We start from the raw sequence: 56,281 nt of genomic DNA, 5'->3' as shown, positions 1-56,281 counted from the left end.
ATCGGGAACAGTTCCCTTTATTGCCTTGAGTTCATCTGTTCTTCCTACTCTCGGTACCGCCTGAAGCAGACCACCCGTGTAAGGATGTAACGGCTTTTCGAACAGTCTGGCAGTAGATGCATATTCGACCGAGTTTCCGGCGTACATTACAAGTACTTTGTCACAGAATTCCGCAACGACTCCCATATCGTGTGTAATCAACATGACGGCGTTCCCCATCTTTCTAGCCAGTTCGTCGAGCAACTCAAGAATCTGAGCTTGAATGGTAACATCCAGAGCAGATGTTGGTTCATCGGCTATTAACAGTTTTGGATGACTTGCAAGTCCCATGCCAATCATTACTCTCTGAGACATTCCACCGCTGAGTTCGTGTGGATAGCTGTTCATAACTCTTTCGGGATCAAGCCCGACAAGGCGTAGTATCTCTTTGACCTCGGGGTAGGTGTGCTTGATCTTGAGTTTCTTGGATTTCGCTATTGACTCACCGATCTGATAGCCTACCTTCATTACCGGGTTCAGCGATGAACGTGGTTCCTGGAATATCATAGACATTTCGGCGCCTCTTACCCGATTCATCTTCTCTTCGGTGAGTTCGACGAGATTCGTGCCATTGAAAATCACTTTTCCTTCCTGAATCTCACCGGGCTGTTCTATCAATCGCATTACTGCCAGAGATGTAACTGACTTCCCGCAACCGGTCTCCCCGACGACTCCCAGTCTCTCACCGGAATCCATCCAGAGGTCGACACCATTGAGTGCCTGGACGACTCCCCTGTATGTGTAGAAAGATACCTTCAGGTTGGATACGTCCAGTAGTTTTCCTTTCAGCTCCATAAGATTACCTCCTCAACCTTGGATCGAGCATGTCTCTTATTCCGTCACCGAGGAGGTTGAATCCCAGGACGACAAACGCGATGAATATTCCAGGGAAGGTGGATATCCACCACTGGTCTATCAGGTAATTCCTGCCGTCGGAAACCATGGCTCCCCATTCAGGCGTCGGGGGCTGAACTCCTAATCCGAGAAAGCCGAGACTTGCTGCGGTGAGGATTATCGTTCCCATCCTTAGGGTCAGCTGAACTAGAACGGGAGAGATGCACATCGGTAGAACGTGAAGGAACATTATCCTGAGATTGCCACCACCTGCCGCACGTATAGCTTCAATGTATGGCTGTGATTTGACTTTTGTTGCTTCTGCCCTTGATAGCCTCGCATAAGTTGTCCAAGTGACAACAGATATGGCAATTATCGTGTTTGTCAGATTTGGCCCCAACATAGCCGCAAAGGCCATGGCGAGCACCAGACTTGGAAAGGCTAGGAACATGTCGGTTATCCTCATGAGAACTTCGTCAACAATCCCTCCAAAGTAGCCTGCCGTGACACCCACTATGATACCGATCGATCCGCTGATCACCGAAACCAGGAATATGATCCACAGAGCGATTCTCGATCCGATAATTACCCTGCTGAAGATGTCCCTACCGAACTGATCTGTTCCGAAGAGATGCTGCCAGCTGGGAGCCTGGAGCTTGTTCTGTAGATTTTGCTGGACCGGATCGAATGGCGCGATCAGAGGCGCGAAGGCGGCCATGAGCAGGAATATCAGGATTATCGCCGATCCGATCATCGTGAGGCGGCTCTTTCTCCAGAGAAAGACTGTATGCTTTAAATCATCCATGAATGGTTTAGATACTTTTACTGTCTTTTCCATCTAGATCACATCCTCATCCTTGGATCGAGAAGAGCGTAGAGAATATCTACAATGAGATTCGCAATCGAGTAAATAAGTGCTATATACAAAGTACCACCCATTATTGCAGGATAGTCAAGGAAGAGCATTCCGGTGGTAATGTATCTTCCGAGACCTGGCCAAGAAAAGACCGTTTCTGTAAGAACGGCTCCCTCCAACAAGCCTCCAAAGACGAGCCCGATTATCGTAACGGTTGGTATCAGAGAATTCCTCAGCGCGTGGCGATAAATTACGACGTTCTTTCTCAAACCCTTTGATTTTGCAGTTCTTATGTAGTCCTGTCGCAGTACGTCGAGCATACTGGCTCTCGTAATCCTTGCGATGGATGCCGTAGCGTTATAGCCTAGAACAAAAGCAGGAAGAAGAATGTGCATCAAGGCTTCCTTGAAAGTGTCCCACTGACCGGCGATAATCGAGTCTATCAGGTACATTCCCGTAACTCTCGGAGGTGGGTTGGTAAAAAAGCCCAGCCTTCCGCTTCCGGGAAGCCATCCCAGCTTGAAGTAGAAGACAAGCAGAAGAAGAAGTCCTATCCAGAATACCGGCATAGAGACACCCAGTATCGAAAAGACTCTCGAAAACTGGTCTATAGCTTTGTTACGGTGAACGGCCGACAATATTCCAAGAGTAATACCTAAAAAGATAGAGATGATTATCGCAACTAAGGCAAGCTCCATCGTGGCAGGGAAGTAGTTCATTATATCTTTCATGACGGGATTCGAGGTCTTCAAAGAAACGCCGAAATCACCTCTAACCGCGCCGGTAATGAAGTTGACAAATCTAATTGCAAGTGGTTGGTCATATCCAAGCTTCGCCTTCAATCTATCAACGGCCTCAGGCGGTGCGTTTCCCCCGAGAATAGCCCCAACCGGGTCGGCGGGTATTACATTTGCTATAAAGAAGACAATACAGGCGACACCGAAAAGCACTATGACCATCAAGAATAGTCTTCTGAGTAAGAATTGTCCGAAGTTCATAGAATTACCCCCGCATCAATATCTGATTTTTCAGAAAGAATACGCCCCGTTCAAGAGAACGGGGCGGGGGACACATTACTTAGAAACCTTTGTGAAGTCGAACAGCATTCCGTAGCCGAAAGCCGCTTCTTCAAAGTTCTTGACTTCTTTGCGAATTCCCCAGAACTCTACAGTCTGGTATAGCATCGCAAAAGGCCCATTATGGAACCAGTATTCTGTAAGATCCTTGTAAATTTGTTCACGCTTGTCTGGATTGGGTTCTATCTGACCCCATTCACAAAGTGTCGCTGCATAATCGTCGAACCATGCATTTCTCCACGCTAGCTGTTTTGCCCTGTAGTTTGCATGAGCCATTGCAAGGTTGTCCGGATCGGGATAGTCATTGCCCCAGCCGGCAATGATCATCTGATGACCCTGTGCACGATACTTGGCGTACATCTGAGAAGACTGCATTATTACTATATTGGCCTTTATTCCTGAAAGCGCCAGGTCTGCCTGGATCTTCTCGGCCTCTGCCTTTCTCGTGTCAGTATTGCTGGTCAGAAGCTCAACTTCGAATCCATCAGGGTATCCTGCTTCGGCGAGAAGAGCCTTAGCTTTTTCGATATCCTGGTAGAATGGGTTTTCTTCCACATAGCCGAAGTAGCCCTTGTTTATGAACCCCTGTACTAGGAGAGCGTTATTGAGCATAATGTCTTCGACGATCTCTTCGTAATTGATCGAGAACCTTACGGCTTCTCTTACCTTAGGGTTCGCAAGGGGTCCCCAGGTAGCATTCATCGCGAGATACTCGTTTGAATGTCCCGGAACCTTGACTTCAACTATGTCGGGATTTCTCTTGGCCTCTTCAAGCAGCTGTGGCGTAAGATCCCAGGCAACATCGATGTCTCCTCTTTCAAGAAGAAGTCTCTGGTTAGATGCTTCGGGGATGTCTCTAATCATGATTCTCTTCAGAGGGGGCTGTTCGCCGTAGTAATTCGGATTGGCTTCAAGAAGGATAACGTTGTTTCTCTCCCACTGAACGAGAACGTATGGGCCTGCACCAGCGGAGTGATCTGTAAGCCATGCGCCACCAAGGTCTCCATCTACTTCGTGTTCAAGGACTACGTCTTTGTTGACGATACCTGTGAACATGTTGGATAGAATCCCAAGTGTGATGTTTTCTGCATAAGGAGCGTTCAAGGTTATGGACACAGTGTAATCGTCGATCTGCTTTATCTTCTCGTCCACGTTGTCCTTGTTTATGCCGAAGATATCGACCAAGAACCACGCAGAAACAGACTCGAGAACAACTGGTCTCTTCAGAGAGAAGAGAACATCCTCGGCTGTTAGGGCATCACCGTTGGAGAATTTGACTCCCTTCCTGATATTAAAGGTGTAGGTAAGTCCGTCATCGGAAATCTCCCAGCTCTCGGCAATGTCTGGGACTGGAACGATGACGCCGTCAATTGCCTCTAGCTTGACTAATTGAGCATAGATGGCAGCGACGATTTTGTTCGGAAAGACCTCATAGGCAACGGCAGGATCCATGGTAATAAAAATACCGGTGTTTGCGCCTATTACAAGAGTGTCTTTTGGAGTTGCAGCAAATCCCATGGCTGCAACAAGAAGTACCATTAGTGAAATCAATATGAAGCTTCGCTTCATTCTTGCACCTCCTTTTCCCACGTACAGGGTGATGACAAAATTAGAACAAAATAGGATACTGTCTATCTTTCTCCTGTCTGAATCCGACAGGATCGACATTCTTAAGCAATAAATGAGAATCCAAATCGTGATACGTGAATGCGCCGGTTCCAGCAGCGAAATGGACGCTTTGAGAGACTCCTACACCAGACTCGCTCATGCAGCCGATCATAAGACCTATACCCGCGCTGTTACACATCTCTACAATCGCAAGAGCGTCTGAGAGTCCCGACTTCATGAGTTTGATATTCACGTAATCAACTGCGCCTTCCTTTATGAGTCTCATAACGTCATACTTCGTCTTTGCGCTTTCATCTGCGCCAACAGGATACATGGAGCCCTGCCTGATTATTTTCAGCCCTTCGAAATCTTCGGCAGGCACCGGTTGTTCGAATATCCCCACGGGCACATCGTTTCTGTACATTGCATCTATGAATCTCAAAGCTTCTTTGGGTGTATAGCCTGTGTTTGCATCTATCACATACCTGACACCCTTGATCACATCGTTGACTGCCAGTACCCTGGCAATGTCGCTCTTAACATCTTCGCCGACCTTCATCTTGATAACTTTATGCCCCGCTTCGAAGATCTCCTTAGCGTCATGGACCGTCTCTTCCAGACTGCCTATGCTGACCGTCTTGTCGGTCTCGACGTAATCCTTCATTCCGCCAAGAATCTGATAGACAGGTGTAGAGATCAATCTGGAAAAGGCGTGAAGAGTGGCAAACTGAATGGCAGCTTTCAAACTTGGCGCCGTTCTAGAATATGAATCGAGCTTTGCGAAAATCCTTCTGTAGTCTCGAACATCGAGATCCTTTATCATCTCGAGAATTTCTTTCTGGAGCTGAAAAATGGCGGCTCCGCTCTCTCCATTAACTCTGAAAGACGAAGAAGATTCGCCCAGACCGATCGTTCCGTCCGACAGAACTAATTCAACTTCAATATTTACTTTGGAGCTGGAGACATTGTTTGCAATGTGAAAAGGTTTTACGAAGTCCCATTTCTTTTCGGTGAAACGCAGGTCCTTGATCCTCATCCTTTCCTCCCCAAATATGAAAGTACTATCCACTACCAAAAAGTATAGAAAACATCTATACAATAATACCTTAAATCACTACTTCATCAAAATGGATTGATAGACTCGGCTTTCTAATAATTAGTTATATCATACTTCGGGTAACGTCTGCAAAACATCAAATCAAGGCTTTTGTGATTTACTCAATAATGCTGCACCATACGCTTCCATCTATGTCATGATATTTGACGGCTAACCTAGCGCGGTTAGTTCAGAAGAACAAGAAAGAGCGTTCTCGTGGCAAAACAATCGCATAGACAAGACGCATTGCCGCCTTCGGCAGGAGGCATAATAAACCCGCTTTTCGCTGAACGCTGCTGAGCACAACGTTGACCGTCAACAGTCCACCGTCCTCCGAAATCAACAAGAGTAGAAGTGATGCTGGAATAAAACATCAGACGCAGGACTGGGCAAGAACGGTTCAGGTCGCAATGCGCGCTTCGTGGGGAAGCTTTTATTGGTTCAACGTTGTCTTCGTCAGCGATCAGCGGGTTCAAGTTCTTAAGCGCGCAGCGGATCTTCGGGGCAGGGCTGCTCACTACATCCCTTCGCGACATCCTGCTTCAGGCCAGGATATCGTGCTTTTCGGAGCCTTGCGTCTTATTCCACTCCAACCCCCAACCGGTGTTACCCGTAACCTCGGTCATCTATATCCTTCTTACTATTTTAAACTTGCTTTTGTCTGCTCTGTACAATGAGATAACATACTCGATGCAGATATCACTCTTTGTGTACGTGAATCTCTTTCTCATTATTGCGCAGTCATCCAGTTCCTGACGAAGAAAACGGGCTTCTTCTTTCTTTAGCCTTGTGAGTTCCATTTCTTCTTCTGCATAAGAGATATTGATTCCGTACTCCTTTCTTAGGATTCCGTACAGAGACTCCTTTTCCATGTCTCTCTGTGTAATATTGAGCAAACGGATATCCGCTCCCACATTTAGATATGCTTCTTCAATTGCGTAGGGTTCTCCTTCGAGAAATCTAACTCTTTTCAGGAGCACGACCATTGCGTCTGCTGGGATATCGAAGAGCTCTACTGCATCTGCTGGGACTCTGACTAGTCTGTTCTCCAAAACTACAGACCGGGTCTCACTGCCGCGCTTTCTAGCCTCATCCGTGAATCCTGTGAGTATGGCAAGCTGCTCTTCGCGCTTAGATCCTGTGACGAAGGTCCCCTTCCCCTTAAGCCTTTCGATGAACCCCTCTCTTCTTAGCTCATCCATTGCTCTCCTGACAGTAAGTCTGCTTATGCTGTACTGTTGGCAAAGCTCCTTTTCCGTGGGAAGCTTATCGCCCTTCTGATACTTTCCGGAATTGAGGGATTCCTTCAAGTCAACGTACAACTTGTAGTATAGTGGAATCGGCGTTTCACCCATGATGGCCCCCTTCAATCACGATAATTCAGTTCACCGGGATAGAGGAGACAATCCTCAGCGAACTCTATGAACTCCATCCCTGACTGTTTCCATTGGCTGTAGTCAAGCTTTCCGGTTCTAATCTTCTGTGCGCTATTCGCAATGCCGATAAGATCATCTGAGCGGTCCATTATCTCAAATTGTTCATATTTTAGCAAATAATCCATCATCTTCAAAGTTATCACAAAGAAGTTGTCGTCATTTCTCGGAAAGAACTCTACCCCGCTGCAGCTGGCATTTGCGTACTTCCGGTAGAAGGGCATGAATTCACGGCTTCGTAATCTGAGATCGGGAAACTCTCTCTTCAGAAATGCTGCGAAATCCGATCCATTGATCCACGGAGCGCCTATCAAGATAAAGGGCTTGAATGTGCCGCGGCCTTCAGAGACGTTTGTGGTTTCAAAGAAGCAGGTTCCCGCGTAACCTAGAAGAGATTCGTAGGTCGGCACATTTGGTGAAGGCACATTCCACAAAAGAGACGTGGCATCGTAAGTTTCGCCGTTCCAACCTTCAAGCTTCACGACTTGCAGGTCGAGATCGAGTTTCATGAGCTTCTTGAAATATTGGGCAAGCTCTCCTGCCGTAAGTCCGTACTGGAGGGGCAGTCTATAGCCACCAACAAAGGTCTGCAACTCGTCATCTATTCTGCTTCCGAAGACCCCTCTGCCCAGCGGGTTCGGCCTGTCAAAAATTACGTACTGAATTCCGGCTTCCGCCGCTGATTCCATTGTATAGGCGAGAGTATAGATGAATGTGTAGAATCTCAGGCCAACATCCTGAATGTCGTATACGACTACATCAAGCCCTTCGAGATCTTCCTGCAAAGGTTTGCGCTTATCCCCGTATAGACTTACCACAGGAATGCCGTATTTTGGATGGAGATCGTCGTTTACATGCGCCCCGTCGGCTACTCCTCCAAGTCCGTGTTCAGGGGTGAAGATCTTTTTCACATTGAGTTTGCTTTCGAACATGAGGTCAATTCCCCACTTCAGATCTGAGTCAACGAATGAGTAGTTCGTGACGAGACCGATCGCCTTGTTTCTTAGATCTTTGAAACCTCTTTTCCGCAAGACATCTATTCCCAGCGAAACCATACTATAACCCCCTCCAGGTAATGTATACTTATCAATCACAATCATGCCATATTGTCATATCATTTTCCCACTCGTGGAGAGTCTTTGACAAGTATCGGTTGGAATTGACAACGGAAAAGAAAAGAGCCGACATCGGTCGGCTCTTAGCGGTTGGTCGATCGGTGGTAAGGGTTTTTAGGATTCATTTCTGTCCGTAGTGATTCTTTACGAAGTCCTGCATCTTAAGACACTCCTCGTGAGAAATTACCTGAGGAGTTCCTATGATTGTTGCCATGATAATCGTTTTTGCCGACTTCTCAAGTACCTCGGCCACCTTGAAAGCATCGCTCAGGTTGCTACCAACGCAGACTGCTCCGTGGTTCGCGAGAAGCACTGCATTACTGTTTCCGAGAGCCTCCACAACGTTAATGGCCAATTCCTCAGTCCCGGGAAGCGCATACTTTGCACACTTGACGCCTTCTCCGATTATCTGTACGAGTTCCTCCGAAACTGCGGGCACATCTTTTCTTGCTATGGCGAATGCCGTTGAGTACTGAGGATGAGTGTGAATCACCGCCCCAACATCTGACCGGTGTTTGTAGATCATCCTGTGCAGCGCATGCTCTATACTTGGCTTTCGCTTGCTGTCAATAGTATTGCCTTCCATATCTGCCATCACAATATCATCGATCTTCAAGCAGCCATAGCTCATCCCGCTCGGAGTTATTAGGAAGGTTTCATCATTCACTTTAACGCTTATGTTTCCCCATGTTCCAACAGTCATACCCCGATCTTCCATTTTCTTACAGGCATCCAGCACCAGTCCTGCAAATTCATCTTTATTCATCCGCATACGCCTCCAATTCTGCCATCATTGAACGTGTTCTATCGTAGATTCTCTTGTATATACCAAATAAGTTGTCGTATTTTTCTGCTCTAGCGGGATCGGGATCGACCCTCTCGACACGCCTTATGAGATGGGCCGCCTCCAGGGGGTCGCGTATCTCCTTTGTTGCAAGAAGGGCGAGTATTAGGTTTCCTATAGAGCCTGTGTCCTGGGTCTCGAGCGTCATGACTTTCTTTCCATAGACATCGGATTGGATCCTTCTCCAAACAGGGCTCTTGCTTCCTCCGCCCATGACATTCACGCTGTCGAAACTCACACCCAGCTCTTCAACGACCTTCATGCAATCCTTTATTGAAAAGGAGACCCCTTCCATGATTGCCCGAACCATGTGGGCTTTGGAATGCTTGATTGTAAGTCCGAAGAAAACACCGCGAGCCTTTGAGTCCCAGAGAGGCGTTCTCTCTCCCATAAGATAGGGGAGGAAGACCAGCCCCTCGGATCCGAGAGAAACCTTTTCGGCCATCGAAGAGTATTCGTCGAAGACTTCGTTGCTTCTTTCTTTGTCGAATGTGTTTCTGAACCACGTTAAGCTGGAAGCGGCGGTTTGAGTTATTCCAAGAATGTCCCAGTAGCCTTCCAGGGGATAGCTCCAGCACATAACTCTCTTTTTTGGGTCGATAACGGGTGTAGATGTACATGCCGCCACAACTCCGGCAGTGCCAACTATGCAGGATACCTCGCCTTCGCCGAGAAGGCCGGAGCCTAATTCGGCCACAGAGTGGTCTGAGCCTCCGTTGACAACTGGAGTTCCTTCCAGCAGACCAGTTTCCTTCCCTGCCCTTTCGGTTATGTGGCCCATTATTCTTGCCGAAGGCATTACATCGGAAAGAAGATGGCCGTCCAAGCCTATCAGGTCAAGGGCTTCGGGGCTCCATTTGTTGGTTCTTATGTCGAAAACTGCTGTCCCGGACGCGTCGGATGGATCAGTGATTTTGTTGCCGGTCAGCAGGTACTTTATGTAATCCTTGGCGATCATTATCGACTTCGTTTTCGCGAAGACTTGTGGTCTGTGTTTTTTCACCCAGCAAATCTGCGGTGCTGCATATGTAGTCGTTGGAAAGTTCCATGTGAGTTCGAAGAGCCTATCTGCCCTTCCATCTTTGTTCCATTGCTCTATTATTTCGCTGCTTCTCTGATCGAGCCAGGTAATCGAAGGGCCTATAGGATTATCTTCAGAGTCGAGATAGACGTGAGTGTGCATCTGACCGCAGATCGAAATCGCATTTACAAGTTTGGGAAGGCAGGCGTCATGAGACTTGAGCTCCTTTATACAATCGATAATCCCCTTCCACCAGAGCGCAGGGTCCTGCTCGGCCTGTCCCGGTAGTTCAGAAATTATAGGATACTCGGCATAAGCAGATCGCTGAATCTCACCACTCATGGAGACAAGAGTGACTTTGACTCCCATTGTTCCCAGATCGATGGACAGAATCCCTTCCTTCATTACTGCCTCCTGATATTCCATCTGCACTTGTGGACAACACTTTTGCTGATTAACAGTGTGAGTAAAGTGTATCAACAAAGTGATTACTTCATATCGCCTACACTTATTAAGCTTACCAAAAAGATTCAAGCAATGTGAAATCGGATTAGAGACAAGTAACGGGAGACTCTTGCGATTACAACTGCTCTGGGTCAAAAACGTGCGTCAATCGCTATTCCACAAAGGGCTTTAGAAGGGACTTGAGTTACAGGAGTTCGGACTCTCTAATCATCATAAAACTCATTATTCTTCTCAAAGAGGAACCACGGCCGATATCATACAAGAATCGAGACTATCAAAGCTTAAATGTCATTCATCAGCCGTAAGTCTCAATAATCAGATTCCTTCGGGTATGGATTTGAAAGAATGAATTGATAAAATGAGTTTGATCACAAGTTATCAGGTTAGTGTTTTAAGTAGTTTTCTATGGTTTTTTGATGGGCCGGCCTACCGGTCACATAGAAGGAGGGATGCGAATGAACAAGAAATTTCTGATGCTCCTGCTCTGTGTCTTGTTTACAGTTGCTGTCTTAGCAGCCAACTATGAAATCGCCGTTGTTGTTAAGATCGGTGGAATTCCCTGGTTCAACAGAATGGAAGTCGGTGTCAAAGATGCCGCTTCAGAACTCGGGGTGAACGCTTACCAGATAGGGCCTTCAGATGCAGATCCTGCTCAGCAGGTGAAGATTGTTGAAGACCTTATTGCCAAGGGCGTCGATGCAATCTGTGTAGTACCTAATGATGCTAAGGCTCTTGAGCCTGTCTTCGAGAAGGCAAGAGCGAACGGCATCATTATCATCACTCACGAGTCGCCAGAGCAGAAGGGTGGCGACTGGGACGTTGAAACGATAGACAACGTCAAGTTCGGAGAGGCGAACTTCGAAAAGCTCGCGCAGCTGATGGGCGGAGAAGGAGAGTTTGCGGTATTTGTCGGCGGGCTTACAGTTCCGCTTCACAACTTCTGGGCAGATGTAGGCCTTGCATATGTTGCAGAGAAGTATCCGAACATGAAGTTGGTGACCGAGAGGATTCCGTGTGGCGAAAGTGTGGAGCTTTCCTATCAGAAGACACTCGAGCTTCTCAATGCTTACCCGAACTTGAAGGGCATAGTCGGGTTCGGCTCTCTAGGCCCGATCGGTGCCTCTCAGGCTCTCAACGCAAGGAACATGAAGGGAAAGGTTCAGATTGTAGGTACGGTAATTCCGAGTCACGCTGACCCTTACCTGAAGCAGGGTTTGATGCAGTGGGGTTACCTGTGGGATCCGAAGGATGCCGGATTTGCACAGGTTTATCTTGCGAAAACACTGCTGGACGCAAAGAATGCTCTTGCAGAGGCCGGAGTTCCGGAAGGTATTGTGCCGGTGGTCGTCGATGGCTTTGAGATACCCGGTCTTGGAAAGGCAACTCTCGAAGGAAACATAGTCAAATTTGACGCGCAAATCGATATAACTGCTGAAAACGCCCTTTCTTACGGGTTCTGATTTCGAGAGGGGGTCCGCCCCCCTCTCTTTCCGGTGATGTAATTATGGCTGAGAAGTTGTTGGAGATGAAGAATATCTCGAAGAGATTCGGAGGTGTACTTGCCCTCGATTCAGTCGATTTCGAAATGGAGAAGGGAGAGGTCCACTGCCTGGTTGGTGAGAACGGTTCGGGCAAAAGTACCCTGATAAAGATCATCTCGGGTATTCACTCGCCCGATCCCGGCGGCGAGATATATGTTGACGGCAGGAGAATAAGTCACCAGAAGTCTTCAAATAGCGTAAGGGAAGGTATTCAGGTAATATATCAGGATTTGTCGCTCTTCCCGAATTTGACTGTGGCCGAGAACATCGCCATCTCTTCCAGAGTGGAGACCGGAAGCCGTCTAATGAACTGGAAAGAGACCGAAAAAGAGGCCGTCAGAACCATGAAGAAGATCGGAGTTTCTCTTGATACTCGAAGGGAAGTCAGCCAGCTATCCATTGCAGAAAGACAAATAGTTGCTATCTGCAGGGCAATAAACGCGAATGCACGGCTGGTGATTATGGATGAGCCGACAGCTTCTCTCAGCAAGAATGAAGTTCAGTCTCTCATTAAAGTGATCAACGAGCTTCAGAACAGAGAGATAGCCACGCTTTTCGTCAGCCACAAACTTGATGAAATAATGGCTGTGGCCCAACGAGTTACGGTTCTTCGCGACGGAAAGAAAGTCGGAGTGTTTGACGCTTCGGAGCTTACAAGACAGAAACTCTCATATCTCATGACGGGAAAAGAGTTCGAATACTCGAAGCTTCCTCCATATTCTGGCGATGAAGTCGTTCTTGAAGTGAGAAAGCTTTCCAGAACCGACAACTACAAAGACATTGATCTAAAGGTTCACAAGGGAGAGATAGTCTGTATTACAGGGTTGATGGGTTCAGGCAGAACCGAGTTCGTTCTCTCTCTATTCGGAATGAATCCTCCCGACGACGGAGAGATCTTGTTAGAAGGGAAGAGAATCAACCCTCGAAGTGCCCTGGCCGCTATGAGAGCTGGGATTGCATATGTGCCCGAGGATCGATTGCAACATGGTCTCGTTATGGAACAGTCAGTAAGCAAGAACATTGTGCTTACGTTTCTGAAGAGAATACTGTCGAAAATCAGGCTCTTGAGCAAGGTCAAGGAGAGAACAGAAGTGAGGCGTTGGGTCGATGAACTTTCGATAAAGATTCCGTCTGTTGATTCTCCCGTGAATACTCTTTCCGGCGGCAACCAGCAGAGAGTTGTAATCGCCAAGTGGCTTGCAATAAACCCGAAGGTGTTGATCCTTGATTCGCCGACGGTGGGAATCGATGTTGCCGCAAAAGACAGCATATATAAGATAGTAAGAGAACTGGCGGCAGAAGGCATTTCTATTATCATGATCACCGATGAAGCTGAAGAAGCCATATACCATTCAAATACGACGTACATAATGAGTGCGGGCAGAATAGTCGGTAAGTATAATTCCAGCGAGCTTACGGAGAAAGAGCTGTATGAGAAGATCAACGGACAGTAATTCAGTATTGAGAAAGGCATTCGGCAAGAGCGAATTCTACCTCTTGCTTGTGATAGTCGTAGTGTCTCTGTTTTTCACTATTATGAAGCCAAGCTTCCTGACCTTCACCAATATTTACGGCATGGTGGAAAGCAATTCTTTCCTTGCAATTATGGCTGCGGGTGTGCTCGTTGTCCTAATCTCTGGAGGGATTGACATTTCTTTCACTGCCATCGCTACTGTTGCGCAGTATGTAATGGCTACTATCGTTATACATTGGGGCGGAAATATGTTCCTGGCCTTTGCTATAGGAGGGGTTGTAGGAATTGCTCTGGGTTTTATCAACGCTTTACTGATTTATTTCCTCAAAACTCCGCCAATAATAGTGACGATCGCAACCATGAACCTGTTCTACGGCCTTCTGATATTTATAAGCGGCGGTACCTGGATTTACGGCTTCCCAATGTGGTTCATGGAGAGGAATCTCGTCAGATTCGGAGACAACCCGGGAATTACTATACCGATTCTAGTTCTTGTTATTTCCTTCATTCTTACGTGGCTGATACTTAAGCACACGGCTCTGGGAAGAAACATATACGCCGTGGGCGGAAATCAAGAAGCCGCAAGACGTGTGGGCATAAGCGTTCTCAAGACGCAGCTTTTCGTCTATTGTTACATGGGCTTTCTAGCAGGCATAGCTTCTACGGTCCAGGCGAATATGATGCTCACTGTAGCTCCCAATGCTCTTATGGGAAGAGAGCTCGAAGTCCTGGCTGCGGTGGTGCTCGGAGGTGCGAGTTTGGCCGGAGGTACTGGGAGCATCCTCGGAACGATTCTGGGATTTGGTCTAATAGTAATTGTTCAGAACGGGTTGACGCTGTTGGGAATCTCTTCTTATTGGCACAAGGTCTTCGTTGGGGCCATAATTGTCATTAGCGTAGGAATAACAGCATACCAGAGGAAACTGCGCGAGAGAAAAGGGGCGATAATCAATGTCGAAGAGTGACACTAAGAGAGGAATACTGTCGAAGAACTCAGAGATTTTCTCCCTGGGAGTAATACTTGCGATTCTCGTCTTGCTGTTTTCACTCGCTCTCCCCGGCAAGTTCCTCAGACCAAGCAATCTTCAGTCTATGGCCTTCCAGCTTCCCGAACTGGGAGTGCTTGCCTTCGCGATGATGATAACTATGCTTACGGGTGGGATAAACCTCTCCATAATAAGCTCGGCGAATCTCTCGGGAATAATCATGGCAATGATTCTGACAAGAAATGTGACTCCCAACATGGGAGGGAGTGAATTGGGCTGGATAGTGTTTCTGGCGATTCTCGCAGGAATGTCCATTTCGCTGATAGTGGGTCTTGCGAACGGAGTGATAATAGCATATATAGGGATCTCTCCGATTCTTGCGACACTTGGTACGATGACGCTTCTAGAAGGAATAAGCCTCGTAATAACAAGGGGGTACGTGATTTCGGGCCTCCCCAGGAGTCTTCTGGTAATCGGCAACGGTACATTTCTGGGAGTCCCCGTTCCTATGTTCATTCTGATAGCGGTCGCGATAGCAGTGGCGATTTTGCTTAACAAGACTCGTCTGGGTCTATCCACTTACATGATTGGTTCGAACATCAAGGCGACCGGTTTCTCTGGGATAAATACGAACAAAGTGATTATTCTCGTATACATGATATCTGGTCTTCTTGCAGGTATCGCATCACTGATAATGATAGCCAGATTCAATTCCGCAAAAGCCGGTTATGGTTCTTCATATCTTCTAGTTACCGTGTTAGTTTCAGTTCTGGGTGGAATCAATCCAAATGGTGGATTTGGAAAGGTGTCCGGTGTTTTCCTTGGGTTGGTCTTGTTGCAAGTGATCTCAAGCGGCCTGAACCTTCTTGGGATAAGTCAGTTTCTCACGCTGGCGCTTTGGGGTGCACTCCTCCTTGGTGTAGAGGCTCTAAGATTAGCCAGGAGGAGAGTCAGATAAAACAGATATGCTGGAGTTGAGCAAATGGCTTTGAAGAAAGAAGACAGAAGACAAAACATTCTCAGCGTTCTTTCCGAAAGAGAATCGATCAATACTCAAGAACTTGCATCCCTAATGGATGTTTCTCTCGTCACGCTGAGAAGAGACTTGAGAGATCTGCAGAAATCCGGCCTCCTTATCAACGGATACGGAGTCGTAAGAGCGGTGAATCAAGAAACAGATCCCAACAGCTTCTTCTTGAGAAGACTCAGAGTAGAGAGAGAGTCAAAGGAGATAATAGCCTCAAAAGCTATAGAGTATGTTGAAGAAAACGATGTCCTCTTCATAGATGAAAGCACCACATGCTACGTTTTTGCTTTGAAGCTATCCAGGGCTTTCAATAAACTGCACATAATCACGAATGGAATCAACATCCTGCTTGCCCTATCGAAAATACAGGGGTTTTCAGTTGAATCGAGCGGCGGAAGCCTACAGTATGGATTTGATTCGCTCATCGGACCTAGAGCCGAAAGTCTCGTGAGCTCCATATATGCAAACAAGTTCTTCTTTTCGGCAGCCTCGTTCAGAAGCAAGATAGGTACCTTCGAACTCAGTCCGTTTTCTGCTAGTATAAAGAGAAAAATGCTTCTCAACTCGAGTGAGAGAATACTTCTAATAGACAGGAGCAAATTCGATGTTATTGCTCCCTTCAAGATGGCTGAAGTTGGCGAAATAAACAGAGTCATCACTGAAGAGAAAGATTTTATACCTTCACTTCATAGTTGAGAAATCTTCCTGGAAGTCGATAAGACGAATGGCAAGAGCCGGTTATCGCTGACACAAGATGTATTGCCGCCTTCGGCGGGGCGCAAGGTTGGCTGCCCCAGAAAGTGATGCTGGAATAAAACATCAGACGCAAGGCTAGCGAAGATCACGCTAGGTCGCAGTGCCCGCTTCGCGGGGAAAGAGACGCTTTTCGCTGAACGCTGCTGAGCACAACGTTGACCGTCAACGGTCCATCGTCCTCCGAATCGGAATGCCGGCGAAGATTGTTCAGGGACGCAATGCCCACTTCGTCTGGGAAGCTTTTGCTGGGTTCAACGTTGTTTTTAGCAGCGATCAGCTTTGAGGAGACATCCTTGGTCCATCGTCCCAGATCATGAACCCGTCCACCGAAAGGATCAATCGAGAAAGAGCATTGTCGAGAGCTTCACTGCGAGAGTGCAGGGTTCATAGCGTAACGAACCTTACGGTGACGGGTTCGTTGTCGAAGCACCATTTGCCGGCTCTTTCAACGAGCCTCCCCTGATTCTCAGGAATCTTGGAGGCTTCTTCAAGAGCTTTTTTCATGGCCTCGATAGCTCTCGTCTCGTTACCTTCAAAGCTAAGGCCGAGTTTGTTCGCTACCAGACCGTATCTGTAGGTACCGGGCTGACCTGGAGTTGCGATAGAGAGCATCGGTCCGCCGGCTCCTCCGAGGATCTCGTCAACGATATACTACCTGTTGATCAGATCATTGAGAGCATACCTGAACTCGTTGATAGCCATTACGTTGAAGAAGTCTTTTCCATTAACCTCTCCCACATAAGGAGCTTCGTTCGGGTATGGATTGACGAAAAGAGTATAAGTCAGCGACGGAACGGAGTAGATATCCATTTTTCTCGAGTTGCCTGATCCATTCCCATCAGGGTTGGGCCGGGAACTCCTTCCATGAAAATATCCGTTAGTCCTTCGGCGACTGCCCTCAGACCTAGTTCTTGAGACATCTTAACGTTGAAGTAGATGATATCAGATATTGGTCCCTTCTCAGTAGGAAAATACTGCCACCAAAAACTAGTGCAGTTACGAGAAGAAACAAGGTAAGTCTCTTACGCAATTTCTTTCGCCCCCTTTTTAATTTAGTTCTGTGACATTGCACAGAACGTCTAATTAGTACGTATAGTGTAGAATAATTTTTTTTGGTGCACTATTATCATCTCAATGGCAATTATTATAAAAACACATAGTAATACACAACAGTATTTTGCAATAATTAGAACATATATCAAAGTATTACAAAGTCCAACATAATAATTCTAAGAGTGCCAAGTTAAGGTATTCAATGATTAAGAAGTATGAGAAGTGATTATCCATAAAGTGCAGCTAATTTCAAAGTTATAAGGCCCTTTGACTGCTAATATGACAAACATAGGCACATAAATACGAAAAAGTACGGTAAGGAGATTAGATTCTCAAGTCTGAAGTGCGATTTGTTGGATATTTTATTTAATATGATAAATGATAAGGAGAGTGTAATCTTTCATAGGAGCTTATGCTTGCGAAGGAAGCTTTCAACTTCTTTTTCATATGTGATCGGATCGGTTGGGAGAGACGCTGCATGAGCAGCTCCGGGAACTACTAGAAGATGGTTTTTCGAATTGTTTTCTCTGTACATCTTTTCGCTCATATAGGTTGGAACGTAATGGTCTTCAGCTCCGTGCGCGAACATCACTGGAACTGACGACTCTCTTACGGATTTTATTGGGCTTACTTCTTTTAGATTCGCGCCAGTCAGGAGTTTTGCAAAGAATCGAGCCAGCCAAATGAATGGAATCGAGGGAAGGTGAAAGTCCTCACGCAACCTTACCGACAGCAATTCTTCGAGGTCAGAAAAACCGCAGTCGGCGACGCAGAAATCGATCTCGTTATCAAGAGAAAGGTATTGAAGAGCTATTGCAGCACCCATCGATTCTCCGTGTAGGCCGATTCGAGTATTCGCCCCAAGTCTTTCCAGAACCCATTTCTTTACAGCGGCAAGATCATGCTTCTCGTAGAAGCCTAGAGTCGTATTCGTACCTCCGCTTTTTCCGTGATTCCTGTGGTCATATACGATGATGTTGTAGCCCAGCTTGTGAAAAACCTTTGCATACTTTATGGAACCGAAAAGTGAATAAGTGATGCCGTGACAGATAATTACGGTTCTTTCGGAATTGTCGTTAGGAATCAGAAACCCGTGGAGTTTGTATCCATAAGGAGAATCAACCCAAATCTCTTCCTTTTCGACCTCTTCGAACCAATCTGGATCCATTCTGCCATTCTCGACTTCGATGCGGTAGGTCTCTTCGTAAGGGATCTGTCTGGGTTTTATGACCCTATTTGAGAGAACAAATCCCACAATGGCCAGAAATGCAACAGCAACTAAAATTATTACGGCAATTATCATTTTTTCCCTCCATATGGAATTACCTCTTTTCGAAGCCCCTGAATTCCAGCTCTTGAGAGGGCTGTTCGATTATTCTGGTGATCTTTCCTCCAGAAAGCCTTACGGGAAGAGATCCCTTTTTCACTTTTCTCAAGAACAATGCAAGTTCAGTCTCATTGCCTCTAGCGACAATTCTTACGGACCCATCTTCCAGGTTTTCTACATACCCGGTGATTCTGTGTTTTTCTGCAAGCCGCCTCACGAAGTTTCTCATTCCAACTCTCTGAACTCTCCCTTCGAGAGTAACTTCAACCGTTCTCACACTACGACTTGACCTCCCTATGGTTTAGAATATTCCTATCTCTTCATAGGAAGATTCTATCAGTTGATGGTACCTAAATCTTTCTCTTGAGAGATGCAGTTATTTCTTGGCGAATCAGGAGGTAAGATGATAACACTAGATTCCAAGTTCCGACAATATCCGCTCAAGTACGTTTTCCAGACTTTGCTCACGATCATTTCGGTCTTCGTGATTCTGCTCTTTATTGATGCGCTCTCTGAAGCAGTTGTTGTTGCTTCGTTTGGGGCATCGACATTCATTGTCTTTGCGATGCCAAATCTTAGGGCATCCAGCGCAAGGTACGTTCTGGGAGGCAACGCAATCGGTCTGCTGGTAGCTTTTGGAGTTCATGTTTTGGATCTGCTGACTAAACATACTAATATTCAGTGGTCTGATAACATCTCATTCGCCTTCATGGGATCTTTGGCGATAGGTCTAACTATGTTTGCCATGGTGATAACCGATTCAGAGCATCCACCGGCTGCCGGACTTGCATTGGGGTTGACTCTTGACGGTTTCAGTGTTAGAACTGCAACTATAACCATTCTTGGGATAATCATCGTCTTTTCAGTAAAAGAACTCTTGAAGAAACACTTGCTGGATCTTGTCTAGGAAGGAGGTAACTGAATGATAAGGCTGGAAAAGATGAAGCCCGATGAGTTCGAGATCTTTACCGAAGGATTGGTAAGAAACTATGCGATAGAGAATGTCAAATCGGGAAGATGGGAAGAGAAGGACGCGCTCGAGAAATCGAGAAGAGAAATCGATTCATTGCTTACCAACGGGCTTAACACAGAGAATCATGAACTCCTGAGCCTTATAGAAAGGGAGACAGGCAAGAAGATAGGTTATCTCTGGCTGCATGTTTTCTCCGCTACGGAAAATAAGGGATTCATCTATGATTTCGTGATCTACAAAGAATTCAGAGGAAAAGGTTACGGAAAGCTGAGCCTCGAAGCGCTTGAAGAATATGCCAGGGAGCTCGGAGTAGAACAGCTTTCGCTTCACGTCTTCGCACATAACACCGTGGCGGTTGCTCTTTACAAGAAGATGGGATATGAAGTAACCAGTATGAATATGGCCAAGGCGATCGGAGATAAATAAAAAGAAAAAGAGAGGATGATTCCTCTCTTTTCTGGCAGGCGAGGAGGGCCTCGAACCCCCGACCTACGATTTTGGAGACCGTCGCTCTGCCAATTGAGCTACTCGCCTACAAAGACGATTATAGCGGAATCGATACTCCTTTTCAAGAGGAGAGGATTATTGCCAGCACGATCGAAATAAGAAAGAGTATGAGATAAGAAGAAAGTGCCGAATCGATTCTCTCGAAGTAAACCGGCAGAGGTCTAAGGAACTTGCGCAGCAGAAGATACCCCGCCATTCCCGCGATAACGGTAAGTAATGATTCGAACATGTATATTTCGAAACCGATGATCCCGTGTATTATTATGACTCCGGACAAGATGGAGTAAGCAGCAACGGTATTCGCGGCCGGCCAGGAGGAAGATTTACCGGGTTTGAGAAAGATAAACTTCGAGAAGCTCATTGCCGTTCCAGCGGAAGCAATAAGAAGCAGGATCTTCAATGAGGGACAACAAGCGCCGTGTATGATGATCTCTTTAGTTACACACCCGGATGTCATAGGAAATCCCGCTATAGCAAGCGAACCGATCAAAAGAAAGGCATACTCGACTTTTGTGATCTTCCCCGACCACTTTGAATACTCCTTTGTACCAAGTCTAGCCGATATATTCCCGACGACCAGAAAGAGTAGCGTTTTGAATATTGCATGGCTAAAGCCGTGCCAGGCAGAGGACTTGTCACAGTTTACGAGCATGAAGCCAACTTGAGATATAGTATGGTATGCGAGGACCCTTTTGGCGTTCTTTGAATTGACGGCGAAGATAACGCCGACAATTGCGCTAACGATGCCGATTATCATATAGGTATCTCTCATCCAGCCGAAAGAGGAATACGTGATGAACCTTATAGACAGGTACACGTCAAGCTTGACAATGAGGCCGGATAGTATTGGAGAGACTTCTATGGGCGCATTGGAATGAGCGTCTGGAAGCCACATGGAGAAAAAGAAAAGGCCGGACTTCACGGCCAGTCCTCCGAAGATCAGAACGGTTGCGATAGTTGAAACCTGTTCCAGACTATCCATCGCAAATGAACCCGTCTCCATATAGACAATCCCGATTCCCAGTAGATAGAAGTTCAGCCCTAGGGAAGAGAGGAGCAGATACTTAAGGCTGGCCCAGGCCTGACGGGGCTTTTTCTCGTAGGAAATCAGAATGAAGGAAATAATCGACGCGAGTTCTATGGTTACGAAGATGCTGAAAAGGTCCCTCGAAAGGAATATCGAATTCAGAGTTCCATAAAGTATGAGGATCAAGGCGTAGAAGAAGCCGTCATAGCCTCTCTTGATAGAATTCAGGATCACCGCAAGCATCACGATGAATGTAGACAAAAGAAAGGGAATTGCGAATTCATCGACAGCCATACCGATTCCAAGCGAACCCCACTTTCCAAGAATAATCGAAGCATCTTCAAAGATAACGAAAGGAAGAACGCTTCCACTTGCAAAAGTAGTCACAATCGCTACAATCGGACTGACCGACTTCCTGTCTTTCAGCACCAGACAGACAATTCCTCCCAGGACGGGCAGAAAGACGAGCGCGATCACTGTTTCTCCCTCTCGAAGATCATTTCGATCGTCTCAACGTTCATTGTGTGGTATCTGTTGTATATTATGATCGCGAATACGAGTGAAAGACAAAGCAGGGCAAATGATATCACAATCCCTGTGATTATGACTGCTTGAGGTATGGGGTCGGCGTAGAAAGCACTCGAAAAATCGCCGCTGACTATGGGAGGTATTATCCCACTTCTTGCTGAGATTCCTGTGTACATGAGGTTTATCGAAGTCTCCACAATACCTAAAGAGAGAATCTTCTTTATGAGGTCCTTCGAGAGAATCATGCCAATCGTCCCCACGAGCATTCCCAAAATTGAGAAATAGATTACGATAGTTCCTGTCATAGTGTTCCTCGTCTGCTAATAAACTCGCTGGACATCTTCCATGCGCCGGCGTACACTTTGATTCCGATGAGAATGTTCAGTATAGGGATAAAGCCACCGCTGAAAGTCGAACCGAAGCCAGCCTCAGAAAGTAATTGTGAGTGGGTTTCTGGTAAAAGAATGATCAAAGTTGAGAGTGCGAAAATTAGCACGAAACTGATTTTCTCAAACACACCGATCTTCAGCATATCATAATGAAGACTTGCCTTCTTGAAACTGGAAGTGAGACCGTAAGTGATTACGCCTGTTGCAAGTACAACTCCGCCAACAAAACCTCCACCCGGGGTGATATGGCCGTTTATTACCACATATAGGAAAAGGGTTATCGACAAGGCGGCCAGGCCCCCGCTGTAGACAGTTACTGTACCAAATACCTGCTGGCCTTCATCGATGTTCACTGGAAGCGATGCAAGAAGGGCGGCGACTCCCAGAGCCGTTACAGTGAAGACGATTATCTCAAATATCGTGTCATAGAGTCTCGCCTCAAGATAAACGCTTGTAACTGCGTTGGGCACGTTAACTCGTTCCACAATTTGCTCTATCGGCCTGGGGATACTTCCAGAGGGATCAAATGAAAGCATAACAATGACAAAGATTATTGTAACTGCTATGATTCCTGCTATCTTCACAGGTACCGCCCCACTATCTCTTCGATATTCCCTGAAGATCTAATCTCGTTCAGTCCTTCAAGAATATCCTTTTCCAGATCCGGCGAATTCATGGAAATGACAAAGACATAGCGGCTCTTTTTCAGGAACTCTGGCGTCGGGGAAATAGCGTTTCTGCTCAAGTGTTTCAGTCTCACAAAATCAATTTCCTCTCCGTTGCAGACAAATATTGAAGTCTCCAGATAAGGGATGCCTTTTGTTCTACCTGAAACGTCGTCCTCTGTAAATGCTCCACAAACCAAATCGACTTCATGATTCTCAACGGCATTCAATGCATCTTCCTTTGAAGAGAACTTAACTGGTTCAACGTGATAACCTTCCTTTTCGTCAACAAGCCGAATGATCTCCCACTCCAGCCCTCTCAGACCGGAAGGCGACTCCTCTATCATCGAAGGCACATCGAGAAATCCGAGACGGACACGGCGCTGTTTCTTAAGTGCCATTATGTATACGATTAGAACCAGTGCAACTCCGACAGAGAACTGAGTCATCGCGACATCCGGCGCTCCTATGATCATCATGATGACGGCCGAGACCGAACCCATAATGCCAAACCAGATAACACTCTGGAAGTTAGTCCTTGATGAAAGGACGATTATCGCGCTGACAAGATAAAGAGAGCTGATTGCGATTATGACGAAATTCATCTATCCCTTCCCCCCGCATTTATGAACGCTCTTGCAATGACATGAGTAACGAGAGGGCCGGTGACCATCAAAGCGACAATAAACGCAAACATCTCAATTATCGTCAATAGGCCAAAGAAAGAAGCGGAGATGACGATGAATATAAGTCCGACCGTGTCGGCAACCGTCAAGAAATGAAGTGTTCCGATAATTGTGTGAGCGCGGATTGCCCTAAACGTGCCTGCAACAACGAAAAAGAGGCCGGGTATAAGGAATAAGTATCCGATTATTCTCATCATCGTCGTACCCCCAGATAATATGCAGCGATAATTGTCCCGCTCGTGTTGAGAATGAGAAACAGCAAGGCAACACTGGATATGAAATCTACACCTGTAACCATTTCGATGAAGATTATCCCGATCAATAACCTTGTGGAAATAGATGAGTATGCTATAAGAAGTCTCCAGGGGTCGCTTCCTGCAGCAAACCACACGAGCATAACAATAGATGAAATGACTGCGACCATTGTAACGTAGAAAGTCACTTCTTCACCTCGTGGATCACTAATCCTTCCCTATCTTTGGATATAACCACCTCTTCTGGAGTCATCGTTATTGATATTATCTTCCCAAATTCCACGATTCTGTTCTCCGGTGCTTTCTCGCTTCTCACAGTAAAAATCGGTTTGGAGAATATTAGTCTGAACGCTTGAAAGACTGCAACAGGTAAAGCGAGCATAATTCGAAATACGGTACCAAGAACAGGACCGGGACGGATAAGCCTTGCAGATACATACTGTACAAGGACAGATACTAGCAAACCCGATACCACCGAGGCTAGAGTGAACCTTCCAAAAAAGGTGATCCACAGAAAAAACGAGATTACGAAAATCATCTAGTCCCACCTCAAAGGTTTGGCCCTGAAATTCTCCTTAGATTTGGAATGCTGCATCCATCCAGTAAGACCAAATCTATCTATCACATCAAGTGCATAATCGTATTCCTCTTCCGAGATTTTTCTTGATAGTTCGTAGTGCTCTCTCGCCCTGTAAACTGGTCGATACTGTGACATAAGCGATATGGGAACGGACGAAGACAATTCAAAAGCCACAAACTCCGCCATCTCTTCTGTACCCGCTATTCCTTCAGGTAGAACAAGGTGCCTGACAATAACTCCTCGCATTCTTTCTTCTCTGAAGGAGCCAGTCTGTCTAAACATCTCCTTCACCGCCTTCTTTGTGACAGTCCAGTAATCGGGGACAAGGGAGTATTTCTCTCCAAGCGCATCGTCGGTATATCTTATATCTGTGAGATAGATGTCGACGATTCCATCGAGAAGCTGCAAAGTACTTACTTCTTCATAACCGCTAGTGTTGAACACTACTGGAAGGGAAAAGCCCTCCTCAAGTGCAAGTTCGTAGGCTTTGAGGAAGCCATGCAAATTAGGAGTTGGAGTGACGAGATCGATGCAAGCGGCCCCTTCCTCCTGAATCTTCATGAAGTGTCGTGATAGCTCTTCAAATGAAAAGACCTTGCCTGCGTTCTTCTGACTGAAAGCGAAGTTTTGACAGTAGAGGCAGCTCATTGTGCAGCCACTAAAAAAGACAGCACCTGCACCGCCTTCCTTCACCAAAGGTGGTTCTTCCCCAAAGTGTAGTACTGTTGCTGAGACTCTTGGTTCAATCCTCTGCATGCAGAAACCAGAAGTCTCATACCTGTTCACATGACATTTCTTAGGGCACAGGTCACAAGAGTGCAGTCTTTCTCTCGTTTTTTCTATTGCTTTATGTACTCTGTCGAGTTTTTCTAAATTTGAATCCATTCAATCCATTCCTTCTCTTCACTCTAAAGGTTGTCGGAAGACCGTGAGCTGATACTATCACACAAATTCGAGTCTAGGGAGACTAAGATTATGTTTGGGCTAAGCGAGGGAAAAGGAACACTTCGGGCAAGTTCGCCTAACCAACAATCCCTTACGTACAACCAATCCAACATCGTACTGAGAGTCTTACATCCCGTCAAGCTGAACTTGTTTCAGCATCCAGTTCCTTTTTCTTCGCCAGCGGAAAACCGCTCAACGGCCCACAGTTCTCATGATCCGACCTCCTACCACCCCTAACCTCGTTTCTCCTTCATTCTTCATCGGGATAGAAAGTTATCTTTGCTCCCAGTGTCCTCAGTTTCTCCTGGAATCTTTCATACCCTCTGAATAGGTGTGTGGCATTGTTGATGATTGTCTCTCCGTCCGCAGCTAGCCCGGCCATTACCAGAGCAGCACCGGCCCTGATATCTGGCGCAACGACTTCTGCTCCACTTAGCTTTTTCACACCACGAATATTCGCATGGCTGCTCGAGACTTTTATCTGAGCTCCCATACGGTTTAGCTCATCTACATACCCAAAACGATTTTCGAAGACGTTTTCCTCAAGCACCGAAGTGCCCTCAACCGTCGCTAAAACGGCCGTTATTATTGCTTGAAGATCTGTTGGAAATCCAGGGTATGGTTCAGATGATACTCTAACAGGGTTCAAAGGGCCTTTCCAGAAAGCTCGCAAATATTCATGGCTCTTTTCAATGCCTGCACCCATCTCTTCGAGAATTCTCAAAAGGGCAATCAAATGGTCTGCAATTGCCCCATGGATTTTAATGTCACCTTTGGTGGCGATCGCTCCGAGTAAATACGTTCCGATTTCTACTCTATCTGGAATAACTGAATACTCTGCTCCAGTAAGCTTTCCAACTCCTGTCACTTTGATGGTTGGAGTTGAGGCACCACTGACTTGTGCACCACACTTGTTAAGAAAGTTCTGAAGATCAGAAATTTCGGGTTCACGCGCGGCGTTTTCAATCGTTACCACGCTCCCCTCCATAAGCGCTGCAGTAGTCATTAGCTGCTCGGTAGCTCCCACACTGGGAAATGGAAGAGCATAGATTATCTCTTTCTCGAAATTCTGCGGGATCACGGCCATAACGTCGCCGTGCTCTTCGGTTATCTTGAATCCAAAAGCCTCCAAACCCTTGAGATGAAAATCAACAGGACGCTGGCCGATATTGCAGCCACCAGGTTTTCCAACCTTGGCCCATCCACAAATCATAGCAAGAGGACCAATAATGTTGAATGAGGCTCTCATTTTTCTTACGAGTTCATATGGAACGTTTCCTACTAGAATCTCTCCAGGCATTATTGTGACGGTTTCATTTTCGAAAGCGACTGTCTTTCCAATTTGCTGAAGTATTGATATCATCGTCTGGACATCTCGCAATTCTGGCACATTCTTTATGACGACTGGCTCTTCAATCATTACTGTAGCCGCAAGAATCGGTAGCACTGAATTTTTGGAGCCACTTGCCCTTATCTCGCCTTTGAGACGTGTATTTCCCATAACAACGAGCTGGCTCATAATAACCCTCCAATCTTTTCATCGAGTTAAGAAGATACGACCGCACTCTTATTTTATCAGAGGTAAGGGCAGAGGAAAGATCGAATCATACCATAATAATTCTATTAGCTCAGGATCCAATCTCATTATAGATACGAAGTCCGATCCTTAGACCTTCTATTCTGCCAGACTCATTTACGATGAACTCCCCCGCACTTGCCAAATAAGGTTCGCTAAGATTTATTATGAAACCTTCGTCCGATATTGAAATCTCCTGTGGAGTGGATGGAGGAGCCGGTTCAGAGTCTTCATCTGGAAAACCTACTCGCGGGATTTCCTTAATGAAGCTCTTCCCCTGCTCAATGAAGATCTCCAGATCTGACATCTCTCCTCTATAGAGCCCGGCAATCTTCTCCGCCCTTTCCAGATAATTGGTTGCGGGTTCAGTAATTACCGGATTCAGTTCCAGAAGATCTTCCACGATCATTCTCGAAAAGAGAGAGGTCGCTTTACTGCCTTCGTTGCTGTTGGTTAGAATGGCTGCTGAAAAGTCGATCTCCGGGAAGACCATCAGTAAGGATATTTGACCGTTGGTGCCACCACCATGCTGTATTGTCGCCACTCCATCGATCTCTTCCACGAACCAGCCAAGTGCGACCTTAGATGCAGGGGAAGCGTCAATCTTTCCAGTTATGAGTTTTGTGAAGGAATCATCACTTATGATTCCATTTCTATCCGAAGCTCTGTCACTAAAATAAAAGGCTGAATAGTTAAGTAGTTCCTTAATGTTAGTGATGATGCCTCCAGCTGGATGTATTGCCCTTCCAACGGCCCAAGGAAGAGCAACAGATATACGATCTTCTGTGATCAGGTGCCCGACCGCAAAACGTTCTGTTATTATATCTTCGGGGAAGAAATGAATGTTCTCCAGACCGAGAGGCTTGGAAACCAGTTCGATGATTGCTTCTTCGAAGGTCTTCCCGGTAACCGCCTCAATGACTCTTCCCGCCACATAGAAACCTGAATTGCAGTAAGAGAGGATTCTTCCTGGAGGGTTGATCTGAGGAAGAGAAGACATGTTCCTAACCAGTTTCTCCAGGGCATCCTTACCATAACCAAAATCCTTGAAGTAATCCCCCTTCATGCCAGAAGTATGGGTCAGAAGATGTTTCATCGTGATCTTTTCTTCAGCTCCTTTATCTGAAAGAGCGAAATCTTCGAGGAGTTCCTTAATTGGTCTTTCCAGATCGATCCTGCCGGCATCGACCAATCTCATAACAGCAAGAGCTACGAAAGTCTTGGTTATCGAGCCGATCTGGAAGAAAGTCTCATCACTTACCTTCAAGGGATGGTTGATATTCGTGACCCCAAGAGAGGCAGTTTCAACTGTGTCCTTAAAACGTACCCCGCAGGAGATTCCGGGAATCTCACCTTCTGTAACTAGCTTCTCCAATTCAGACGTTATTTCCGCGAAGCGCTTTCTAAAACTTCTTAGGTTCATATAACACCTCCTTTAAGCATTGTAGCTGAACATGCACCATGAGGGAAATTTTCTGTGGATTTCGGAGGGAGCCTAATATACAATTGGATAGAGGTGACCAAAGTGGGTAAGTTGAATCTGTCCGAACTTCTTATTCCGGCTAAGGAAAGGGTCAATTTCGACGGTAAAATTGGACTCGTGCTCTCGGGAGGCGGAGCCCGAGGCGCTTATCAGATAGGAGTCTGGAAGGCTCTGAAGGATTGTGGAATTGAGATCGGGGGAGTCTATGGGACGTCGGTAGGCGCCTTAAACTCAATGGCAGTTGCTATGGACAAGTTCGAAGACGCACGCGAATTGTGGCTGAAAATCGATTTCGATAAAGTGGTAGTAGATGGAACTGACGGCAACTTGATCGAAAAAGCGATTGGTGCACTCAAGACCGGCGGGTTCGATCCTGCTCCACTTAGAAAAAACTTTGGCCGTCTCCTTAAGGAAGAGGAAGTTCGAAAAGCCCCGATAGATGTTGGTATCGTCACTTATTCTCTCAGCAATATGGAGCCGAGGGAGCTCTTTATCGAAGATATTCCTGAAGGAGAGCTAAGAGACTACATTCTGGCAAGCGCTAATCATCCAGTCTTCAGAAGAGAGCAAATTGGCTTGGAAAAGTTCATAGATGGTGGAATTTACAGAAATATCCCCGTTAATATGGCTTTGAGCAGAGGGTTCAAGGAGATTATTATTGTCGATCTCGGTCCGAAGAGAATTAGAGATCTTCTGACTCTTGTTTCACTAAAGAGACTTGATGAAGTGAAACATCTCGTAATCAAACCGAGAGAATTCTATGGAGATGTTCTTGACTTCGATCCCGAAGTCTCTCGAAACTTCATGAAAGAGGGATATCTTGACTGTCTCAGCGAACTGGGTTATCTTGCCGGAGAGGAGTACTATGTTTTTGCAAAGCAGGACACAATTGCAAAAGCGCTCTTCTCAATGCCTGAAAAGAAAAAGAAAGAGGCAAAAGCTATCTTTGGAATTGAACCCTGGCAGAGCGAGTCTACTCACCACTTTTATTACGGGCAACTCATGCCAGTATTGCAAGATCATTTCGGAACCTCCGGTCCTTTGGAAACATGGGTGGTCCTCCTAGAGAAGCTTGCAGGACATCTAGAATTTGGGAAGCTGGAGCTGTTCACTTTACAGACTCTGATCGGACGGATCGTTTCTGCTGCGCGCTCAAGTATTGAGAACATAAAGTATAACGATATCGCCTGTGAAAGAGTTGTGAGTTTTCTTGAGCTTCTAATAGACAATTCGAAGATGAAAGATCTCGAAGATCAGGAATTCAGGGTATTCGAAGATGGATTCAGTTCTCTGACCCGCCTGGAATAGTAGAGACAAAAAGGGCCCGGCAATACCGGACCCAGATGACTTCTAGAGATGATCTAATAGTTCTCAACGAAGAGTTCGAAGTAAGCCTTCGAATGTTTGCATGCAGGGCACTGCTCGGGCGCTTCTTTTGCCTCAAGTATATACCCGCAATTTCCGCACTTCCAAAGGACCTTCTCTTCTCTCTTAAATACCTTTTCGGTTTCGACGTTTTCGAGCAGTTTCAAATAGCGGGTCTCATGGCGTTTTTCCACCTTGGCTATCTGTCTGAAGCTCTCTGCAACAGTTCTGAAGCCTTCCTTTTCCGCGACATCGGCAAATGTTGGATACAGTTCCGTCCACTCTTCGTTTTCTCCGGCAGCGGCAGCTTTGAGATTCTCTCTCGTTCCTCTAAGATCTACAGGATAGTCAGCATCTACGTGGACCATAACCGGTAGTTCGCCTGTCATACCTTCTATGATGTGCTTGAAGAAAACTTCTGCGTGTTCCTTCTCGTTATCGGCAGTTTCCCTGAAAAGAGCGGAAATCTGCTCGAATCCTTCCTTCTTGGCTACGGAAGCGTAGAAAGTGTATCTGTTTCTTGCCTGTGATTCGCCTGCAAATGCCTTCATTAGGTTCTCAAGAGTCTTTGTGCCTTTTAGATTCACGATTTCACCCCCAATACGAGATATTGTTTTCGAGTACTTTTGTGTGAACTTATTACGGTTGAGAAAGAACATCTCCACATGATTATAGTACAAAGTCGATTACAATTACGAATCTCTCTAAAGAAAACCGACACGGAGACTTGGTCTCAAGAAAGGCACCTCAGTTTCTACTGGTCTTTATCTGTGTTTTTTCCAAACTCCCTCGAAGAGTCTATTCCGAAGTTCTCATCTTCAACATTTCCCGAAGGTTCAATGTGAACATGTACATCATAGACGTTTTCCTGATCCTTCTTTATCGCGGCCTCAACCTGCTTGGCAAGGAAGTGGGCGTTCCTAACAGACAGCCTGGGGTCTACTTCGATGTCTAGATCAACAAGATACTTGTAACCCATCTTTCTTACTCTCACTTTGTGAGGGTTGTGAACTCCCGGAACTCTTTCAACCGCTTCGAAGATTATGTTGTAAACATTGTCGCCCGGCTTCAGTCCATCCATAAGCTCGTAGTTGGTTTCCCAAAAAATCTCGATAGAGGTCTTGATTACCAGCACTGATACAACCAGTCCGATAATCGAGTCGATTATCTGCAGTCCGGTAACTCCAACGAAAATCGAACCTCCCAAAACGGATAGCGAGATTACTATGTCAAGCTTCATATTCATCGCGTCTGCGACAAAAACAGAAGAGTCAATCTTCTTTCCAATGCTCATCTTGTAGCGATAGAGGAAGTATTTCGTGACGGATGAGATTGCCGCAACCACAATTACCAGCTCAAGATTCTCGACGGAAGACTCTCCGGTAAACAGCTTCTGAACAGAACTCATAGCAAGCTGGGCGCCGGCAAAAAAGATAATCATGGACACAATTTTGGATGCAACGGCGTCGGCTCTTTCATGACCATAAGGGTGTTGAGCATCCGGCGGTTTGCTTGAAACAGATGTTGAGATCCACGTTATGATAGATGTCAATATGTCGGTAGTTGAATCCACCCCATCGGCAAGAATAGCCATGCTTCCAGTGAAGAAGCCGGTAAATACTTTGATCACCGCAAGCAAAGCATTTCCAGCTACGCCTATTATCGAACCCATTCTGGCGACTGAAGCTCTATCTTCGTTCATTCAGTAACCTCCATCGCACTAGCTAGGGCGCCAAGATATCTCTTGTTCCTGTACCTCGATACGGTGCCGTTGATCACTTGGACATCAGCGTTCAAATCGACAGCAATCTTCTTCGTTCCGAGATTGTGGAGTATGTTTGCGCTCTTGCTCTCTCCAGCCACCTTTAACATTATCAAAGTCTCCTTGCGCTTCACGCTCTTGATTGTGGCAAATCTTAGCCAGGGATTACTCTTTCTGAATTCAAGTATAGCCCTGAATCTCATATAGTAGCTGTCATCGACAGCTTCTTGCGCTTCATAGGACACACCGCTGTGAGGATGGTTTTTGCCGAGAGCCTTCCATTCCGTCTGTCCCGGACCGTAGCCGTTCTCATACCAGAGAAAGGGTTCCAGCTGTTCTTCGTTGAAGTACATATTGTAGACACCTTCCATGCCCAGTTCCTCGCCATAGTAGAAGAAGGGTACTCCCGGAAGAGATAGCATTACAGACATTGAAAGAAGCGAGAGTTCACGGTCGCCGTTCATTGACGATACCAAACGACTCATATCATGATTCGTAAGGAAGAGTCCAGATTCGTAGCTGCGTTTGGCCCTGAAGCACCTGTTCAAATCTGTCTTCAATGATATTACCAGAAGCTCAGGATCCTTCTTGGCAATTGCTGACTTCAAGTCTTCGGCCAGCGGGAAGTTGAATCCGATTCCGAAGATCGCAGAATAAAGATCCACAATTCTTGCATCATCCCAAACTTCGCTCACAAAGATCGAATCGGGCGAAATTGATCGGCAGTGCGAGGTCATCTCTTTCCAGAACGCGATATTTCTGCTGTGCTGATACTCGCATATTCCCTTCTCTATAGAGAAATCGAAGATGTGTTTTGCGGCGTCGAATCTGAAGCCGTCAAATCCCACCGAAAGCCAAAATGTGAGAACCTCTTTCATCTGTTGCCATAGAGAAGTTGATTCGTAATTGAGATCGGGGCTTCCCGGGCCGAAAAGTGTATATGCCCATTGGCCGGAGTAATTAGTCCATACCTTCTCCCCGTCCCAGTGTCTCCTTGCCTTTAGCCAGTCTTCGTTCTGCAGAAAGAGGTACCAGTCCCTGTACGGTCTTTCGCCGTCGAGAGCCCTGAGAAACCATTCATGACTAGGAGAAGTGTGGTTGATCGGAAGGTCCAGGATCACTTTCAGATCTCTCCTATGTGCTGAAGCAAGAAAGCTTCTCAGCTCTTTGAGATTTCCATATATGGGATTAATGCTGAAAAAGTCAGTGACACTGTAACCGTGGTATGCCGGCGACTGAAGTATCGGTAGGAGCCATATTCCTTCGATACCGAGACCTGCAAGATAATCAAGTTTCTGTTCGGCTCCTACTAGATCTCCTATTCCGTCTCCGTTGCCATCGCAAAATGATCTTATATACAGCTCGTAGAACACGCACATCCCTCCCGACTATGGCGGTCCAAAATCGGATCGATTCATGAGAACTATCACTGTCCCTAGAATCTTACATCTTATCATAGTTATCCTACAGCGCATTGTGTTAAAATCTTGTCTGTTCTAGGAGGTGTGGAAGATGCTAATAATGGAGACTCTGAGCAAGGGTGAACAGATGAATGCGAGCGACGTTCATGTGACTTCCGGGGGTTATGTGATGTACAGGGTCGATGGCGAGTTGATTCAGGACAAGCTTCTTACCGATGCGATAATGATGAAAAAGATCATTGCTGAGCTTAAGGAAGTTACGGGGATGGAGTTTGAGGACTCGGACAGTAAGGAAATCGATTTCTCTTTTGGCTTCAGCTCATCGAGAGTAAGAGGAAATTTCTTCTACTCAAATAAGCTTCCTGTGATAGCTCTGAGGCTCATTCCGAAAACAGTTAAGACTATAGATGACCTAGGTTACCCCGCCATTTTCAAAGACTTCTGCAAGCCGGACAAGGGACTCGTGCTAGTTGCGGGGCCTACAGGCAGCGGTAAATCAACCACTCTTGCAGCGATGCTGGAAAACATAAACAGAACAAGGAATGCACACCTCATAACTATAGAGGATCCTGTAGAGTATGTTTTTGAGCAAAAGACCGCTTTGATTCACCAGAGGGAGCTTGGACCCGATACCAAGTCCTTCTACAACGGCCTTAAGTATGCCATGAGGCAGGACCCGGACGTAATTCTCGTTGGCGAGATGAGAGATAGCGAGACTATGGAACTTGCGATGACCGCTGCGGAGACCGGTCACCTTGTTTTCTCAACGATTCATACGAATTCTGCCGCCACCACTCCCGAAAGGATAGTCGGAGTCTTCCCACCTCATCAGCAGAACCAAATAGCAATGCAGCTTGCAAATACCTTGCTGGCTGTCATTTACCAAAGGCTGCTGAGAAGAAGAGACGGCAAAGGGAGGATTGCAATTCTTGAGATTCTAGTTGTGAACCAGGCGATAAGGAACCTTATCAGGGAACAGAAGTTCCATCAGATAGAATCTATGATGCAAGCCGGCATTAAGTTTGGAATGGTTACCTTTGATGATGCGTTGATGGATGCTTTCAAGAAGGGCATTATCGACAAGGATCAGCTTCAGAACTATGCGAGAGATGCGAACGCCATGGCCAGGAGGGCCTTCTAATGGATCTAGAAAAGATAATGGAAGTATTCAGGGAGAGATTCAAGGAAGTTGAAAGGGAGCTCTCCAGACCAGAAGTTGCCTCCGATCCTGAGAAACTTATGGAGTACGGCAAGAAACATTCCGAGCTTTCCGAGATCATAAATCTCTACAATGACATAGAATCGATGAAAAGCGAGCTTGACGAATGGTATGAGATGAAGAATTCTGCCGGTGAGAGCGAACAGGAAGAGATAGCCCAGACAATATCAGACCTTGAGAATAGCATTGGGAAACAGGAACTGAATCTAAAGGGACTACTGGTTCCCGATCTATCAGACAATAGAAACATAATTATCGAGATAAGAGCGGGAACTGGCGGCGAAGAAGCGGCTCTCTTCGCTGCGGATCTATTCCGCATGTACAGCAGATATGCCGAGCGAAACAACTGGAAATCAGAGATCATTGATTCCAATGAAACAGACATCGGCGGATTAAAAGAAATCGTATTTCAGATAAAAGGTCGGAGCGTATTCAGCAAACTGAAGTATGAAAGCGGAGTCCACAGGGTCCAGAGAGTTCCCTCTACAGAATCCGGCGGAAGGATCCATACTTCGACCGCCACAGTGGCGGTTCTTCCTGAAGTCAGCGAGACGGAAGTCAAAATCGATCCTGCCGACCTAAGAATTGATACGTACAGAGCTTCAGGAGCAGGCGGTCAGCATGTTAACAAGACAGATTCAGCGGTCAGGATAGTTCATGAACCAACGGGAATCGTTGTTGCGGTACAGAAGGAGAGATCTCAGCACCAGAACAAGGCCAGGGCCCTCGAGATACTTCGTGCAAAACTCTACGAGATGTATAGCTCTAAGGCGGAAAATGAAATTGTCGAGACCAGAAGAACGCAAATAGGAACTGGAGAGCGAAGTGAGAAGATAAGAACATACAACTTCCCTCAAAACAGGGTCACTGACCACAGGATTAACTTCACTAGCTACAGACTTCTTTATATAATGGACGGCGACCTCGACGAACTGATAACAGAGCTTTCCGCTGCAGATATAAACAAGCGTTTGGAACTGCTCCACAGGAAACTTATCGGTTAGTCTAGAGCCTCTTCTAAGGAGACAGAGCATGAAGAATGAGAAGCCTCTAAGAACAAACGCAACAAGGATTCTGGACGGTCTCGGCATAGAGTATGAGGTTCTTGAGTACGAAGTTGACGAAAGTGATCTGGGCGCTGTTAAGGTCGCTTCCGAACTTGGACTTTCAGCTTCTAAAACGATGAAGACAATCGTACTCAAAGGTGATCGAAGCGGTGTCTTCGTGTGCTGTCTCGGTGGGCATCGGGAAATCGATATGAAGAAGCTTCCGGAGATAACTGGTGATAGGAATATCGAAACGGTCTCCTCAGACCGGCTTCTAGCTATTACAGGTTACGTCAGGGGAGGGGTCTCTCCTCTGGGTATGAACAAGAGCTTCAAAATCTATATAGATGGAGAAGTCTTGAGTGAAGAGAGGATTTCTATGAGCGCTGGCAAGCGGGGCCTTCAGATATGGTTAAGGCCGACGGATCTGGTTGTCGCTACGAAAGGTAATGTCGCTTCGTTCTCCAAAGAGAAACACTGAGAGCTCCGGGCTACGCTTGGCAATTAGATTTTGAAAATTATCACAAGAACGGAAATTATTCCGAAGAAAAGGGCCAGTAGCAGCAGAACCGTAGAAATCTCCATCAATCTTCTCTCCCTTCAAACTCCTGTCAATCAATTCTACATTTTTCTTTCCCATCTCAAAAGGAACTGTGAGTAATCTAAGTTGATCATATTGAAAGACATTGTACAATTGAATTGAAAGGACGGTGGTGAAATGTACATCCGCTCTGGTGATCCAGTGAGAACAGTAATCAAAGTTATCGGTGGAATAGTCTACGGTGTCGGCATAGGCTTGATAATACTTAGCTTTGCTAGTTTCTTTCTGGCTCCGTATCTAAGCCTTGTTTTTGGAAGTGTATTCGTTTTTATAGTGTTGGGCTTCATCGCAACAACCCTCGGGAGAATGCTTCTAGGCATGGCGAAGACGAAGAGCTTCTCCGGTCCTGTTAGTGAACAGGAACCCGTTAGCAGGAGCGAAGTTCAGGAGGAAATGACCTACGACTACACCTTTGTTTCCGATAGAGAGGCAAGACTCGAGAAGAAGAAGAGTAAGAGTTATTCTAGGTGTCCGGAGTGCGGCACAGAGAATGACGACAAGGCAACCAAGTGTTCTAGTTGCGGAACTTCTCTAACTGGTTACAAGAAATGTAGCCTTTGCTATATGTTGAACAAAAAAGAGAATCGTTTCTGCAAGAACTGTGGACACGATTTCAATCTTGACTGAGTAAAAAGACTCCGAGATGCATGGCAGCAGAAGATTTGTGCGCTGTGAGGAGACGTCCTTGGTCCTTCGGATCATGGACCCGTCCTTCGTAAGAACAGTTGCAAGTTGTCAGTTCCAAGTTGCAAGCTATAGGCGTTAAGAAGAACAAAACATTAGACGCAAGGCGCCGAAGAGCATCAGTGATAGCAATGCCTGCTTCGCAGGGAAAGAGCCGCTTTTCGCTGAGCGCTGAACGCTCGGAAGACCAAAATCCGTTTGCCACTAAAAAGTTGATGGGGGAACTTAATCTCACAGCGATCAGCGGGTTCTCCGCTTTTAAGCGCACTACGGTTCTTATGCTTGCAACTCGGAACTGAGAACTTGCAACTGATCTTTCGGCGTACAGCGGATCTGGGAACGAAGAACAGATCCTCGCTCGAGTTTATCCTTCAGGACTGATTTTCATCTCCCCGGTCTTCGATCTCGGAACAGTCCAGTGGAGTTCAACGGAGGACAAGGCATTTGCTCTCTCAATTTCGGCCTATGTCGCTTCTGCCCGGTATCACTGCAAGGTTACGGTGAGCTGGAGACTCTTGTTGAAGAGGCAAGTAGATGGGTGAAGGAGGAGTATGTAAGCGCGCTCTGGGAGGTAAACAAGCTTGCAGACGATAGAAAACGGAGTATCGCAGAGACTCTGGAAATGCTTACAGGGATCAGCTCGGCCGTATTCTATCAACGAAATCTAAGGATGAACCAGGTGGACTTCTGTACATTGCTGCTAGAAGAGAGCTACCGCTCCCGTAGCGTGTATGACTCAAGAATAACGGCCATCGGACCATGTATGGGGGACTCAAATGATGGTACAACGTTCACTCTTTCGGAGCAGTTGAAGACATGCGCAAATGATTACATCAAGAGAGAGAGGATATGAAACAATTCTGCCTTACCGAAATGAGCGGGAACGCAGAAGTGTATCTGAACAGGAATTGGGAGAGCGGCAAAGCTGAGCCGGAAATGCCTGACTCACTTGACCTGGGATTTCCCGATGCAGTGATGCTCTTTCACATGCTTTGACCAGAGCTCCCTATCTATGAGTCTTTGTCGCTGGAGGAAGGTTGATCTTGAGTACCCCTTTGAATCGGTTGCCTATAGCATTGATTATCTCAAGATCTCGGATTCTCTTCGTGCCAACATCATTCACAGAGTCTACGAGGGCGGCCATGATCTATGTTAATCCCGAGGCTCTGGAAGAGCTGAAGAAGGATTTAGAACTCTTCTACAGCAATTGAGGTTATCTATAACAACGAATGTAGGCTGAAAACTCGCATCTATTGATCTTGGGAAGTCTCACGGGGTTAGGATGAATCAAGTGTTGAAAAAACAATGTCGAAAGACATGAATCCGGTCTGGCGTCGGGCTACTAATTGGAGTTATTACAAACTGTTGTATAATTAAAGATAGAATCTTCTATTTCTCGTTTTCTAATTATGTTTTCCATTTGGGCGGTGATGCTACGAATGTCTTCATCTATTATCGTTGTAACCGGAATGTCCGGCGCCGGAAAGTCTTCGGCAATCGATGTTCTTGAGGATTTTGGCTTCTTCTGCATGGACAACGTTCCTCCTTCGATTATTGGAGAGCTTGTAAGAATAATCGGCGAGCAGGAAATCGACAAGAGTGCCGTCGTAATCGATATTCGTACGGCCAAGAAGTTCGGCGGAATGGATAAGGTAATTGAGAGCATTGAATCGCTTAAAGAGAGAGGGTTGGGAGTAACAACGATTTTCCTCGATGCTGAGGACGAGGTTCTATACTACAGATATCAGAAGACACGGAGAGCACATCCTCTCCAGGAAGAGATAGGACTTGAAGAAGCGATTCAGAAGGAAAGAAGTATCATGGAGCCGCTGAAACTGCACTGTGATCATGTTATCGATACTTCAAAAATGGATATGAAAGAGATGAAAGAGGCAATTGTTTCGATAATCAGCGGCAAGGGATATTCGCTTCCACCTATGAGAATAGAAATAGAGAGCTTTTCTTATAATGAAGGAGTGCCTCATGATGCCAACCTGATTTTCGATGTGAGATTCCTTCCCAACCCCTATTATTACGAGGATCTCATAGAGCTTACAGGAATGGACAAGCAAGTTAAGGATTATTTGGAGACCTATCCGGAGATCGAAAGCTATTTCAACACTGTTCTGAGACTATGCAGGATAACGATAGAGGGATTCGCGGGAAGCGGAAGAAACTTCATCAAGATAGCTGTTGGCTGTACCGGAGGCAAGCATAGGTCTGTGTATATCGCCGAACGTCTGTACGAAGCGCTCAAGACAGATAGCGTAAGGCTTTCGCTTGATCACAGAGAGCAAAAGATACATAAAGAGAACTCCTGATCCAAATTCTTAACTGATTTAGGAGGTGTTTTATGAAATTGAGGTCGTTCTTGCTCGTGCTAGTCATTATGTTAGGCATTTCTATCCTTGCTGTTTCCCCGGAGCTGCTCGAGGCGGCCAAGAAGGAAGGGAAGGTCGTTGTATATTCTATAACCAGCAGAATATCCAATGCGGCAGAGGCCTTCACAGCGAAGTATGGAATCGCCGTAGAAGCCTATAACCTGAAAGACTTCGAGATGATTGAAAAGGTTTCCAGAGAAGTGGGAAACGGAATCGTCGGCGCGGACTTTGTAATTGCCCAGGACGGTGGTAGAGTATTCGGGGAGCTTATCGAGCCGGGATACTTGATAAACTATGTTCCGGAAGACATGAAGGATCTAATTCCCGAGTCGATGCAGAATCCGCTTGTTCTATCGGTTATCACTAAGGTCTTCCTTTACAACTCCGAGACATTCACTTTCCCGCCCGTAACTAATGTTTGGGCGCTTACGGATCCTGCTTACAAAGGCAGGTTCTTCTTCAAGGACCCCTTCCAGGAAGGCGTAAACATGAATTTCCTTACGATGCTCACAACTCCTGAAGTTGTTGAAGATCTGGAAATCGCTTATGAAAGGTATTTTGGGGAACCAATTAAGCTTACAACAGAAAACGCCGGTTATGAGTGGATGAAAGGAGTTCTCGAGAATGGACTGGTCTTCATCAACAGTGACACAACGATGGCCGAGTCTCTGGGAATAAGAGGACAGGGGATTGACAAGGTCGGTCTATGCACCTATTCAAAGGTAAGATACAGAGACACCAAGAATCTCGCCCTGCTGCCGATTATGGGAATGGAACCCTTTGCCGGTTTCTATTATCCCAGCTACATGATGCTGACGAACAATGCCGCTCATCCTAATGCTGCAAAGCTCTTTATCGAGTATCTACTGACGGAGGAAGGCTTTGCTCCTTGGGCTGGGTCTGAAGGAACTTACTCGTCTAATCCAAATATCCTTCCGTATCCTGGCGACAATGCCTTCGATGTTTGGGAGAAGGTATTGATTGGTGAAGATCCTGAGTTCCTTTTCAGTCACAGACTTGATGTAGAAGACTTCTGGAATATGTACGCATATTAATCACATTCTCTAGACTCCCCCGATCGGGGGAGTCTTAGTCTCTTCAAAGGTGGTTGCTATGAAGAAGTTGCTGAACAAGTTACTCGGGTATTTGTCGAAGCCAGAGCACGCGATTCTGATTCTCCTGCTCATTATCCTGATATATTTGACGATAGTTCCTCTATTCTACATAGGAGTAGACACCTTCACTGTTCATTCTGCAGAAGTGAGAAGAATTAGGGGTTCAAGTGTTGGAGATTTCACGACTTACCACTGGGAGTACGTGTTTAAAAGTGCTGCAAGCGACAACTTGTTTTATAAACCCCTCATAAACACTTTGCTGGTTTCAATAGCTACCTGCGCTTTCGCGCTCATAGTCGGAGGCTTCTTCGCCTGGATGGTAACCAGAACAAATCTCAGATTCAAGAAGCCGATATCCACGATGATGTTGTTTCCATATATTATGCCCTCCTGGACACTGGCTATGGCCTGGCTGAACTTCTTCAAGAACAAGAGCATTGGTGGCGTACCTGGCATATTCACGGCCTTAACGGGCATTGAGACTTCAGACTGGTTTGCATATGGATTCATTCCGATAGTTCTCGTTCTGGGAATGCATTATGCGCCCTTTGCATTCATACTAATCGGTGGGATCTTGAGAAACATGGACGCAAACCTTGAAGAGGCCGCAGTGATTCTCAAGGCAACGAGATTTCGGATAATATGGAAGATAACTGTGCCAATAGTCATGCCAGCCATTCTGTCTACGTTCTTGCTTGTGTTCTCCAGCGCTATGAGTGCGTTTGCCGTGCCTTCATTCCTTGGAGGTCCGGTGAGGTTTCAGGTGCTTACAACGCAGCTGTACAGAACGATCAACGGAGTTAATCCCGGTGCCGGATACATTATCGCTTCATTCATGATAGTTGTTGGAGTGGCAATTCTCACGATAAATCAGTTGATTATCGGCAAGAGAAAAGGGTTCACTACGGTAACGGGAAAGAGCGGAAACATCTCGCTTGTGAATTTGAGAAAGCTTCGTACACCGATTTCCTCAATTATGCTGGTACTCCTGGTAGCAGTGGCGGTAATCCCGCTGCTTACCTTTGCGGCTCAGTCGTTCTTTGTGGAGCCCGGGAATTACTCTCTTAGCAATCTATCTACGATATTCTGGACGGGAGAGGGTAGTCCGGACATAGCAAACGGTGAGCCGGGTATCTTAAAGAATAAGTACGTGTATCAAGGCTTGTTCAATAGTTTCTCTCTTTCTATCGTAGTAGCGCTGATAGCAGGCACAGTTGGTATACTGGTCGGGTATTCCGTTGCCAAAACCAGAGGAAGATTCGGCTCCAATATGGTTGATAGGTTGGCCTTCTTTCCATATTTGATTCCTAGCATGGCTTTCGGTGCGATCTATCTATCGATGTTCTCGGTTCAGCGAGGTTTCATACCACCTCTTTACGGTACTTTTGCGATACTTGCCCTTGTTGGTTCGGTGAAGTATCTGCCTTTTGCATCGAGAGCGGGTATTAACGCGATTCTGCAGCTTGGCAAGGAAATTGAAGAGGCCGCAATAATACTGGGCATCAGATGGTGGAAGAGAATGGTGAAGATAATCATCCCAATTCAGAAGCCCACGGTAATATCCGGTTATCTTCTTCCTTTCATATCGAGCATGAGAGAACTAGCCCTCTATATACTGCTTGTTACACCGTCAACCAGCATTTTGACGACAATGCTTTTCAAGTACAACGAAAAGGGCTGGAATCAATACGCAAATGCGATTGTACTGCTGATAATCGGAATAGTTCTTGTGTTCAATTTCGTGATCAATAAAGTCACCGGCGCAAGTCTGGATAAAGGAATAGGAGGTTGACCTGATGCCTGAAATTATATTGAAGAACCTGACAAAGACTTTCGGAAGTGTCAACGCGGTTGACAAGCTTGATCTTACGATTGAAGACCGCGATTTTGTGACGCTTCTCGGTCCCTCCGGATGCGGTAAAACCACGACACTTCGAATGATATCCGGGCTTGAAACGCCAACAATCGGTGAGATAAGCATCGGCGGTAAGGTGGTTTTTTCAGGTGAGAAGCAGATTAACCTATCTCCGGATAAGCGGGATGTCGGCCTCTTGTTCCAGAATTACGCACTTTGGCCTCACATGACAGTTTATCAGAACATAGCTTTCGGTCTTGAAAACATGAAGTGGAGCAAAGAGGAAATAAGAAAGCGAGTAAGAGAGATGGGCGATCTCGTCAAGATAAGCGATCTTCTTGACAGGTATCCTTCAGAACTTTCGGGCGGTCAACAGCAAAGAGTTGCCATCGCAAGAACACTTGCTCCAAATCCTAAGGTCCTCTTGATGGATGAGCCGCTTTCTAACCTTGATGCCAAACTGAGAATGGAAATGCGAGCCGAACTGAAGCGGCTTCACAGGGAGATCGAATCGACGGTAGTCTACGTCACTCATGATCAGCTGGAAGCAATGACGCTGGCCACAAAGGTTTGTCTCCTTGAGGAAGGGGTTCTCCAGCAATATGCGCCCCCACTCGTAATATACGATCAACCGTCCAACGTTTTCGTCGGAGATTTCATCGGGAATCCTTCAATGAATTTCCTGGATGCCACAGTTAAGGGTGCTGAGAAAGATGGAGTCTCTCTTGAAACCGCCGAACTCACTATGGAGATGATTTTCAAGAGCAAAGAGGCAGAAGTTAAGAACGGTGACGAAGTAATAATTGGTTTGAGACCGGAGGACATCACGCTAAACCCGTACAGCGGAGCAAATAGTTGTGTTATCTACTCAACGCTTCCTTCTGGAATGGAGACAGTGGTGAGGGCAAAGATCAAGAACACGATGTTCTCAATAGTCGTCTTTGGAAGAGTCGATTTCGTAGTTGATTCGAAGATGGAGATCTCCTTTCCTTCAGTAAACTACTTGCTTTTCGACAAAGCTACAAAGAATAAGATAGGAGCAGGCTCTTTGAAGTTGACAGAGTAGAGGCGATACTTTTTGAGGAGAGGGATCTTGTAGTATTCCTCTCCTTGCTACTTCAGAGAGTAATCGTATTGAATCTATATCTCAGGAACCCACAAAACTCTTCTTCTCTTTCTTGCAGATCTTTTTGAGGTGTTCCTGCCCATCGCGGTACAGCCGTAGAGGTTGGTTCCTCCTATGGAGTGGCCGATCACGTAGAAGTTCTTCAGAGTCTTCAATACCAACGGCTTGTTGAGGAAGCCTCTGAGAGTGTCTTTCATTCGAAAGTCCTCTTTGCTCTCGTAGCCTCGTCCATTTGACGTGAACTTCTCTGTAGTCATTGGCTTTGTGACATCTGTTACTTCAACTGCATCGGTGATACCGGGAATGAATCTCTCGATTGCCATGATCGTGTTACTGGCAATCTTTTCCTTTACTTCTTCGTATTTTCTTTGGCCCTTTGAGAGTTCCTCCCAGTAAGACCAATAGGTGTCATACATAACTTTGAACTGGTCTTTCCCTTTGGTGCCATTGTTCCATCATAACTGTAATTCAGAAGGTTTACTATGGAACACCGTCACCTGCAATCTCAATCGGTTTATCCAGAAAGAGGGACATTGCATTCGGCAATTGTGACAGGTCCATGTCAATGCCAAAAGGCACATGCAGAGCCATCATCATTCTGTCGAAGGGCTTTGAATACATCGAGCGCAGACGATCGGTGAGGTGTCTCTCATCTATCAGTTTCTTAAAAGTATCATAGGCGTAAACATCTGAAACCACATAGTCGGCGTTAAGCTCTGACCACTTTTGAGCCTTACTCCGACTGCCTTTCCCTCCCTTTCAATGACCTTAACTGCTGACGAATCGTACAGTATCTCGCCTCCGAGGGAAGCGTATCTCTTCACGATTGACTCGATGAACTTACCGGAACCTCCGGAGTACCTTCCGTATCTCTTTGCGTTGGAGCCTGCCATTACTCAAAGATTGAGAGTCATGGGGATTATTGCCCAACCATATTGAATGACTGGAAAGAACATCCTTAAGGCAGGATTCTTGAATCTCTGAGCAAAAGCAATCGTCGTGTACTTCGTGACCTTTCTGTTCTTTATGAGAACAAAGATGTTCTTGATCCAGTCTCTGAATTTCCAGAATCCCACTTCCATAAGATCCACGTCGGAAAGTCTGCGGATTCCGTTGATATAGTCCCCTATTGTATTAGAGTCTTCGGGAGCGATTCTCTTCATTTCGGTTTCAAGTCTTTCGAGATCGTGGTATACCGTGAACTTATTGCCCGATTGATCTTCTGCTTTCACCAACTCTTCGGGGAAGTGAACTTCTGAAGGCATGGCGCCCAAATCCTTCCGCATGTTGTAGAGAGGGGTATCCGGAAGTAGCCCAGCAAGATGGCGAATACAGCCATCGAAAACATATCCGCCTCTATCCTATGAGGTGCATAGACCGCCCAATTTGCTTGACTTCTCAAGTATTATCGGGTCGAATCCGTTCATTCTGGCAAAACACCCCGCGGCCAGTCCGCCGATTCCACCTCCGATGATAACAATCTTTGCCATCTTAGCCTCCTTAAACTCTTAATTGGACGATTGGAAAGTACTCCTGCCGAATGTAACAGAGAACAGATGAGAGAAGTGGTAATTACGAGTTAATTCTATCACTCTTGAAGGTGTCTGTTCGCTAAGCGAGTTTTGTACTATACTATTGAGCACTTTCTAGGGATTATTGACTCGACTTGAGATAGAATTGGACTATTCGAGGAGGTGTATGCTTTCATGAGGTTTGTCTGTATTGCTTTGGTACTTGTTATTTCTGCATCCGCCATTGGAATTGGTTTCGGTGTCGGCGTCAAGATACACGGTCATTTCGAGCCCTTTGCCGCAATAAATTTTGATACGTGGCTTCTTGGATTTCAGGCCAAGGCGGGAGTAATCTTTGATACAGATTCAATTGTATTGGTTCCGGGTCTGTATCTTTACAAAGATATCGCCTCCTGGAGAGTTCACGGTGGAACTGAGATCCTTTTTCACCTCGGTGAAATGGAAGGCCTCCTTCTCGCACGAGCAGGTGCGAACTATGGGTTCGCCACTGATTTTGGAAGGCTTTTTATCGGTGCAGAACTGGGATTTCCCGTTAATCTGCCTGGGGAGTTTTTTGTCGATACTAGCCTGAAGATAGTTCCCACATTTCTCGTTCAGCTTGAGTTCTAGAGAATGGATTTCGCTTCTAGAGTCGTTCAAGTTCCGGTTAGTTAACAGAGAGCAATCTTTGATTCAAGGTTGTTCTGAAATCCCTTCAGTGAAAACTCCGCTTCTTGGAACGAGTTCGCTGCTTGTCAATTCAGCCCTGCAGTCGGGTATTTTCCGAGCTTCGCTGGATTCCATGGAACGAGATACATCTCGACGTCATCCAGATTGTGCCACCATAGTTCGACACCTTCGGTCTTTTCAGGGATGATTCCTTTGTCGAAGTCGAAAATATACGAAGCCTGAAGCTTCACATACTTCTTCTCGACTAATATTTGCCCCTTCTCGTCATACGTAACAAAGTCAAAGAACATGAAACCTCGATTGTCCCTGTCGAGCTCTAGTATAAGCATCTTTCTGAGTCTATTCTGGTCTGTGAGATAAACAAGAATGTCTCCGTCTTCCAGCATACGCTTCTCATTACGCGAAATATTGATACTCTCTGTTTTCAAATTCTCGCTGAATTTCTCGATATCGTAGTAGGTAACTGAGTTGAAACGATTTCTGTACACCTCAATCGTGGGATTCCTCGAAAGACAAGACATTGCCAGCACTGTTGCCACAATGGCCGTTGCAAGCAATTTCTTCATCTTTACCACCTCTTTTTTCTATCAGAATCTGTAACCGATCTTGAAGTCGTAGATCTTCCCCACAGTCTCGCTGAATCTCTGGAGAATTACAGCTGTGTTGAACTCTATGTAGTAATTGGGAATGATATTCATTCCAACTCCCAGTCTGAGAGGAGAAAAGCCCAGCTGCAACTGCTCTCCAAAAGCGAATGTGTGACCGATGTCTCCCCTGAAATAGAAGACTCCCATATCAAGCTTCAGCCCTGCATATCCTAACCAGGCAACTCCAGGGATCACAAAAGAGGTCTTAACGCCGGTGTCTTCAGAGAGAGTAAACATTAGAAATGGAGTTGCCACTCCGAACGATAAAGGTCCAAGATCGTACCGCAGATCTATGCCCAGCACGTCTATTCCAACGAAGCCGGAAAGTGGAGTGTTCGAAAGAGACTCGGTCTTTGCAGCTGCATTGATCAGTCCCAGAGAAAGGCTGCCGAGTGAGAGCGAAGCAACAAGCAGAATGAAAAGTACTAGAACGGACTTCTTCATGGGTTTCACCCCCTAACGTTCATTGTACGTCTGCAACATCCAAAAGCGATCTACTTTCCAGACTGTCTGCTCAATCGCTAGTCAAATTCTGTGAGCGGCCAGAAAACGTTAATCTGCTCTAGATCCCTTCCCATTATCCCAGAGAAGAATTCGTGGGTCGATTAAGGAATAGATAATATCTACAACGATATTCACGATAATCATCATGGCGGCTATCAGAAGTACACAGCCTGAGAGTGTCAGCACTTCAACGCTTATTGCTGCGTCAGTTAGCAGCCTTCCTATACCCGGTCTCGCAAAGATGGTTTCAACAAAGGAAGTCCTGCGAAAAGGATGCAAAGAGCTCGCCTCCAACAGTTGCGACAGGAATCAGAGCATTCTTTCTAACATGCCTTAACATTATCGTTCTTTCGCTCACACCTCTTGATCTTGCTGCCCTAACATAATCTCTTTTCTTGACATCGAGAGGAGTTGCCCTGCTTATCTGAAAAACATAAGCCGAGTGCACAATGAAGAGAGTCAGTACAGGTTGTACAAGATTGATTATTTGAGACAAAAGGATATCGAAGCGCAGATTAAGTATTGAATCGATTATTAGGGAGTTCGTGTAGGAGTTCCAATCTTTAATCAATCCAGTAGTCAGACTGCCTATAGGAAGCCAGCCGAATATGGTGAAGCTGCCAACCAGGATTAGCAAAGCCATTACATAATCTGGAGTCGCCCAGCCTACTATTGAAAAAAATCCAAAGACAGAATCTGAAACCCCATCTGGATGCATCGCAGCTCTAATACCAAGCCTTGAACCTACTAAGATTATTGGGATAAGTGCAAGCACGAGCAGTTCGAGGCTTGCCGGAAGTCTTGAGATAATGGCTTCAGAAACCGATGAGCTGGCAGTCAATGAGTATCCCATGTCACCCTTAATAGTGTTCCCAAGCCACTTGAAGTACATGACAACTGCCGGTTTGTCGAGCCCGTACTTCTCGATTATCCTCTGTTCAGCATTCGGGGACTTCGAAGCGTTTCCCGTCATATATGCTCTAAGCAATACGTCCGGCCCCATTGACCAAATGACTGCGAACACAACCAGCGTAACAACGAAGGCAACAACTGGCAAGAACAGAAGTCTTCTAATAATGTAAGCGGCCAAATTGTACCTCCTGCAGCTAAGGAAAATGACTCACCCGGAAGCAGAATTCCAAAGTCAGACTCCAACAAAGGGAGTTCTTCAAGACCTTATGAAGACTGCCTAATGAATTGTATAACCAAGTAGATTCCGGGTGAGAGATTGGCCAGTGAAAATGCGATAGAGATTGTTGATTTACTCTACCCCCTTGACTAATCAACGGAGTAAGCTAGTTATTGAAACAAACAGCCTCCAAAAGAACAACAAATTGATCTGAAATTCTCAACTTTACTATTGTGATGAAGGTCTTATCTGCAAGAAAAAGAGGGGCAACGCCCCTCAGGATTTGCATCGGACAGTCTCAATTAGTTCTTACAATTCTGCTAGCCCAGAACTTTATGGTTTCGAACACCAGATCCACGATTAATACTATAGCCATTAAGAATAGTATTGCGACAAGCATGGGGTGATCGACACTTGAAGGGTTAAGACTCAGATAAGATGCGATATCTGGTTTGTAATCGGGCGAGACTGCAAGAAAGAGAAAGACAAGGCCAAGAGTATTTGAAACGATTTTGCTGAACCTCGAGTAATTGAAAATGTTGATCAGATTTGATACTGAATCTATTATCAACAATCCAAAAGCCAGGAAGAGACCGAACTTGAATGAGTCAAGTGCAACAATCGCGATCTCTGTCAACTCACCGTTTCCAAGATAGAACGGTCCGTATGTGAAGGCCAGGAAGGTTATCACGGCGCCAGCAGAGGTTCCTATAAGAGATCCAATCCTCTTGCCAATGGAAGGCGCCTTTTCTTCTCTGATGAAATATGTGAAATGGGGGAGCTTTGCAGTACCCTTTGCCTGCGTCACGAAATAAAGAATCAAGCTGACGAGTCCGAAGTCAAATACGAAAGTCACTGGAAGTTGTGAGAGAAGGCTCAGTAGATCGGTTCCCCTTAAATCAAAGATCGCGCCATTCTCGCCAAAAACAAAAGCGATAAGATGCAGTCCGAGGTGAATCGCGAATAGGATTCCCGTGTACATGAAGAGATAGTTCTTCAGATGAGGAGCGATGATCGGGCCGCCCTCATAATACCTCGCCGCAACCTCTTCGGGTGAACCGTATTCCTTTATGGACATAGCGACCGTGGTGTCGTTGATTTCGCCGTGTTCTCGCTCTGCCCTTTCTAGAACGTGGCTTTCAATCTCTCGAAGAATCTCATCCACTTTTTTGGATCGGTTCCCGGTAAAAACGTTCTCACATCGTCAAGATACTTTTTCATTTTTCCCATTTTCATACCTCCCCAATAAAGCTCTTCAATAGCTGCTCCTGTTCACGCCAGATCCGAAGGAGTTCTTCTCTGACTCTACGTCCGGTGTCGGATACGAAATAATACTTCCTCGGTTTGTTCTCCTCGACTCTCCACTCGCTTAAAAGGATCTCCCTCTCTTCAAGTCTTCTCAGAAGCGGGTACAAAGTGTTCTCATCGATTGAGAAACCCTTCTCGCCCAGCGTCTTAACGATATCGTACCCGTACATAGGTACATCCAGCATTACCATTATCAATAGTTGTATAAAGCCTCTGTTCATTTCCGTTGCCAGTTTCCCTATATCCATAACATCACCTCTGTACTATGTTGATATTAGTATACCGTGTAATATACGGTATCACTATAACGTAATGGTATAGTGTTAGTTAACCTTCTGTGAATTTAGGCTTGCCTTTCGAGAAGATAAGAGACTGGCATCAAAAAAGCCTACTGACTCCTCATTTACAATTATCTGATGCTACTGAGCACGCGATTTCGGACCTGATCCGGGATCCAAGGTTCTTAAGCCTCCCGCTGAAAGCGGCATCATTTCCTCGCGTCAGCGAGCCTCACTTCCCGAAGAAGTCGGCCTCGCCTCCTGCCGAAGGCAGCATTGCGACCTGGGATGTTCTTCCCAGCCTTGCGTCCGCCGATGCTTTCCGGCGCCTTGCGTCTTATTCCGCTCTTTCCGACTCCGGTTTCACATACTCTTCTCAGCAATCGAAACATGACTGAGGGAAACTGGACATTCCTCTGCACTAAGAACTACTTCCCAGTTCTTTCCTCCGTCTGTTGTGCGCAAGATCTTGCCGAATCGCGGGTATCCCGCCGAAGAACCGACGACTAACGCGTTGTTTCTGTCGAGCGCATCTATCCCTAACAAAAAGGAGTTGCTTGTTCCTGCCGACGGCTGTTCTTCCCAGCTTATACCACTGTTCTCAGTAAGGATTATCGTATCAAAATCGCAGGCTGCCCAGTAAGTTGAACAGTCCATCATTAACAGAGAGTTCAGGTCTTTTGGAAAGAGCGGGCCTCCTGTAACCCATTGTTTCCCACCATTGGCAGTCACGGCATAGTGACCTTGGCCACCGTGGATGACTATATGATTTTCATCCGTAGCCTTCACGCCAATCCACCCATTATCGTTGTAGTTGTTGGGGAGATCAATCTCCTCCCAGTTTTGGCCACCATTTTCACTTTTCAGAACTATTCCGGCTCTGGGTGTTGATTTGTTTCCAACCGCATAAATCACATTCTGGTTTATTGCATGGATTCCCTGAATCAAGTAATCTGCGGCGTTTTCGGGAAGGTCGCAAACCGTCCAGCTATCGCCATTGTCCTCAGAGAAGATGACAAGTCCGCTGTCGCCGCTGACCCAAATTCTATCTCCATAAACGGAGATTGAAGCGAAAAATGAATCGGTGGCAGTTTCCGATACTTCAATTATCTCCCAGTCGGAGCCACCGTTGTCTGTTCTTAATAGTAGTGCATTGGAACCTGCAGTTCAGACTCGATTGAGGTCAACGGCATAGACATCTTCCAAATCCTTTCCTTCAGGCAGAATATCTATTCCCTGACGCATCCAGGTTTCACCGGAATCGTCCGAGAAGTAAAACATTGCAATTCCGTTTGTGTCTGTGTGTCCCACTACCCATGCGCGGTAGCTTTTCGCTTTCGGAAAGGGTATGCAGCTGGTGATGGCAAACACGACTAAAAGAAGACTTGTAGTCCAAATCAGACTTCTCTTCATCATCGTTTCCTCCTTTATACTAGGTTTATGAGAACTTCGTCCAATTTTCTGAAGATAATCATCGGCACTTTTCTGGCCTTAGCCCTTTGCAGTCTCTGGGACTAAATCAAGGCCGGCCTGTTCATAATGTTTGGCAAGACTAAGTAGGGAATCTCTTCAACAGTGATAATGATAGCCCTTGCGTTTTTCATAATGTATGGTAGGTTAGTCTACGAGAAGTGAATCGTTCATTCAGACGCTTCTTTATTTGATGAGCATTTGAAAATCTGTAGTCAAGGTTCTTGGAGGAGCTAAGTGGATGTCAGAAAGATTCAAAGTCCGAATTGAGGATCTCCAGCCAAGCCAGCTATATATATCAAAGGAAAAGCTGAGAGCGATTCGGAAAAAGGAGACTCTCAAGAGTGTTCCGGTTCCGGTTATCGATTTAGACGGTAAGTTCGTTATGGCCGATGGGCATACACGAGCCATAGCGGCGATTATCGAAGGTTATGACTCGATCTTCATCGAGATAACAGACGAGAAGCTGGACCTTGAGGAATACAAGGAATGTGTGAAGTGGTGTGTAGAGGAAGGAGTTTTCACTCCGTACGACCTTGTCGAAAGAATTATCAATCACGATGATTATGAAGTGCTTTGGTACGAAAGATGCGAACGTCTTCACGAAGAGCTGAAGCTGAAGCGAAGCAGCATGTAGAGAATACTCCTCTCGGATAATTAGTTTAGCTTTATCACTGGGTTTGCTTCTAGGTCCTGCCTGCCTTATGCTCGGTGAGGGGCCTTTGATAATTAAGCGTGCTCATTACGAAGAATAATATTGCAGCAGCAAAACCTCCTGCTACGAAAGCAAATGCCAGATTGTAGCCACTCAGCGTTATCAAAGAACCTATGAGACTTAAGGCAAGCGATTGAGAGAGCACCATTACTATGTTATTGAGACCGAAGATTTTCCCCTGATTTGCAAGGGAGACTGTATCTGAAACGATCGTCACGTTGAGGGCGAGAACGATTCCTAAAGCAAAGCTAAAGAGAATCAACACGATAAGCATCAGAAATGGGTCAAGATCTAGGAATCCAGAGTAGAAGATACTAACTGACAAGAAAACGCCGGCCAGGATAGAAAGCGCCGTAATGTGCAGCCTTTTCTGCCCGAGCGTTTTGCTCAGAGTGCCAGTCATGAGAGAAGTCACGCCACTCACAAGAGTTGATATTCCCATTATCGATGATGCAGTGCCAAGAGAAACACCAATATCACTGCTTATGAAAGATGTCAGGTAGGGAAGTATCCCGCCCATTGAAAACCACAGGCCAAACTGTGAGATCATCACAAATACTATCTTCCTGTCAACTCTGAACCTCAAATCTTCTTCTTTGATGCCCACAGCAGAATCAACTATGTGGGACTCGGCTCTATAGAAGAAAAGCGGAACAACGAGAACTGCAGCGGCTATTGAGAAAACCACAAAGGCTGTCTCACCGCTTCTTGAAAGGGTGACTCCTATAAAGAGAGAGGAGAGAAAGGTGGCGATGTTCATAATACCCATCATGAATCCATAGTTTCTGTCCTTTCTGCCCGGTTTACTTACGTTGCTGACAAGGGCAGAGTATGGTGTAAGCAAACTGAAAATCGACATGGTGAAAACTACAGCCGCAATACCCAACAGGATCTCGTTGTTAGTGCTGAGTATGAACATACTGATAATCGTAATGATGAAGAGTCCTTTAATGAAGGCAAGATACTTTTTGCTTCGGTCACCAAGATAGCCGATAAGCATCCCTGTGAAGATCGTTATAATCATGCCTGCTGAAACCAGGTTCCCAGCCAGAGCAGTCGAGTGAAACTTGCCGTTGAGATAGGGTATGAGAACGAAATTGAAGATTCCGTAGATAATTCCAACGGAGGCGCTTCCGGAGAGGAGTTTAATCATCTATGTCACTCATCTTTTCGATGTATCTCGCATGCTTCTCAAGATCAAGATCTTCATTTGCCTTCAGGACTCTCTGGGTTATGAAGTGAGGGATGTTGTTTGCATCGCCCTGAAGAGAAGACAGTGCTCCAGCTATTGCGGCTATAGTATCGGTATCACCACCTATCGAAGCGCCCATTCTTATTGCCAACCAGACATCATCTCTGCAGAAAAGGCCTATGGCGATCGCTGCCACGGCAACATCCACGGCCTCCATAGTTGTTCCGAATACATAGTAAAGCCTGTCCAAGAAATCGTCAGGATGTTGCCCACCGATGAGACCTTTGATGGCAGCAAGTCTTTCGCCGGCCGAAGGTCCTACAAATTCTGCACAGGTGAGTTTTTCGCATACTTTAGAGCCTCTTATTGCGGCCTCGACGATCCCGTTGGCATTCAATCCTCTCGCAGCGTAGTAATAGGCAAATCCGACTGCCAGAGAAGCTTCAAGAGCAAGATTCGTGTTGTGAGTAGGGACAGTACAGTTTCTTATTGCTTCGACAAGATGTTTCTCGCTTCTGTCTAGATTACATAACACTGGAGCTAGCACTCTCATTGGTGCTCCGCTGGTTGTACCAAGGCTTTCGAAGTCCTGCCTATTTTTGAAGGCTTCGATAGCTCTCTTAGTGTTCGGTCCTATGTAGCCTTTCGCAACAGGGTCGCACTCGTCCTCCCACCTGCAAAGAGCTTCTTTGACTGTCTCCTGTGAGAAGTTCCCTTTCTCATGATAAAGTCTGGTTAAATAAATGACCTGCTCCGTATCGTCCGTTATCTGACCTCTTACTAGGTTTCTGTGGATGAGCGATTGGTTTGGTTCCAGCAGATCACTTACAAAACTGAACCTGGTATAGATTTGTCGTCGGGTCATGAATTCCGTTACCATTCCCATCGCATCGCCAACTGCGAATGCTTCAAGTGCCCGGAGAATCCTGCTCACTTTCCATCACTTCTTCGTACACAGAGTCCTGCTCTTTCATTTGTTACCACTTCAATCCCGACACTCACTGAAAGATCCACTCTTGGATTGCCATCTATTACGCAGAAGGCATTGAAGCCTGATAGCCGCACTGTATCAGTGCTGGCAAGGATAAACTGCTTGAGGTCCGCGGAAACGGTCTCGCCCGGTTCCACCATAGTTATTATCGGCCTCGAAGAGACAATCATTGCCGAGTTGCATAGTGAATACGGCAGCCAGCAAAGGAGCCCATTAACTGCCCTGTATGCATATAGAGACTTCATGTCTTCAGAGAATGGAGAGATGATTATCTGAGAGGGTTGAAACCTCGGCGTGATCTCTTCGCCATTGATCTCCAATCTGCTTGCGGCTGAAGCAATTGATGTAGGTTCTCTACGCGTTCTCTTGTTTCTGTAGAAGAAATCCGAAGCATCGATAGTGCAGGTCTCTCCCTCAACTGTCGAAATTAGTGTCTGGGAAATGACGATATCGTTGAATGCCGAACCCACGTACCTTTCTTCAAAGACATCCAGTCCCGTTACCCATATGGGCTCAATATTCAGGAAGTCAAATTCATGTATATCGCTGACCGATCTCAGAACGATGAAGGGTCCGCAATTTGACGTTCCTAGAGCTACGCCTACAACAGGCACAAGCCTTCCGATCTTGCGCATACCCGCAATGATATCGGATGCAGTTCCGTCTCCCCCGATTGAGATCACTAGATCTGTCTCTGAAAGGACTTTGCCGGCGTTTACGGTGTCCCTGTAGTCGCTGAATATTGGCTCCGATCCTATTACTTCCAGATCGAAATACTCTTTCAGGTGGAAATGAGTAGATCTGGTGCAGAAAAGATACATTCCCTGAAGCTTTGAGGCGAGTGCCTTCATGAGACTGCGATCATTCTCTCTCTTACCGGAGTTTGGATTGTAAACTAATCCGATTCTCATATTACCTCTCCATCCGGAGTATCTGGAGAGCGGTACTCCGATCCGTGACGATTGAATTGATGTATCCGGCCTTAATTGCCGCGTGAATCGCCAGAGCCTTTTCCTTTCCACCGGCAATTCCAATTACCTCGGGAACTTCCTTAAGCTGCTCAAGAGAAATCCCCAGAATGTTTTCGTTTCCGGAAACACAAGGTATTCCGCTGGCATCAAAGAACCTCGCTGCTATGTCGCCAACCGCTGCGTGTTTCATAAGATTAGCAAGGAACTCCTTATCGTAGATGTTCTTGAAGGCGTTGGATAAAGATATGGGTTCACCTATCCCTACAATTGCCAGATCCAGCCTCTTCCACATCTCCGACATGAATCTTATTGAGCCGTCTTCGAGCATCATATTCAGAGTCTTCGAGTTCTCTATGAAGGCCGGAGCGAAAAGGTAGTAACGATTACTGTGAAAGGAATTTGCGATCTTCTCAACTATTGAATTCATTTGATACTCATGGCGCAACTGGCCGACGCCGCCGATTAAGGGTATGAATGTTGTGTTTGGAAGCTCCCCGTTGAACACGACTCTTTCAACTGTTTCGTACAGAGTTCGACCCCAGGAGATCCCCACAAGCTGTCCATTCTTCACGTAATCGGGAAGAAATTTAGCTGCAGATATAGCGATTGAGGTTATTGTTCCTACCTCCGTTCCTTCATCCGCAACGATAACGTTCTTCAGGCCGAATCTCTCTTTCATCTCCATTGAGATCTCTTCAGAATTTCCCAGGCTTCCCGAATCGATCTCGATCCTCACGATCCCCTCGTTCTTGGCTTTTGTGAGTAACCTGCTCACTTGAGGCCTGGATATTCCGACCAATTTTGCTATTTCACTCTGTGTCAGGTCTTCAAGATAATAGAGTTTGCATACCTTTATCATTGTGTCTCTATCGGCCATCAGTCCTTTCATCGTAGGTCTTTCCTCCCTTCCACGAGGTTTGGCCCAATCACCGAGATCACTTCCGCAGCCTTCCTGTGAGCATGGTAGATGCTTTGGACCGGATCCCCGCACTTCATGAACTTCTCTATAAATCCTGCGGCAAAAGCGTCGCCGGCACCTGTAGTGTCCGCGAGCTTTCCTCCAGTGTTCTCGACTTCAAATGAACGACGGCTCTTGTTTCCGTCTATCCAGATCGTCTCGGATGATCCTCTGGTTATGATTACGTTTGAGGTTATCTCATTTATCCTGTCTTGAATGGTCTGCGCTTCACCCTCCGAGAGCATAGTGAAATCCGACAGACAGGATACCTCAATAACGGCATCTACGCCGAAATACAGACCACAACCACCAGGCACATAGACCTTCAGAGATTCAGAGGCCTTTCGGAAAGCATCGACAGCTACTTCCTTGAAACAGTCGGCTACGCAAATCGCATCGTATCTCTTTTCATCGATTACGCCGCTAAAGAGAGCGTGGCCTCCAAGCGATATGATTCTTCTCTCTCCGTGAGAATCCAACATCACTATCGTCTCAGCACCAAGTCCATCCTCGATTTTGTAGCTTAGGTTCAGTTCCGAAGAAGAAAGCCTCTTGAGAATCCACTCCGAAGTTAAATCATTTCCTGTACCAAAGTAGAAGTCCGTCTCAACATATTTCGAGAGATTCAGCGCGATATTTGCTCCCGATCCCCCGATGAAATTGTGTGTGCCTTTTGCAAATACCATGGAATCTCTTTCAGGATATGAATCGAGAATCAAGTATCTGTCGATTGAGGCCGCACCAATAACCGCAGCTCTCATTTGACAGCACCTCTCGTTAAGCCTCCGATCAAATACTTCTGCGAGAGAAGAAATAGAAGGATAGGAGGAAGAGCAGTGATGAGAGCTCCGGCCGAAAGCGCACCCCACTCAACGGCGCCTCCAGTTCCAACAAACCTTGAGAGAAATACTGGAAGGGTGTAATTCGCATTCTCTCTCATGATTACAAGTGCGAAAAAGAACTCATTCCACGAGAGAAGAAAGGCAAACGTTCCGACAGCAACAATCCCCGGAACGGCCATCGGTACGATTATCTTCCTCATTGCCTGAAAGCGAGTACAGCCGTCTATCATTGCAGCTTCTTCAAGTGCCTGAGGAATCTCATCGAAGTACCCCTTAAGAAGCCAGCTGCAGAAAGGGATAGTAAAGGTAGTGTACAGAATAATCAAACCTATGGGA

At 46.1% G+C, this 56,281-nt stretch carries 63 protein-coding genes, 1 tRNA gene and 1 pseudogene (2 of these 65 only partly in view); 20 read left to right on the top strand and 45 right to left on the bottom strand.

What is annotated here, in order from left to right; all coding sequences use genetic code 11:
* The 9 genes from V512_RS00510 to xylB form a co-directional block, all read right to left on the bottom strand.
* A protein-coding gene (locus V512_RS00510) for an ABC transporter ATP-binding protein (RefSeq protein ID WP_099828510.1) crosses the window boundary here: on the bottom strand, positions 1-834 show its 5' portion. It extends 159 nt beyond the left edge of the window; the window shows 834 of its 993 coding nt (coding positions 1-834); it begins with the start codon at positions 832-834; its stop codon lies beyond the left edge, outside the window.
* A gap of 4 nt (positions 835-838) precedes the next feature.
* Positions 839-1,711 carry a nickel transporter permease gene (gene nikC / locus V512_RS00505; RefSeq protein WP_099828509.1) on the bottom strand — a complete coding sequence of 291 codons (873 nt, stop codon included), beginning with the start codon at positions 1,709-1,711 and terminating at the stop codon, positions 839-841.
* A 5-nt stretch (positions 1,712-1,716) separates the two neighbouring features.
* Complete coding sequence (locus V512_RS00500; protein WP_099828508.1) at positions 1,717-2,727, bottom strand: ABC transporter permease; 1,011 nt, start codon at positions 2,725-2,727, stop codon at positions 1,717-1,719.
* A 75-nt stretch (positions 2,728-2,802) separates the two neighbouring features.
* Entirely contained in the window at positions 2,803-4,374 is a 1,572-nt protein-coding gene (locus V512_RS00495; protein ID WP_099828507.1) for an ABC transporter substrate-binding protein, read from the bottom strand.
* Positions 4,375-4,414: 40 nt separating this feature from the next.
* Positions 4,415-5,449, bottom strand: coding sequence for an L-Ala-D/L-Glu epimerase (locus V512_RS00490; protein ID WP_099828506.1), 1,035 nt, complete (start codon positions 5,447-5,449; stop codon positions 4,415-4,417).
* Positions 5,450-6,135: 686 nt separating this feature from the next.
* Complete coding sequence (locus V512_RS00485; RefSeq protein ID WP_099828505.1) at positions 6,136-6,864, bottom strand: GntR family transcriptional regulator; 729 nt, start codon at positions 6,862-6,864, stop codon at positions 6,136-6,138.
* Between the two features lie 11 nt (positions 6,865-6,875).
* Positions 6,876-7,997, bottom strand: a complete 1,122-nt coding sequence (locus V512_RS00480; protein ID WP_099828504.1) for a DUF1343 domain-containing protein — start codon at positions 7,995-7,997, stop codon at positions 6,876-6,878.
* A 181-nt stretch (positions 7,998-8,178) separates the two neighbouring features.
* Positions 8,179-8,823, bottom strand: coding sequence for a class II aldolase/adducin family protein (locus V512_RS00475; RefSeq protein ID WP_099828503.1), 645 nt, complete (start codon positions 8,821-8,823; stop codon positions 8,179-8,181).
* Complete coding sequence (gene xylB / locus V512_RS00470) at positions 8,816-10,327, bottom strand: xylulokinase (RefSeq protein WP_165775310.1); 1,512 nt, start codon at positions 10,325-10,327, stop codon at positions 8,816-8,818. Before xylB ends, V512_RS00475 begins: the two co-directional genes overlap by 8 nt.
* A 509-nt stretch (positions 10,328-10,836) precedes the next feature.
* Here xylB and V512_RS00465 point away from each other — a divergent pair.
* Genes V512_RS00465 through V512_RS00445 form a run of 5 tightly spaced genes read left to right on the top strand, consistent with a single transcriptional unit; the run spans position 10,837 to position 16,111 of the window.
* Complete coding sequence (locus V512_RS00465; protein WP_165775309.1) at positions 10,837-11,847, top strand: autoinducer 2 ABC transporter substrate-binding protein; 1,011 nt, start codon at positions 10,837-10,839, stop codon at positions 11,845-11,847.
* A gap of 44 nt (positions 11,848-11,891) precedes the next feature.
* Complete coding sequence (locus V512_RS00460) at positions 11,892-13,382, top strand: sugar ABC transporter ATP-binding protein (protein ID WP_099828500.1); 1,491 nt, start codon at positions 11,892-11,894, stop codon at positions 13,380-13,382.
* The gene (locus V512_RS00455) at positions 13,360-14,367 is read left to right on the top strand and encodes an ABC transporter permease (RefSeq protein ID WP_099828499.1); all 1,008 of its coding nucleotides are present in this window, start codon (positions 13,360-13,362) and stop codon (positions 14,365-14,367) included. The genes V512_RS00460 and V512_RS00455 overlap by 23 nt, the downstream gene beginning before the upstream one ends.
* Positions 14,354-15,346, top strand: coding sequence for an ABC transporter permease (locus V512_RS00450; RefSeq protein ID WP_099828498.1), 993 nt, complete (start codon positions 14,354-14,356; stop codon positions 15,344-15,346). Before V512_RS00455 ends, V512_RS00450 begins: the two co-directional genes overlap by 14 nt.
* A 24-nt stretch (positions 15,347-15,370) precedes the next feature.
* Entirely contained in the window at positions 15,371-16,111 is a 741-nt protein-coding gene (locus V512_RS00445) for a DeoR/GlpR family DNA-binding transcription regulator (protein WP_099828497.1), read from the top strand.
* Between the two features lie 444 nt (positions 16,112-16,555).
* Here the strand turns inward: V512_RS00445 and V512_RS14845 are convergent, their stop codons facing one another.
* The 4 genes from V512_RS14845 to V512_RS00430 all read right to left on the bottom strand — a co-directional run bounded on the left by V512_RS14845 (position 16,556) and on the right by V512_RS00430 (position 18,828).
* The gene (locus V512_RS14845; protein WP_243392173.1) at positions 16,556-16,783 is read right to left on the bottom strand and encodes a hypothetical protein; all 228 of its coding nucleotides are present in this window, start codon (positions 16,781-16,783) and stop codon (positions 16,556-16,558) included.
* Between the two features lie 39 nt (positions 16,784-16,822).
* Positions 16,823-16,981 carry a hypothetical protein gene (locus V512_RS14840; protein WP_243392172.1) on the bottom strand — a complete coding sequence of 53 codons (159 nt, stop codon included), beginning with the start codon at positions 16,979-16,981 and terminating at the stop codon, positions 16,823-16,825.
* Positions 16,982-17,624: 643 nt separating this feature from the next.
* On the bottom strand, positions 17,625-18,527 hold the full coding sequence (locus V512_RS00435; RefSeq protein ID WP_099828496.1) for an alpha/beta hydrolase: 903 nt from the start codon (positions 18,525-18,527) through the stop codon (positions 17,625-17,627).
* Between the two features lie 19 nt (positions 18,528-18,546).
* Positions 18,547-18,828 carry an acylphosphatase gene (locus tag V512_RS00430; RefSeq protein ID WP_099828495.1) on the bottom strand — a complete coding sequence of 94 codons (282 nt, stop codon included), beginning with the start codon at positions 18,826-18,828 and terminating at the stop codon, positions 18,547-18,549.
* A gap of 126 nt (positions 18,829-18,954) precedes the next feature.
* On the opposite strand from V512_RS00430, the gene V512_RS00425 reads away from it, so the two are divergent.
* Together V512_RS00425 and V512_RS00420 are read left to right on the top strand one after the other, a co-directional pair.
* Positions 18,955-19,458: an HPP family protein gene (locus tag V512_RS00425; protein WP_165775308.1), complete on the top strand. Its 504-nt coding sequence runs from the start codon at positions 18,955-18,957 to the stop codon at positions 19,456-19,458.
* Between the two features lie 15 nt (positions 19,459-19,473).
* On the top strand, positions 19,474-19,950 hold the full coding sequence (locus V512_RS00420) for a GNAT family N-acetyltransferase (protein WP_099828493.1): 477 nt from the start codon (positions 19,474-19,476) through the stop codon (positions 19,948-19,950).
* Between the two features lie 32 nt (positions 19,951-19,982).
* Here the strand turns inward: V512_RS00420 and V512_RS00415 are convergent.
* The 11 genes from V512_RS00415 to V512_RS00365 all read right to left on the bottom strand — a co-directional run bounded on the left by V512_RS00415 (position 19,983) and on the right by V512_RS00365 (position 28,104).
* Positions 19,983-20,058: transfer RNA gene (locus V512_RS00415), tRNA-Trp, on the bottom strand.
* A gap of 34 nt (positions 20,059-20,092) precedes the next feature.
* Positions 20,093-21,535 carry a proton-conducting transporter membrane subunit gene (locus tag V512_RS00410; protein WP_099828492.1) on the bottom strand — a complete coding sequence of 481 codons (1,443 nt, stop codon included), beginning with the start codon at positions 21,533-21,535 and terminating at the stop codon, positions 20,093-20,095.
* Positions 21,532-21,891, bottom strand: a complete 360-nt coding sequence (locus V512_RS00405) for a cation:proton antiporter subunit C (RefSeq protein ID WP_099828491.1) — start codon at positions 21,889-21,891, stop codon at positions 21,532-21,534. The genes V512_RS00410 and V512_RS00405 overlap by 4 nt, the downstream gene beginning before the upstream one ends.
* Positions 21,888-22,559: an MnhB domain-containing protein gene (locus V512_RS00400; RefSeq protein WP_099828490.1), complete on the bottom strand. Its 672-nt coding sequence runs from the start codon at positions 22,557-22,559 to the stop codon at positions 21,888-21,890. The genes V512_RS00405 and V512_RS00400 overlap by 4 nt, the downstream gene beginning before the upstream one ends.
* Positions 22,556-23,245: a hydrogenase subunit MbhD domain-containing protein gene (locus V512_RS00395; RefSeq protein WP_099828489.1), complete on the bottom strand. Its 690-nt coding sequence runs from the start codon at positions 23,243-23,245 to the stop codon at positions 22,556-22,558. Before V512_RS00395 ends, V512_RS00400 begins: the two co-directional genes overlap by 4 nt.
* Positions 23,242-23,523, bottom strand: a complete 282-nt coding sequence (locus V512_RS00390) for a monovalent cation/H(+) antiporter subunit G (protein ID WP_099828488.1) — start codon at positions 23,521-23,523, stop codon at positions 23,242-23,244. Before V512_RS00390 ends, V512_RS00395 begins: the two co-directional genes overlap by 4 nt.
* Entirely contained in the window at positions 23,520-23,768 is a 249-nt protein-coding gene (locus tag V512_RS00385) for a hypothetical protein (protein ID WP_099828487.1), read from the bottom strand. Before V512_RS00385 ends, V512_RS00390 begins: the two co-directional genes overlap by 4 nt.
* A complete protein-coding gene (locus tag V512_RS00380; RefSeq protein ID WP_099828486.1) occupies positions 23,765-24,118 on the bottom strand; it encodes a Na+/H+ antiporter subunit E in 354 nt (117 codons plus the stop codon). Before V512_RS00380 ends, V512_RS00385 begins: the two co-directional genes overlap by 4 nt.
* Positions 24,119-24,916 (bottom strand): radical SAM protein, encoded by a 798-nt coding sequence (locus V512_RS00375; protein ID WP_243392171.1) that lies wholly within the window; start codon positions 24,914-24,916, stop codon positions 24,119-24,121. It abuts the gene before it with no gap.
* Between the two features lie 439 nt (positions 24,917-25,355).
* On the bottom strand, positions 25,356-26,624 hold the full coding sequence (gene murA, locus V512_RS00370) for a UDP-N-acetylglucosamine 1-carboxyvinyltransferase (protein ID WP_099828484.1): 1,269 nt from the start codon (positions 26,622-26,624) through the stop codon (positions 25,356-25,358).
* 109 nt (positions 26,625-26,733) lie between these two features.
* Positions 26,734-28,104 carry a serine hydrolase domain-containing protein gene (locus V512_RS00365; protein WP_099828483.1) on the bottom strand — a complete coding sequence of 457 codons (1,371 nt, stop codon included), beginning with the start codon at positions 28,102-28,104 and terminating at the stop codon, positions 26,734-26,736.
* Positions 28,105-28,206: 102 nt separating this feature from the next.
* Here V512_RS00365 and V512_RS00360 point away from each other — a divergent pair, with 102 nt between their 5' ends.
* Entirely contained in the window at positions 28,207-29,472 is a 1,266-nt protein-coding gene (locus V512_RS00360; RefSeq protein WP_099828482.1) for a patatin-like phospholipase family protein, read from the top strand.
* Positions 29,473-29,525: 53 nt separating this feature from the next.
* On the opposite strand, the gene rbr is transcribed toward V512_RS00360, so the two are convergent.
* From rbr to V512_RS00345, 3 genes are all read right to left on the bottom strand, one after another.
* Complete coding sequence (rbr, locus tag V512_RS00355; RefSeq protein ID WP_207759726.1) at positions 29,526-30,119, bottom strand: rubrerythrin; 594 nt, start codon at positions 30,117-30,119, stop codon at positions 29,526-29,528.
* Between the two features lie 164 nt (positions 30,120-30,283).
* Positions 30,284-31,231, bottom strand: coding sequence for a cation diffusion facilitator family transporter (locus V512_RS00350; RefSeq protein WP_099828480.1), 948 nt, complete (start codon positions 31,229-31,231; stop codon positions 30,284-30,286).
* Positions 31,228-32,670 carry an alpha-amylase family glycosyl hydrolase gene (locus tag V512_RS00345; RefSeq protein ID WP_243392170.1) on the bottom strand — a complete coding sequence of 481 codons (1,443 nt, stop codon included), beginning with the start codon at positions 32,668-32,670 and terminating at the stop codon, positions 31,228-31,230. The genes V512_RS00350 and V512_RS00345 overlap by 4 nt, the downstream gene beginning before the upstream one ends.
* Before the next feature lie 133 nt (positions 32,671-32,803).
* Here V512_RS00345 and V512_RS00340 point away from each other — a divergent pair, with 133 nt between their 5' ends.
* The 10 genes from V512_RS00340 (at position 32,804) to V512_RS00300 (ending at position 42,679) form a co-directional block, all read left to right on the top strand.
* Positions 32,804-33,853: a PilT/PilU family type 4a pilus ATPase gene (locus V512_RS00340; RefSeq protein WP_099828478.1), complete on the top strand. Its 1,050-nt coding sequence runs from the start codon at positions 32,804-32,806 to the stop codon at positions 33,851-33,853.
* Positions 33,853-34,935: a peptide chain release factor 1 gene (gene prfA, locus V512_RS00335; protein WP_099828477.1), complete on the top strand. Its 1,083-nt coding sequence runs from the start codon at positions 33,853-33,855 to the stop codon at positions 34,933-34,935. The genes V512_RS00340 and prfA overlap by 1 nt, the downstream gene beginning before the upstream one ends.
* Before the next feature lie 28 nt (positions 34,936-34,963).
* The gene (locus V512_RS00330; protein WP_099828476.1) at positions 34,964-35,458 is read left to right on the top strand and encodes an aminoacyl-tRNA deacylase; all 495 of its coding nucleotides are present in this window, start codon (positions 34,964-34,966) and stop codon (positions 35,456-35,458) included.
* A 237-nt stretch (positions 35,459-35,695) separates the two neighbouring features.
* On the top strand, positions 35,696-36,205 hold the full coding sequence (locus V512_RS00325) for a zinc ribbon domain-containing protein (RefSeq protein WP_099828475.1): 510 nt from the start codon (positions 35,696-35,698) through the stop codon (positions 36,203-36,205).
* Between the two features lie 475 nt (positions 36,206-36,680).
* Positions 36,681-37,115, top strand: coding sequence for a hypothetical protein (locus V512_RS00320; protein WP_099828474.1), 435 nt, complete (start codon positions 36,681-36,683; stop codon positions 37,113-37,115).
* Positions 37,112-37,258 carry a hypothetical protein gene (locus tag V512_RS14520; RefSeq protein ID WP_165775307.1) on the top strand — a complete coding sequence of 49 codons (147 nt, stop codon included), beginning with the start codon at positions 37,112-37,114 and terminating at the stop codon, positions 37,256-37,258. Before V512_RS00320 ends, V512_RS14520 begins: the two co-directional genes overlap by 4 nt.
* Positions 37,259-37,701: 443 nt before the next feature.
* A complete protein-coding gene (gene rapZ / locus V512_RS00315) occupies positions 37,702-38,583 on the top strand; it encodes an RNase adapter RapZ (RefSeq protein WP_099828473.1) in 882 nt (293 codons plus the stop codon).
* Positions 38,584-38,615: 32 nt separating this feature from the next.
* Entirely contained in the window at positions 38,616-39,698 is a 1,083-nt protein-coding gene (locus V512_RS00310) for an ABC transporter substrate-binding protein (RefSeq protein WP_099828472.1), read from the top strand.
* 58 nt (positions 39,699-39,756) lie between these two features.
* A complete protein-coding gene (locus V512_RS00305; protein WP_099828471.1) occupies positions 39,757-41,550 on the top strand; it encodes an iron ABC transporter permease in 1,794 nt (597 codons plus the stop codon).
* A 4-nt stretch (positions 41,551-41,554) separates the two neighbouring features.
* Complete coding sequence (locus V512_RS00300; protein ID WP_099828470.1) at positions 41,555-42,679, top strand: ABC transporter ATP-binding protein; 1,125 nt, start codon at positions 41,555-41,557, stop codon at positions 42,677-42,679.
* Between the two features lie 74 nt (positions 42,680-42,753).
* Here the strand turns inward: V512_RS00300 and V512_RS14835 are convergent, their stop codons facing one another.
* The 4 genes from V512_RS14835 to V512_RS14820 form a co-directional block, all read right to left on the bottom strand.
* Entirely contained in the window at positions 42,754-43,155 is a 402-nt protein-coding gene (locus V512_RS14835; RefSeq protein ID WP_243392169.1) for a hypothetical protein, read from the bottom strand.
* Positions 43,156-43,395: 240 nt separating this feature from the next.
* Positions 43,396-43,632: a hypothetical protein gene (locus tag V512_RS14830; RefSeq protein ID WP_243392168.1), complete on the bottom strand. Its 237-nt coding sequence runs from the start codon at positions 43,630-43,632 to the stop codon at positions 43,396-43,398.
* 3 nt (positions 43,633-43,635) lie between these two features.
* Positions 43,636-44,004 (bottom strand): hypothetical protein, encoded by a 369-nt coding sequence (locus tag V512_RS14825; RefSeq protein WP_243392167.1) that lies wholly within the window; start codon positions 44,002-44,004, stop codon positions 43,636-43,638.
* A gap of 96 nt (positions 44,005-44,100) precedes the next feature.
* On the bottom strand, positions 44,101-44,229 hold the full coding sequence (locus tag V512_RS14820; RefSeq protein WP_243392166.1) for an NAD(P)-binding protein: 129 nt from the start codon (positions 44,227-44,229) through the stop codon (positions 44,101-44,103).
* A 216-nt stretch (positions 44,230-44,445) separates the two neighbouring features.
* On the opposite strand from V512_RS14820, the gene V512_RS00290 reads away from it, so the two are divergent.
* The gene (locus V512_RS00290) at positions 44,446-44,880 is read left to right on the top strand and encodes a hypothetical protein (protein WP_099828469.1); all 435 of its coding nucleotides are present in this window, start codon (positions 44,446-44,448) and stop codon (positions 44,878-44,880) included.
* 125 nt (positions 44,881-45,005) lie between these two features.
* Here V512_RS00290 and V512_RS00285 read toward each other — a convergent pair whose 3' ends face one another.
* The 8 genes and pseudogenes from V512_RS00285 to V512_RS14815 all read right to left on the bottom strand — a co-directional run bounded on the left by V512_RS00285 (position 45,006) and on the right by V512_RS14815 (position 50,219).
* Positions 45,006-45,506: a hypothetical protein gene (locus V512_RS00285; RefSeq protein ID WP_099828468.1), complete on the bottom strand. Its 501-nt coding sequence runs from the start codon at positions 45,504-45,506 to the stop codon at positions 45,006-45,008.
* Between the two features lie 21 nt (positions 45,507-45,527).
* The gene (locus V512_RS00280; RefSeq protein WP_099828467.1) at positions 45,528-46,031 is read right to left on the bottom strand and encodes a hypothetical protein; all 504 of its coding nucleotides are present in this window, start codon (positions 46,029-46,031) and stop codon (positions 45,528-45,530) included.
* Between the two features lie 108 nt (positions 46,032-46,139).
* Positions 46,140-46,370, bottom strand: coding sequence for an ABC transporter permease subunit (locus V512_RS15255; protein WP_279300406.1), 231 nt, complete (start codon positions 46,368-46,370; stop codon positions 46,140-46,142).
* Entirely contained in the window at positions 46,339-47,181 is an 843-nt protein-coding gene (locus V512_RS00275; protein ID WP_279300405.1) for an ABC transporter permease, read from the bottom strand. Before V512_RS00275 ends, V512_RS15255 begins: the two co-directional genes overlap by 32 nt.
* A 337-nt stretch (positions 47,182-47,518) precedes the next feature.
* Positions 47,519-48,385, bottom strand: a complete 867-nt coding sequence (locus tag V512_RS00270) for a hypothetical protein (protein WP_243392165.1) — start codon at positions 48,383-48,385, stop codon at positions 47,519-47,521.
* Between the two features lie 67 nt (positions 48,386-48,452).
* Positions 48,453-48,776: a PadR family transcriptional regulator gene (locus tag V512_RS00265; RefSeq protein WP_099828466.1), complete on the bottom strand. Its 324-nt coding sequence runs from the start codon at positions 48,774-48,776 to the stop codon at positions 48,453-48,455.
* A gap of 393 nt (positions 48,777-49,169) precedes the next feature.
* A pseudogene (locus V512_RS00260) lies at positions 49,170-49,955 on the bottom strand (YCF48-related protein); the annotation flags it as partial.
* An 18-nt stretch (positions 49,956-49,973) separates the two neighbouring features.
* Positions 49,974-50,219: a hypothetical protein gene (locus V512_RS14815; RefSeq protein WP_243392164.1), complete on the bottom strand. Its 246-nt coding sequence runs from the start codon at positions 50,217-50,219 to the stop codon at positions 49,974-49,976.
* Positions 50,220-50,517: 298 nt separating this feature from the next.
* On the opposite strand from V512_RS14815, the gene V512_RS00255 reads away from it, so the two are divergent.
* Entirely contained in the window at positions 50,518-50,913 is a 396-nt protein-coding gene (locus V512_RS00255; protein WP_099828465.1) for a hypothetical protein, read from the top strand.
* Between the two features lie 49 nt (positions 50,914-50,962).
* On the opposite strand, the gene V512_RS00250 is transcribed toward V512_RS00255, so the two are convergent.
* The 6 genes in view from V512_RS00250 to V512_RS00225 are tightly spaced (at most 1 nt apart) and all read right to left on the bottom strand, a layout consistent with a single transcriptional unit that may run on beyond the window.
* The gene (locus V512_RS00250; protein WP_099828464.1) at positions 50,963-52,144 is read right to left on the bottom strand and encodes an MFS transporter; all 1,182 of its coding nucleotides are present in this window, start codon (positions 52,142-52,144) and stop codon (positions 50,963-50,965) included.
* Positions 52,137-53,117, bottom strand: a complete 981-nt coding sequence (locus V512_RS00245; protein WP_099828463.1) for an ADP-ribosylglycohydrolase family protein — start codon at positions 53,115-53,117, stop codon at positions 52,137-52,139. The genes V512_RS00250 and V512_RS00245 overlap by 8 nt, the downstream gene beginning before the upstream one ends.
* Positions 53,114-54,085 carry a diacylglycerol kinase family protein gene (locus V512_RS00240; RefSeq protein WP_099828462.1) on the bottom strand — a complete coding sequence of 324 codons (972 nt, stop codon included), beginning with the start codon at positions 54,083-54,085 and terminating at the stop codon, positions 53,114-53,116. Before V512_RS00240 ends, V512_RS00245 begins: the two co-directional genes overlap by 4 nt.
* Position 54,086: 1 nt before the next feature.
* Positions 54,087-55,034, bottom strand: coding sequence for a sugar-binding transcriptional regulator (locus tag V512_RS00235; protein ID WP_099828461.1), 948 nt, complete (start codon positions 55,032-55,034; stop codon positions 54,087-54,089).
* Positions 55,031-55,864 carry a carbohydrate kinase family protein gene (locus V512_RS00230; protein ID WP_099828460.1) on the bottom strand — a complete coding sequence of 278 codons (834 nt, stop codon included), beginning with the start codon at positions 55,862-55,864 and terminating at the stop codon, positions 55,031-55,033. The genes V512_RS00235 and V512_RS00230 overlap by 4 nt, the downstream gene beginning before the upstream one ends.
* Positions 55,861-56,281, bottom strand: partial view of a carbohydrate ABC transporter permease gene (locus V512_RS00225; RefSeq protein WP_099828459.1) — the 3' portion only. It continues 407 nt past the right edge of the window; only the last 421 of its 828 coding nucleotides appear in the window; its start codon lies beyond the right edge, outside the window; it ends in the stop codon at positions 55,861-55,863. The genes V512_RS00230 and V512_RS00225 overlap by 4 nt, the downstream gene beginning before the upstream one ends.

Source organism: Mesotoga sp. Brook.08.105.5.1 (genome assembly GCF_002752635.1).
Lineage (GTDB): Bacteria > Thermotogota > Thermotogae > Petrotogales > Kosmotogaceae > Mesotoga.
This window is presented reverse-complemented; position numbering and strand designations above follow the sequence as displayed.

Excerpts from the sequence above, each read along its gene's own strand:
- nikC (WP_099828509.1), bottom strand. The coding sequence starts at position 1,711 with ATGGAAAAGACAGTAAAAGTATCTAAACCATTCATGGATGATTTAAAG.
- V512_RS00500 (WP_099828508.1), bottom strand. The coding sequence starts at position 2,727 with ATGAACTTCGGACAATTCTTACTCAGAAGACTATTCTTGATGGTCATA.
- V512_RS00495 (WP_099828507.1), bottom strand. The coding sequence starts at position 4,374 with ATGAAGCGAAGCTTCATATTGATTTCACTAATGGTACTTCTTGTTGCA.
- V512_RS00490 (WP_099828506.1), bottom strand. The coding sequence starts at position 5,449 with ATGAGGATCAAGGACCTGCGTTTCACCGAAAAGAAATGGGACTTCGTA.
- V512_RS00485 (WP_099828505.1), bottom strand. The coding sequence starts at position 6,864 with ATGGGTGAAACGCCGATTCCACTATACTACAAGTTGTACGTTGACTTG.
- V512_RS00480 (WP_099828504.1), bottom strand. The coding sequence starts at position 7,997 with ATGGTTTCGCTGGGAATAGATGTCTTGCGGAAAAGAGGTTTCAAAGAT.
- V512_RS00475 (WP_099828503.1), bottom strand. The coding sequence starts at position 8,823 with ATGAATAAAGATGAATTTGCAGGACTGGTGCTGGATGCCTGTAAGAAA.
- xylB (WP_165775310.1), bottom strand. The coding sequence starts at position 10,327 with ATGAAGGAAGGGATTCTGTCCATCGATCTGGGAACAATGGGAGTCAAA.
- V512_RS00465 (WP_165775309.1), top strand. The coding sequence starts at position 10,837 with ATGCGAATGAACAAGAAATTTCTGATGCTCCTGCTCTGTGTCTTGTTT.
- V512_RS00460 (WP_099828500.1), top strand. The coding sequence starts at position 11,892 with ATGGCTGAGAAGTTGTTGGAGATGAAGAATATCTCGAAGAGATTCGGA.
- V512_RS00455 (WP_099828499.1), top strand. The coding sequence starts at position 13,360 with ATGAGAAGATCAACGGACAGTAATTCAGTATTGAGAAAGGCATTCGGC.
- V512_RS00450 (WP_099828498.1), top strand. The coding sequence starts at position 14,354 with ATGTCGAAGAGTGACACTAAGAGAGGAATACTGTCGAAGAACTCAGAG.
- V512_RS00445 (WP_099828497.1), top strand. The coding sequence starts at position 15,371 with ATGGCTTTGAAGAAAGAAGACAGAAGACAAAACATTCTCAGCGTTCTT.
- V512_RS14845 (WP_243392173.1), bottom strand. The coding sequence starts at position 16,783 with ATGCTCTCTATCGCAACTCCAGGTCAGCCCGGTACCTACAGATACGGT.
- V512_RS14840 (WP_243392172.1), bottom strand. The coding sequence starts at position 16,981 with ATGGATATCTACTCCGTTCCGTCGCTGACTTATACTCTTTTCGTCAAT.
- V512_RS00435 (WP_099828496.1), bottom strand. The coding sequence starts at position 18,527 with ATGATAATTGCCGTAATAATTTTAGTTGCTGTTGCATTTCTGGCCATT.
- V512_RS00425 (WP_165775308.1), top strand. The coding sequence starts at position 18,955 with ATGATAACACTAGATTCCAAGTTCCGACAATATCCGCTCAAGTACGTT.
- V512_RS00420 (WP_099828493.1), top strand. The coding sequence starts at position 19,474 with ATGATAAGGCTGGAAAAGATGAAGCCCGATGAGTTCGAGATCTTTACC.
- V512_RS00405 (WP_099828491.1), bottom strand. The coding sequence starts at position 21,891 with ATGACAGGAACTATCGTAATCTATTTCTCAATTTTGGGAATGCTCGTG.
- V512_RS00395 (WP_099828489.1), bottom strand. The coding sequence starts at position 23,245 with ATGAATTTCGTCATAATCGCAATCAGCTCTCTTTATCTTGTCAGCGCG.
- V512_RS00390 (WP_099828488.1), bottom strand. The coding sequence starts at position 23,523 with ATGATGAGAATAATCGGATACTTATTCCTTATACCCGGCCTCTTTTTC.
- V512_RS00380 (WP_099828486.1), bottom strand. The coding sequence starts at position 24,118 with ATGATTTTCGTAATCTCGTTTTTTCTGTGGATCACCTTTTTTGGAAGG.
- V512_RS00375 (WP_243392171.1), bottom strand. The coding sequence starts at position 24,916 with ATGCAGAGGATTGAACCAAGAGTCTCAGCAACAGTACTACACTTTGGG.
- murA (WP_099828484.1), bottom strand. The coding sequence starts at position 26,624 with ATGAGCCAGCTCGTTGTTATGGGAAATACACGTCTCAAAGGCGAGATA.
- V512_RS00365 (WP_099828483.1), bottom strand. The coding sequence starts at position 28,104 with ATGAACCTAAGAAGTTTTAGAAAGCGCTTCGCGGAAATAACGTCTGAA.
- V512_RS00350 (WP_099828480.1), bottom strand. The coding sequence starts at position 31,231 with ATGAACGAAGATAGAGCTTCAGTCGCCAGAATGGGTTCGATAATAGGC.
- V512_RS00345 (WP_243392170.1), bottom strand. The coding sequence starts at position 32,670 with ATGTGCGTGTTCTACGAGCTGTATATAAGATCATTTTGCGATGGCAAC.
- V512_RS00340 (WP_099828478.1), top strand. The coding sequence starts at position 32,804 with ATGCTAATAATGGAGACTCTGAGCAAGGGTGAACAGATGAATGCGAGC.
- prfA (WP_099828477.1), top strand. The coding sequence starts at position 33,853 with ATGGATCTAGAAAAGATAATGGAAGTATTCAGGGAGAGATTCAAGGAA.
- V512_RS00330 (WP_099828476.1), top strand. The coding sequence starts at position 34,964 with ATGAAGAATGAGAAGCCTCTAAGAACAAACGCAACAAGGATTCTGGAC.
- V512_RS00325 (WP_099828475.1), top strand. The coding sequence starts at position 35,696 with ATGTACATCCGCTCTGGTGATCCAGTGAGAACAGTAATCAAAGTTATC.
- V512_RS14520 (WP_165775307.1), top strand. The coding sequence starts at position 37,112 with ATGAAACAATTCTGCCTTACCGAAATGAGCGGGAACGCAGAAGTGTAT.
- rapZ (WP_099828473.1), top strand. The coding sequence starts at position 37,702 with ATGTCTTCATCTATTATCGTTGTAACCGGAATGTCCGGCGCCGGAAAG.
- V512_RS00310 (WP_099828472.1), top strand. The coding sequence starts at position 38,616 with ATGAAATTGAGGTCGTTCTTGCTCGTGCTAGTCATTATGTTAGGCATT.
- V512_RS00305 (WP_099828471.1), top strand. The coding sequence starts at position 39,757 with ATGAAGAAGTTGCTGAACAAGTTACTCGGGTATTTGTCGAAGCCAGAG.
- V512_RS00300 (WP_099828470.1), top strand. The coding sequence starts at position 41,555 with ATGCCTGAAATTATATTGAAGAACCTGACAAAGACTTTCGGAAGTGTC.
- V512_RS14835 (WP_243392169.1), bottom strand. The coding sequence starts at position 43,155 with ATGTATGACACCTATTGGTCTTACTGGGAGGAACTCTCAAAGGGCCAA.
- V512_RS14830 (WP_243392168.1), bottom strand. The coding sequence starts at position 43,632 with ATGGCAGGCTCCAACGCAAAGAGATACGGAAGGTACTCCGGAGGTTCC.
- V512_RS14825 (WP_243392167.1), bottom strand. The coding sequence starts at position 44,004 with ATGCCTTCAGAAGTTCACTTCCCCGAAGAGTTGGTGAAAGCAGAAGAT.
- V512_RS14820 (WP_243392166.1), bottom strand. The coding sequence starts at position 44,229 with ATGGCAAAGATTGTTATCATCGGAGGTGGAATCGGCGGACTGGCCGCG.
- V512_RS00290 (WP_099828469.1), top strand. The coding sequence starts at position 44,446 with ATGAGGTTTGTCTGTATTGCTTTGGTACTTGTTATTTCTGCATCCGCC.
- V512_RS00285 (WP_099828468.1), bottom strand. The coding sequence starts at position 45,506 with ATGAAGAAATTGCTTGCAACGGCCATTGTGGCAACAGTGCTGGCAATG.
- V512_RS00280 (WP_099828467.1), bottom strand. The coding sequence starts at position 46,031 with ATGAAGAAGTCCGTTCTAGTACTTTTCATTCTGCTTGTTGCTTCGCTC.
- V512_RS00265 (WP_099828466.1), bottom strand. The coding sequence starts at position 48,776 with ATGGATATAGGGAAACTGGCAACGGAAATGAACAGAGGCTTTATACAA.
- V512_RS14815 (WP_243392164.1), bottom strand. The coding sequence starts at position 50,219 with ATGAAGAGAAGTCTGATTTGGACTACAAGTCTTCTTTTAGTCGTGTTT.
- V512_RS00255 (WP_099828465.1), top strand. The coding sequence starts at position 50,518 with ATGTCAGAAAGATTCAAAGTCCGAATTGAGGATCTCCAGCCAAGCCAG.
- V512_RS00250 (WP_099828464.1), bottom strand. The coding sequence starts at position 52,144 with ATGATTAAACTCCTCTCCGGAAGCGCCTCCGTTGGAATTATCTACGGA.
- V512_RS00240 (WP_099828462.1), bottom strand. The coding sequence starts at position 54,085 with ATGAGAATCGGATTAGTTTACAATCCAAACTCCGGTAAGAGAGAGAAT.
- V512_RS00235 (WP_099828461.1), bottom strand. The coding sequence starts at position 55,034 with ATGAAAGGACTGATGGCCGATAGAGACACAATGATAAAGGTATGCAAA.
- V512_RS00230 (WP_099828460.1), bottom strand. The coding sequence starts at position 55,864 with ATGAGAGCTGCGGTTATTGGTGCGGCCTCAATCGACAGATACTTGATT.